Genomic DNA, 57,248 nt, shown 5'->3' on the forward strand with positions numbered 1-57,248 from the left:
GCAACGACAAAGGCAGCTGGACGATTACCGGGGCCGACGGCACCGTGCAGAACAACGGCGACATGATCATCTTTGCCGGCGACGTAAAAGCACGCAACCCGCAACAGAAAATCGAACTGGACACGCAGGAACTGCGCTTTAACAGCGAAGAAAATATTGCCACGTCACCAGGTGAAGTGGAGCTGCGCTTCGAGAATGGCCAGACCCATGCTGGCGCCCTGGAGGCAGACCTGGACAAGGGCATTCTGTCCCTTGAGCAAGGAGTAAAGAGTGAATTTGATGCCCCGGCTTCGTAGTCTGGTTCTGGGCGGCCTGCTGCTTCATGCAGCCTCGCCGTCCCTGGCAGCCCCGGCAGAAGAACCCATTTCCGTGACTGCTGACAGCGGCCGCTTTGAACAAGACGCAGGCACAGGCTTGTATCGCGGCGACGTGGAATTGCTGCAGGGGGAACGCAAAATGCTGGCCGAAGAAATGCGCCTGTTCACCCGCAATGGCGAACTGGTTCGGGTAGAAGCCAGCGGCAACCCGGTACGACTGTCAGAGGGCAACAGCCTGTCTGCCCACGCCAACAATCTGGTCTACGATATCAAGGCCCGCAGCCTGGTCCTGACCGGCGACGCCTTTATCGAGCATCAGGGCAATACCTTTGAAGGGGCCAAGGTGGAATACAGTCTCGATTCCAAGCGGGTCGATGCCAGTAGTGAAGGCGACCAACGCGTGCGCCTGGTCATCCCGGCCGAAAACCAGGTCCCGGGCAACCAGCAAAAACAGAATGACGAGGCCGATGCCTCCGGATCGGAGTCCGGATCCCCATGACACATTTGCGCGCTCACCACCTGGCCAAAAGCTACAAAGGTCGCCGGGTTATCGAAGATGTTTCCCTGGATGTGGAAGCTGGCCAGATCGTCGGCCTGCTCGGCCCCAATGGGGCAGGCAAGACCACCTGCTTCTACATGATTGTCGGGCTGGTGGAAGCCGATGCCGGCCGCATCGAAATCAATGATGGCGACATCACCCACCTGCCCATGCACGGCCGCGCCAAACGTGGCATCGGGTACTTGCCCCAGGAAGCCAGCATTTTTCGCCGCCTGACGGTGGAAGAGAACATCATGGCCATTCTGGAAACCCGCAAGGAACTGAGCAAGCAGGAACGCCATGAACGCATGGAAAACCTGCTCAAGGAATTCCACATCACCCATATCCGCGATTCGCTCGGCATGAGCCTGTCCGGCGGTGAGCGCCGTCGGGCCGAAATCGCCCGCGGCCTGGCCACCGACCCGGATTTCATCCTGCTGGATGAGCCCTTCGCCGGGGTCGACCCCATCTCGGTCAACGATATCAAGAGCATCATTCGTCAGTTGAAGGAGCGCGGCATCGGGGTGTTGATCACCGACCACAACGTGCGCGAAACCCTGGACATCTGCGACACCGCCTACATCGTCAGCGCCGGCCACATCATTGCCTCCGGCGACGCCGACACCATCCTCTCGAACCAGCAGGTTCGGGATGTGTATCTGGGGGCGGACTTTAGGCTGTAAGAGCCAGGGGTGAGTGAACAGTTAACAGTGAATAGGCTAACAGCGGCGCGGAATAGTCCCGGGGTTTTCCGAACGCCAGAAGCCGCGCCAAGCCCCCGGCCGCGGCCATCAACACCCGAAAAAAGCAGCAAACCAGCCCGCGCACTATTCACTGTTAACTCTTCAGGCTCCTACCACACAACAACCACTGGCACAATTATTGCTAGAGAGAGTTTGAAGCTGTTATTCTCGGGTTTTTGGGGACCACACCAATCCGAGCAGTATGAAGCCCACACTACAACTACAAATCGGCCAACAGCTGACCATGACGCCTCAGCTGCAGCAGGCAATTCGCCTGCTGCAGCTGTCCACGCTGGATCTCAGGCAGGAGATCCAGCAGGCGGTTGAAAGCAATCCCCTGCTGGAACTGGCTGACGACTTTGGCGACGACGCCCTGCCTGAACATGACGAGGAACGTCAGGACATGGACGCAGAGCGTGATGACGCTCTGGAAGAGTTTGTCGACGGTGAACCCGGTGTCGACACCGAGTGGGATGACGTCTACTCAGGCCAAAGCAGCGCCTCTGCTTCTCTGCCGGATGACGCCGACGACTGGCAGCAACGGCACACTGTTTCCGGCAATCTGCATGACCACTTGCACTGGCAGCTGAACCTGACTCCCATGAGCGATGTGGACCGACTCATCGCCACCACCATAATTGAATCCCTGGATGATCGCGGCTACATGACCGTGAGCATCGATGACATTGTCGCCATGATGAATGTCCAGGAAGGGCTGCCAGACGATGAACCCATCGAAGCCGACGAAGTGCTGGCCGTTCAGCACCGCCTGCAGCAATTTGATCCGGTCGGCGTCGCCAGCATTAATCTGGCGGACTGCCTGGGTGTGCAGCTGCGTCAGCTGGAATCCGACACTCCCTTCCTGCCGTTTGCGCTGGCTCTGCTGGACCACCTTGAGCTACTGGAAAAACACGACTACGCCGCGTTGCGCAAGGTTCTACAGCTCTCCGAACAGGAACTGCTGGATGCCCTGTCCCTGATCCGTACCCTGGATCCAGCCCCCGGTGAGCAAATCGGTGAAAGCCAGGTCGATTATGCGGTGCCGGATGTCATCGTCCGCCAGCACCAGGGTCGCTGGCACGTCAGCCTCAACGACGACATCCTCCCCAAGGTCAACCTGCAGCAGCAATACGCTGCCATCGCCCGCAAGACCAGCGGTGAGGACGGTCAATACCTGAAAAACTGTGTTCAGGAGGCCAAATGGTTCATCAAGAGCCTGCAAAGCCGCCACGACACCCTGCTAAAAGTCGCCACCCGCATTGTTGAAGTGCAGCAGGATTTCTTCGACTACGGCGAAGAGGCCATGAAACCCCTGGTACTGGCCGATATTGCTGACGCCGTCGAGATGCATGAATCGACCATCAGTCGGGTCACCAACCAGAAGTACATGACCACACCCCGCGGCGTCTTTGAGCTGAAATATTTCTTTTCCAGTCACGTAGGAACAGATGGCGGAGGTGAGTGTTCCTCCACCGCTATTCGTGCCATTATTAAGAAGCTGGTCGCCGCCGAGAACCCTCGCAAGCCGCTCAGCGACAACAAGCTAGCCAGCTTGCTGAACGAGCAGGGGATCAACGTGGCGCGCCGGACCGTCGCCAAGTATCGTGAGGCGATGAGAATACCGTCATCCAGCGCCCGCAAGCGTTTGGTGTAGGCGCCTGGGACGGCCCATAAGCAGGTAAAGGAGCCAGCCATGCAAATTAATATCAGCGGTCATCACCTGGAAGTTACCGATGCTTTGCGCACCTACGTGGGCGACAAATTCTCCCGCCTGGAGCGCCATTTCGACCAGATCACCAGTGTCCAGGTGATCCTTTCCCCGGAACCCAAGACGCACAAGGCAGAATCCACGATCCATATCTCCGGGGCAGACCTGTTCGCCACCGCTGAAGCCGACGATATGTACGCGGCCATCGACAAGCTGACCGCCAAGCTCGATCGCCAGATTCTTAAACACAAGGAAAAGGCCGTTAACCACAAACACGGCCACTAAACCGAAACGACCATTATGCGAGTTCGCGAACTTCTCACCGAAGCACGCACCCACAACGGGGTGCAGGCCAGCAGCAAGAAGCAGCTGCTGGATCAGGTGGCACAGCTGGCTGCGGCCGGCTGTGACAGCCTCAAGGAACAGGAGGTATTCGATGCGCTGGTAGCCCGGGAAAAACTGGGCTCCACCGGCATCGGGGAAGGCATTGCCATTCCCCACTGCCGGCTTGGCAATTGCGAACAAGCCATCGGATTACTCTTGAAACTCGACACCCCCATTGATTTTGACGCCGTTGACGGGCGCCCTGTGGATCTGGTGTTTGTGTTGCTGGTTCCACAAGACAACCCGGAACAGCACCTGAAAACACTCAGCCATCTGGCCAGTCTCTTCAACGACGACAGCTACAGGGATGAACTGCGCGTCAGCAGCGATAATCACAAGCTGTACCTGACCGCCGTGGAATCCGAGGCGGAACTGCGGTTGGCCTCGTGACGACAAGCACCCAGTTCACCCGCCCATGACCCCAACGCCTTGCGTGCAGCCCGATCATGAAACTGACCATCATTAGCGGACGATCCGGGTCCGGCAAATCTACTGCGATTCAGGCCCTTGAAGACCAGGGCTACTATTGCGTGGATAACCTCCCCGTAGGCATGCTGCCCACGCTGGCGCAGCAACTCAGCGAAGGGGAGGCCCCCATCGGACATGTGGCGGTGGGCATTGATGCCCGAAACCTGCCTGCCCAGTTGCTCGCCTTCGACAATATTCTTGATGCACTGAAACAGCAGCAGATCAGCAGCGAAATCATCTATCTGGATGCTGACGACAACACGCTGTTAAAACGATTCAGCGCCACCCGCCGCCGCCACCCGCTGGCCACCGATCAACGCGCCCTTGAAGACGCCATTGCCCACGAGAAAGAGCTGCTGGCCAATATTCGTCAACGGGCAGATCTGGTCATCGATAGCAGCAATCACGAAGTACACAGCCTGCGCACCCTGATGCGCGAGCGGGTTGCCCAACGCCGCAACGCCCTCTCCCTGCAAGTGGAGTCGTTCGGCTTCAAGAATGGCCTCCCCACAGACGCTGACTTTGTCTTTGACGTGCGCATCCTGCCCAACCCCCACTGGCATCCGGATCTGCGCCCGTTGACCGGGCGCGACCAGGGGGTGATCGACTTTCTGCAAAAGCATGACATCAGCCACAACATGCTGGATGACATCGCCTCTTTTGTTCAGAAATGGCTGAGTGCCTTTGCCAATAGTGATCGCAGCTATGTCACCGTCGCTATCGGCTGTACCGGCGGCCAACACCGCTCCGTGTACATGACCGAACAACTTGCCACGCGTTTACGCGAGCAAGGCATTACCCTGCAGATCCGGCACCGCGAACTGGGATCCCGTTGAATGATCGAAAAGTCTCTGGATGTGATCAACAAGCTTGGCCTGCACGCCCGTGCTGCCGCCAAGGTTGTCAGCGTCGCCTCCCGCTATGACAGCGCTATTCACGTCCTACACAAGGGCAACCGCATTGATGCAAAAAGCATCATGGGCCTTCTTATGCTAGGCGCAGCCAAAGGCAGTCAAGTCACCTTTCAGGTCGAAGGCGATGACGAAGACGCCGCCATGGCAGAACTGGAAGACCTGTTTGCAAGGATGTTCGACGAGGGAGAGTGAACGACAGTTAACCGTGAATAGTGAACAGTTGAAAAATCAAGTACCACAGACTCTGAAGGACTGTTACTGTGTGATCATCCCAGCCAAGCAGCAGCACGTTTTGTTTTCGCTGTTAACTCTTCACTGTTAACTGTTAACTGATTTCCATGCCCGCCGACAGCAGCCGCAGCCAGCAACATCTCAAAGCCATCAACCGCGCCCTGGCCAGCGGGACCTATACGCAGGTCCGGCAGCTGATCAATAACCTGCCCGGCGCAGAGGCCGCTCACCTGATTGAATCTTCCCCTCCTCGCGAGCGGGAAATTCTCTGGCAGCTTCTCAGCAAGGAACAGGAAACCGAAGTCCTGCAATACCTGGGCGAAGAAGTCCGGGTTGAGCTGCTGCGTAATCTCAGCACCGATGAGCTGGTGGCACTGGTTGAGGAACTGGACACCGACGATCTAGCGGATTTGCTGCAGGAACTGCCAGACCATGTTACCAGCCAGGTGATGGCCAGCCTCGACGAACAGAATCGCGAGCGGCTGGAGCATGTGATGAGCTACCCGGAGGATACCGCCGGGGGCTTGATGAACACCGACGTGATCACCGTAAGACCGGAGATCACCTTCGAAGTGGTACAACGCTACCTGCGCTTGCGCGGCGACATCCCCCGCACCACCGATAACCTGGCCGTGGTCAACCGGAAAAACCAGTTCATTGGGCTGTTACCTCTGACCAAGGTGCTGATCAGCGACCCGGGCACCACAGTGCGCGAAGCCATGATCACCGATATTCAGTCTATCCCGGCCACCCTGCCCGCCCATGACGTGGCCAAGATCTTTGAGCGCCACGACCTGGTGACAGCCCCCGTCATCGACGACGAAGGGATGCTGGTCGGCCGTATCACCATTGATGACGTGGTTGACGTGATCATGGAAGAAGCCGACCACTCCTTGATGAGTATGGCGGGTCTGGACGATGACGAGGACACCTTCGGCTCGGTTTGGCAAACCGCCCGCCGCAGAGCGCTGTGGCTGGGTATCAACCTGCTGACCGCGTTGGCTGCCTCTGCCGTGATCGGTCTGTTCGAGGCGACGCTGGAAAAGGTGGTGGCCCTCGCTATCCTGATGCCGATCGTCGCCAGTATGGGTGGCATCGCCGGCAGCCAGACACTGACGCTGGTGATTCGCGCCATGGCGTTGGGGCAAATTCAGTCCAACAACACCCGCTATCTGCTATTCAAGGAGCTGTCTGTTGGCGCCATCAATGGGTTGTTGTGGGCGACCGTGATTGGTATCACCGCCGGGCTGTGGTTCAGTGACGTAAGCATCGGCATCGTGATCAGCGTGGCCATGGTGATCAACCTGATCATGGCCGCCTGTGCCGGTGCACTGCTGCCCATGATCATGAAAAAAATGGGTATCGACCCAGCCCTGGCCGGGTCTGTAGTCCTCACCACTATCACCGATATTGTTGGCTTCATGGCCTTCCTGGGCCTGGCTACCGTGCTGTATGCCAATTTGTTGGTGTGAACAGGCGGGCAGGCCTGTCTTGCATAAGCTCTGGAAGGCGTATCCGTTCTTCTAAAAAAACGCCGGAACAATGCTGGGTTTACCCTTCCAACCAAGCATAGCTTGTAGCGCAATCAAAAAAGCCGAAAGGAAACCCTTTCGGCTTTTTGATTTTGCGCGGCCCGGATTATTCCGTAAATACCTGTTTGAAAGACGCGTAATAAGCCCCTGCCAACAATGGGCCGGCAAGCAGCAACCCAAGAAAGAACGGAATCATTGCCACCACTACCAACACCAACGCTACGAGGCCATAGAGAATCAGCGGGAGTAGATTCTTCAGACAGGCATTGAAGCTCATCCCCAGCGCCTCACCCGGGCCCATATTGCCAAGGAAGACCAGCGGGATGCTGAAGTAGAAAAGAAAGCCTGCCGCCATCAGAAACAAGAACATGATAAGGCCTGCCAATGCGATGGCGCCCCCACCAATACCCACATCCGGCACTCTTCCTGCCTCCATGGCATTAAGCATGCTCACATCAAAACCGATGCTCAAAAACAACAGCACTATCGCAACGATGAAAATGCCCACATAGACAGCCAACTGCAACAACGCCAGGATCACCAATGGACCGGTTTTTTCTGAAAACCCAGCGAAAAGGTCAGAAAATTCCACACTACCTTCGTTATCCAGCCGGTAGAACATTTTTACCAGACCGGCATACAGCAGCGTCATCAGAAACATGGCCGCCAGCCCACCGATAAAGGGCACAAACTGCACTGCCGCATTCAGCAGCATGAGCACCACCAGTGCGCCAATCATTACGCCCCAGTTCCCCGCCAACATCGCCTTACCCTGACCAAACCAGCTCATGGCATCGCCGACAGACACTTTTTTGGCCGTACCGATAACCAGCTCTCCAACCTGTGGCGGTACCGCCACATCGCTGGTCGGTTGTTGATAAGGATTCATTTCTGACATGCTATTTCCCTCCAATGGAAAGTCATTATCGTCCTGCGATTTTCATGGGCGACAGCAGCAGAGAACCGCAAGCAATGTTGCCGCGATAATCCACATCGGTGCCGCTACCCTGGATGCCACGTAGCATCTCCGCCAGATGACCGGCAATGGTGAATTCCTGTACCGGTGAAGTAATCCGCCCATTCTCGAACAGAAAGCCACTGGCACCGCGAGAGTAATCCCCCGTCACCATATTCACCCCCTGCCCCATGACCTCGGTGATCAAAATCCCTTTGGGCACCCGGGCCATCAACGCTTCCAGAGACTCTCCGGTATCGGTGACGCGCAAGTTGCGAACGCCACCGCCATTGCCGGTCGGTGACATGCCAAGACGTCGACTGGCATACAGACCCAAGGCAAAGGAGGTCAGGATGCCGTCTTCCACAAAGGCCTGCTCGCCGGTAGGCAAACCGTCACCATCGAAGGGCGACGACGCATTGCCTGCAGGCAGGTGCGGGTGTTCACTGAGGGTAAAGCCCGCGGGTAGCACCGCCTTGCCAAGGCTGTCTTGCAAAAAGGAGCTGCGACGATAAATGGCGCCACCGCTGATCCCGGACACCAGATGGCCAAGCAACCCCGATGCCACTTCCGGGGCAAAAATGACAGGCAGTTCACCAGTTTCCGGAATCACCGCTCCCAGGCGTGACAGCGCCCGCTCCCGAGCCATCTGTCCCACGGTTTCAGCATCAGCCAGTTTTTCGCCGATACGCCCACCGTCGTACCAGTAATCCCGTTGCATTCCGTCATCGTCTTCCGCGACCACGCTGCATACGCGGCTGTGGTGGGTGCCGCGATAGCCGTGCAGGAAACCTTCTGAGGTTGCGAACACGCGCAGGCTGGCACCGCTGTTAATGGAGGCACCTTCCGAATTGACGATACGGCTATCGTCACGGGCCACCTTTTCGCACGCCATGGCTTCGTCGATCGCCCTGCCAGTGTCCATCTCCCATGGGTGATACAAGTCCAGTTCAGGAATATCACGGGCCAGTTGGTCCGCCGGCGCCAGCCCCGCATGCTTGTCTGCCTCGGTGTAGCGCGCAATGGCAGAGGCCGCTTTCAGGGTGTCACGCAGGCTGTCGCGATTGTCGTCCGAGCTGCTCGCGTGTCCCTTGCACAACCCCTGGAACACGGTGACAGAAACGCCTCTGTCGCGGTGAAACTCGACCGTTTCCACCTCGCCCTGCCGCACGTTGACCGAAAAGCCCTGACTGAGGCTGACATTCACCTCAACCCCGTCCAGCCCCAGCCGTTTTCCCTCTTCCAGCACCCAGGCAGCGGTATCCTGCGCCTGCTGAAGTTGTGCTATGTCGAGTGCCGCTGTCGTTGCGGAGGAATCAGACATAAAATAGCGCTTCCCTTACCCATTAATTCAAGTGAAGTCAGATGACCGAGTATAACGACGACCCGTACACCAGCAAATCCGAGCAGAAACGGGATGACCTGGCCCTGCAGGAGCTCGGGCAGTCGCTGATGGCGCTCAAACAGACCGAACTGGATCGCCTGCCCCTGAGCGACGGCCTCAAGAAAGGTCTTGAAGAAGCCCGGCGTATCACCAGCAACGAAGCCCGCCGCCGACATTCGCTGTACATCGGTCGCCTGGTCCGGGAATCCAACAGCGAGCAGATTGTACAAGCCCTGGAGGCGCTTCAGGATCCGTTCCGCCAGCAACGGCTCACCAACTGGGTAGAGCAGATTGTCGGCTGCGAACAACCCCGCGAAGCGGATGCCACCGTGCAACAAATTCTGGACTTCTTTCCCCACGGGGATCGCCAGCAAATGCGCAACCTGACCCGCAATGCGCTCAAGGCTCGCCTCGCCGATCCGGCCAATGCCAGCCCGGCAGAGAAAGAGAAGTTCAAACGCGAACGCCGCAAGCTGATGAATTACCTGAACCAACTCGACAAGACTGTCGCGCTTTACTGAGTCTCCCTATCCGTCCCGCCCGCGCATTACATTGGCCATGTACTTGCCGGGCGGCACCTCAAGGCTTGATCAATACTGCCGTATCGTTGCTTTGCCACCAGCGCAGAAAGTTGTTGCCTACGGCTTTCTGCGGCAATGACCGCTCATGCTCTTCAAAGCCCTGGTCATCCTCCATTCGGGACACCTTGGCTTGCGCTGCCGAGAACCAGGCATCCGGATCATTGATGCCAGCACTCATACCCTCGCCATATAACGCCTTGCTGAACCAGGTACGCTCAGAGTCATCGCCACAGCCAAAAGAAGTACGATCCGTTGCCGCTGAGGAAAACACCACCCGATCCGGCGCCGCCAACGCCTCTACCCAATGACCGGAGTAACACGCCGATACCACCACCCATTGGTGTTTCACCGCCAGACTGTTAAACCAGCTTTTGCCGTCATCTACGCTCAGATTATTGAGCTGTAGATTATGTGTATCCAGAACCAGTTCACCATTCATGGCGCCATGGCTGACAAAGTGAACTAGTAACAGATCCTCGGCCGGATCCATCAGCGCATCCAGAGCCTTGAGGCTTTCTTGCACACTGGTGCGCGTAGCGAGAGGCAATTCATCACTGCCGCCGTTCACCAGCAGAATCTGTCGGCGCTTCAGATCAAGTACCGACCCCAACTTCGCCGAGACCCAGGTGACTTCACGGTCGAACACCCCCTCCGTGCCATCACCACCGACCGCCAGAAAGTAGACATCACGGACCCCTGGGCGCTGCGGTGCCAGAGATGACAAGGCCGATTGCAAACGGCTGGACTCGGTATACAAGCGCGCTTCCATCCCTGCCGCCTGTTGCTGCCGGCTTTGTAGATAGGCTTTCTCACTGAGGTAGTATTTGCCCTTTACGAAATAGCCATTTTCCACCACCGGCTTTCCGTCACCTTCTGCAGGCAAAATTCGCACGCCAGGACCGCTGGCTTTCCCGTACTCAAATCCGGCTCGAATAATGACCCCGTCCGGGCGCGTCAGCTCACCTTTGCCATGGAAATCAAAGCCCTGAAATGGACCGTTATACGCATAGCCTTCCTGATTACGGTAAGAGCCCGTCGTGATGCTTCCATCGGCAAACGTGCCTTCATATTGCTCGCCAGACGGCGTGACCCATATCCCTTCGCCATGGGCCAGAAATGCCTGAAATTCGCCCTGGTAGGAATTTCCATCCACGTATGTCACTGACCCCGAGACCAGCTCACCTTGTCGGAATGTCCCCTGATAGCGGTCATCACCACAGACAAGCGAGCCCTCACCATGCAGGACGCCTTCCACAAAGGTCCCCTCCATGATGCAACCATCCCGGAGTTCGAGCCGCCCCTGCCCGGTCATTAATCCTTCCCTGAACTCCCCCTCATAGCGGCGCTCATCTGGCCAGATCAACACCCCTTCACCATGGAACAGGTTGTCCTGAATATCGCCGTCATAAACTGCCCCATCAGGCAGCTTCACATCGGCCGGCAACGGCTGGGGCTCGCAAGCCGCCAGACCGATCGCCAGAAAGACGACGCCAAGGTATCGCATAAAGATTCCTGTCAGTGCTGGTTCAGCCAACGGGCAGTTTGAATTGGGCCAGCTGTGAAGAGGTACGGCGCAAATGAACGCACAGTAGCCGGGCAATGTTTTCCATCACCAAACTCACCGCGTTGGGACTGCGGCGGCGGAGTTGATCCAGCCCCTTTCGGGTAAGGACAATCAGGGTGGCATCTTCGGCCGCCTTTACCGTGGCAGAACGAGGCTCATGATCCACCAGCGCCATTTCACCCATGGAATCGCCAGGGCGAAGATGGGCAATCACCACTTCACCGCCTTCCACATTCTGTTTGACGATATCCAGACAACCACGCACCACAAAACAGACAAAATCACTGCGGTCGCCTTCCCGGCAGACCGTTTCACCCACCGGAACGCGGTTGACGAATACCAGCTTTTCCAAAAGCCGTAATTCTTCCTCGCTGAGCCCGGCAAACAGGCGCATGCGCGACAGAATATCAATCACCTGAGACATCAGGCGGTTCCTCCCACCGTCAGGGCGTCCACCCGCAGCGTAGGTTGTCCTACTCCCACCGGGACAGACTGGCCATCCTTGCCACATACCCCAATGCCGGAATCCAGAGCCAGGTCGTTACCGACCATGGAAATGCGGCCCATGACTTCCGCACCACTGCCGATCAAGGTAGCGCCCTTGACCGGGCATACAATCTTGCCCTTCTCCACCAGGTACGCCTCGGTGGTCGAAAACACGAAGCGGCCAGACGTAATATCCACTTGGCCACCGCCGAAATTGACGGCATAGATGCCCCGGTCCAGGCTCGCCACGATCTCTTCCGGGTCACTCTCCCCCGGCAGCATGTAGGTATTGGTCATGCGCGGCATGGGCAAGTGGGCATAGGACTCCCGGCGCCCATTCCCGGTCGGCGCCACACCCATCAGCCGTGCATTGGTCTTGTCCTGCATATAGCCGACCAGTTTGCCGTTTTCGATCAGGGTATTGCAGGCCGAGGGCGTCCCCTCATCATCCACTGTCAGGGAACCGCGACGATCCAGCATGGTGCCGTCATCCACCACGGTACACAGTGGCGATGCCACCTGCTGCCCCATTTTTTTGGCAAACATCGAGGTGCCCTTGCGGTTGAAGTCCCCTTCCAGCCCGTGTCCAACCGCTTCATGCAGCAAGACTCCTGGCCAGCCCGGGCCCAGCACCACAGGCATGGTGCCCGCCGGTCCCGGCTGGGCTTCAAGATTCAACAAGGCCCCGCGCACGGCTTCCCGGGCCCAGGTCTCAACCCGGTTTTCCTGCAGCAACCAGTCATAACTGACACGCCCGCCCCCCCCGGCGCTGCCGCGCTCGCGGCGTCCATTACGCTCGGCGATCACACTGACATTGCAACGGATCAAGGGACGGACATCAGCCGCCAGGGTGCCATCACTGGCCACCACCATGATCACATCCTGCACCGCGCTCAGACTGGCAGTGACCTCGACAATCGCCGGGTCCAGGGATCGTGCCAACGCATCCAGCCGCTGCAACAGCGCCACTTTTTCTTCTGCGGGCCAGGCCAGCAGCGGATCCAGTGCCTCATAGCGTAAAGGGGCTCCTCGGCGGCTAAGCTGCACGCTTCGGTCCTGCCCCTGACGGGTGATGGCCCGGGCGGCACCACTGGCCTGCTGCAAGGCCTGCAGGGTGATGTCATCACTGTAGGCAAAGCCGGTCTTGTCGCCCTGGACAATACGCACCCCTGCGCCCCGCTCAGTATTAAAACTGGCATCACGAACAATACCGTCTTCCAGCACCCAGGCCTCATGGCGACTATGCTGGAAATAGATGTCCGCATAATCCGCCTGGCCGGTCAGCTTGCCGTTCAGCAGGGCTTCCAGCTGACCGGTCTGCAAATCGGCAGGGGCCAGCAGGATGGACTCGGCAATGGACAGGCTATCGCTCATAAGGACCTTCTATGTGAAATCGTTGATGCGTTTGCACCGGCATACGCTGGCGAAGTTCATTCATGGTAGCAAGGTCCAGGCCTGCCACAAGGGCAGCGGGCGCATTCTCCAGGCTCGCGACCACCTCGCCCCACGGGTTGACCAGCATGGAATGGCCATAGCTGGCGCGCCGGGGCCCGTGTTGACCACACTGGTTTGCCCCCAGCACATAGCACCCGGTCTGCACCGCCGTCGCCCGCAACAGCAACGACCAGTGCGCAGCCCCGGTCACTGCAGTAAAAGCGGAGGGATACACAATCAAGTCCGCCCCCGCCTGGGCCAGCCGCTGGGCAAGGGAAGGAAAGCGCAGGTCGTAACAGATCGCCAGCCCCACGGTCAGTCCGGCAAGCGGCACAGTCACCACCTCGGTGCCGGGCTCGAAGACATCGGACTCGCAGTAACGGCCCTGGGCATCGTTGACCTGGGCATCAAACAGGTGCAGCTTGTCATACGCGGCCAGACACTGCCCGTCGGCAGAGACAGCCAGTGCCCGTGTGCGCACCCTCGGCGCCGCCACTTCACTGCCATCCGGGCGCCGAATCGCCGGGACACTGCCGCCAATAATAGCCATATTCAAACGACTGGCCTGCTCACAGAGCCAGCCCTTCAACTGCTCGAATTGCCCTGCAGTGGCACGATAATCGCCACCGTAGACCGCAAAATTTTCAGGTAGAACCGCCAGTTGCGCACCGCCATTCGCGGCTTGTTCCAGCAGCACCGAAGCCGCCTCGAGATTACCGGACAGTTGCTGGCCGCTGGTCATCTGGATGGCCGCAACAGAGATCGGCTGCGTCATTCGAACATCCCCTCGGTTTCCTTCACTTTCGGGTCGGACCAGGTGCCCGTCACCGCGTATTCCATGGTGGCCGTACGGTCCAGCTTGTCACCCCAGATACGTTCTACCACAAAAATCCCGGCACACGCTGCAGGCCCTGCGAGGCATCCGGCATAGAGATTACTGGACAACGGCAACGTCACTTCCATCTGATGATTGAGCGTTTCCTTTTCAAGATCCACATTGCCCTGGGCTTCGATAATCGCCGACGGCGATTTGATGGCCAGATTGGTAGTGGATACCGACGGCCCATCGATACGGAAATCTCCCGTGATGCTGTCGCAACTCAAGCCTTTTTTGTACAAGTCAGAGAAATCCAGTCGCAATCGGCGCTGGATCGTGCCGATATTCAGGATACCCAGCACCCTGAGAAAAGACGTTTTGGTATCGGTCTGCGGGATTCGGCACTCGCCAATGTCAATCCGTGTCTGCCCCTCCATCGCCAGATAATCCGGACTTAACGGCCAGCCACTCCAGCCCAGCACCCCTTTCGCCCTGGCATCTTCCGACTCGATCATTTCCGGCAATCCCCAACCTTGCAAGGCGCGGCCCAGCTTGTCGGTGCTCAGGGAGCCATTGAAACGGGTATATTGCGCCGCATCATCACCTTCCCCCTGGGCAGTCCAGTCCAGGGAGCCTTCGATGTGGGTAAATCGCCACAGACCATCCAGGTCAGAAATGCGTACCCCTTGAGAGATAGGCCGGACACTGCCCTGCCACTCCCCGAAGTCCTCGCCATTGATGATGAGATTGTTCAGGCGGGCATCCAGCGTCGGCAGTTGATAGGGCGAAAACGGCGCGCCCTGTTGCTGGCCCGCCCGGTCAGGCAACGTCAGATTGAGCCGGGACACCGTCAGCGACAGGGGCTGCTCTCCTCGTACCGAGAACCCATCCGGGATGTGCATGGAACCCGCCACCGCCTTGCTGCTCAAAGCGATATCCCAGCCCTGGTCTCTGGGCAACACAGAAAGCCCCGCATTGGGCACTGCCACCCCGAACAGATCCAGTTCGCCGATCTGGACATTGATGTTGTTCAACAGCCCGGCGGTTGACGCCCCTGCTCCCTCCCCCTGCTGCTTGAGTGCAGGAGCCATCTGGTCACCAATAAAATCCAGCCAGGGACTGACCGCCCCCTTGCGCAAGGTTCCCCGGACATTAAGGCCCGTTGCCGGGATCTGAAGATGCCCGTCCCCTAACAAGACCTCCCCTGCCAAGCCATCCCCCAGCCGAAACAGGCCCCGAATTTCATCGCCATAACGCAGGGCCAGCTGCTGGGCGCGCCCCTTCGTCTCGATCTCCACCGACAAGGGCACAGTTTGTCCGGCACCTTTGCCGATAGGGTCGGGCGCCTTGACCTCAACCCCTTCCAGGGTCGAAGAGGCTTTTAGCGAGAAACGGCTACCCAGCCAAGGCACCTGTATTGCCAGCTTCACCGGCAGCGTCCCACTCGCTGGCGCCAACCAGGGAAACCCCAGCCAATCCCGCAACGCTGGCACCTTGATAGTGCCTTGCGCCGCCACCTGGCTGCGCCCCCCGCGCGTGTGCCAGTGCCCGGTAACGGGGTTACCCATAAACCGGGCATCGAACTCAGGCACCTGAATGCCATCACGAAGATGAAAATAGACCGGCGCCTGAACCTGCTCGAATGCCAGCTTCCGGGGGGAGTTTTCCACCTTCCCGTCCTGCACTGTCGCGTCCACCACCACAACCGGCGAACCGGTCTCTTTCTGGAACGGGAAATCCAGCAATAAGCGGCCCTGCATCTTCCCATCCAGCAAACGCCAGTCCAGCATTTCATCCGGCAAAATTGTCTTCAGCGGGGACGTTTGAAACAGCGTATCCAGGTCCGTCACCGGTCCATCCACATTGCCAAACAACACCAGCCGCGGCCCGTTGGCCGTCTCAAAGGGAGGAACATCCACGTACACATCGCTCAGCTTGCTATTAAGCAATGTTCCGCTGCGGGCCACACCACGAACCTCTCGACCGTTAATGCGCACATCGGCATCTATACCCGTGGCATGAGGCCAGTCAGGAAGAAATGACAACTCCACATCCCTTCCCTGAAAACGCATCTGGAACGTCCGGTCCTGCTGCCGTTCCTTGTCGATTTTCACCGGCCCCTGATACAACAGCTTGCCGTGTCGCAGAGAGCCCCCCCGGATTGCCTGGCCAAGCCATTGGGACAGGCCATCCGGGAGCCGTTTCAGTGGGATGTAATGACTGGCGCGAGCACCATCACCCTCATAGATATCCGCGGTTAGCCGTAACTGCGGAATCTCGCCGGGCACGATAGTGGAAGCAAACATGGCTTCACCGTGCGCATCCGCATTCACCGCCCGTAGTCGCCCCGAGCGCAACGACAGAGTGTCTCCGTGTTTCTCCCATCCCAGGACACCCGTCATTTGGCCCATCAAGGGGTGCCCGTACAGGCGAGGGAGGGTCAATGACAGGTTATCGCTATACAGGTGAACCACCCCCTGATTGGGACTGCCTGACACCCAGCCACTGAGGCGGGAGACACCGGGGATACGGTCATCTGCCTGACTGCTCAACGCCGTGAAGCGAGCCTGAAAGCGTTCCAGCTCCCGGCCATGCCCCTTCAGATAGATACCGTCCACCACCCCCTGGGGCGACAAGGCCTGCAACTGTTGTTGCCAGCGGACAAGATTGTCGGGCAGCGCGAAGGGCAATTTCAGAAATTGCTGATTGATCGCCCGTACCGGCAGGTCACCAGTGCGCAGCTGCCATTGCCTGGACTCACCGGACGTATCCCATTTCAGCCCCACATCACCGAACAGCAGCTGCCCCGCGGGAGACTGTGCAGAGACATTGCCCAGTGACAAGGTTGCCTGCTCATCCTCTCGCTCCAGCCCCAGATCCAGTGACACCGCCTCCAGCGGCCATTGCCGGTCATCTTGCGCAAGCACCAGGGACGGCACAGAAAGTGCCAGCCGGGCACTCTCCGGCTGCCCATCGGCAATGCTGCCCCACAGCTCGACCTCGCCCTCAAGAGCAGCAATCTCTACGGGCCACTCTACAGACGCCGGCAGCCATTCCTGCATGCGCTGGCCTCGAACATGCAGATAAAGATCCGCATTGACCTCATCAAGGGAGTACGCATCGTCGTGAAGATGCAGGCGGGTTTCTACCGTTAGCGGGCGGTCCCGCGCCTCCAGGGTGACGGAAAGCAGGTGGTCGTCCCCGTCATTGATCAAGGTCGCTTCCATGGAAGAGGCGGCCAGCGGAGGCATCCCCGGCCATTCAAGGGACAGACGGGCATTCGTCACCGAAAGCAACTGCTGGCGATAAAACAACTTCAGAATGCGTTCCAGTGGCGGGTTTTCACGGTTGCTTCCCGACAGGGTATCCAGTCCGCGCAGCCGAAAACGGCCGTCCTGATCTCGCACCAGATTCAGCGCAACCCCGTCAATGCGCAGTGACTCCAGCGCAAGGTCCCGGTGCAGCAGCGAGCGCAATACATCCACGCTCAAGACCACTTCGTCCAGTTCCAGTGGCGACTCCCCTTCCGGGGCCGGCAGCCGCACCTTTCGAACCACGAACTGGGGGGTCAGGCCATCCATATGGCCTTCCAGCTCGGCGATTTCCAGCGGAGACTGGATACGCTCCTCAAACAGGGTTTCCAGCGTGCTGCGATAGTCCGGCACCAGCAGCATCAGCTGCCGGGCGACCACCACATAGGTCGCCATCAGCAGCAGGACCAATGCCACCATCCACCACAGAAACGGCAGGACCCGGCGCCACCGGGAGTTGCGAGATTGCGTGCTTTCAGCCATGTATGCTCGTCTGCCAGTAATCCAGACCTGCCTCATCCATCAGCGATACCAGTGCCTCCAGCGGCAGACCCACCACGCCACTGTAGCTACCGGACAAGGACGCCACCAGAGCGCCACCCAGCCCCTGAATACCATAACCGCCGGCCTTGTCATTCCCCTCGCCAGTGGCAACATAGGCCGCCAGCCGGGCCTCATCCAGGCACCGGAACGTGACGGTCGTAACCGAGTGAGCCTGATGCACTTCGCCCGCAACGATCAGCGCCACGGCAGAAATCACCTGATGTGATTTACCGTTCAATGCCTGAAGCATGGCGATGGCATGGTCCGGGTCCCGGGGCTTGCCAAGAATTTCCGCTCCCAGCACCACCGACGTATCCGCTCCCAGCACCGCTCCGTCACCGAGGCCAACCTGTTGCCGTTGCCGCTCTCCGGCGAGCGCTTTCTGCTGCGCCATACGCAACACATACGCCAGCGGAGCCTCTCCGGCCTGCGGGGTTTCATCGATGTCCGGCGCTTTCAGCACCGAAAACGGCGCAGCAATTTGCTGCAGCAACTCCGCACGACGCGGCGATCCGGAAGCAAGATAAAGAACCATAGATTCAGACAGCAGTTAAACGTGAATAGTTAACCGTGAACAGCGAAACCTGCGAAGCGGGAAAAGAATGCTTCGCGTCAGGTGTCGTTGTTCAGCCGGGTTTAGCGTACTAGAAAACGCAACTGGACCCAGCGCAGTACCGCACAGACCGGGCGCCAGAACAAGGCACTGGTAAAAGAGGCATACAGAATAGTGTAGGGAGGGTAGAGGGTGCGCCCGACGGACTCCTGCACCATATAGGCCAGCAGGCTGACGGTACCGACCAGCAGGAACACGACGGCACATTGCTGTATTGAAGTGAACACCCGCATGCGCTTGTAGGCCGCCAGCATCACATAAGCGCCAAGCGCAAAGGCCAGGCCCCACTGCCCCAGCGTGGTCCCGACCAGAACGTCGTGATACAAACCCACACCGAAGCCCCACAGCACACCGATTCGCCGGGGCAACGCCAATACCCAGTAGACCAGCACCAGCAACATCCACTCTGGACGCACCCAGTTCAGGGCCTCCGGTAACGGCACCACTTCCAGCAAGGCGGCAATCAGCAACGAAACAATAATTACCCCGGTTCCGGACGGACGATCACCGCGCATCGGCATCTCCCCGTGTCAGCGGACTGGCAGGCGTTTGCGTAGGCTGAACCAGCAGCACGTGGCTGGCCCTGTCGATTCGGGCAGTCGGAAGCGCGGTAATGTCGGCATAGGGCGCACCGGACTGGTGGCGCACGGAAGTCACCGTCCCCACCGGGTAGCCACGCGGATAACGCTGCCCAAGACCGGTACTGACCAGCAAATCCCCTTCCTCGATATCCGCCGTATCCGGCACATACAAAAGCCGCAACCCGGTCTGACCATTCCCCGCCAGTACCGCGCGAACGCCGTTACGATTCACCTGCACACTCATGGCATGACTGGCATCGGTGAGCAACAACACACGGGAACTCAACGGACCGGCATCGACCACTTGCCCGATCAGCCCCTGTGCATCCAGCACCGCCTGACCTCTAAACACGTCAGAACCGGTACCCTTGTTGATCACCAGCTCCTGACGGTTGGGATCCGGGTCCACACCAATAATTTCGGCAACCAGTACATTGGCATCCAGATCCGCAGACGAGTTCAGCAACTCCCGCAAACGCACATTCTCGGCTTCCAGTACCGCCAGGCGCTGGACCTTTTGTTCAAGAATCAGGGATTGGCGCTGCAGACGCTGGTTCTCTTCCATCAGTGACGAGCGGCTTTGCGCCTGCTCGGTCAGCCACTGGCCAGAATCCACCGGCAAATGGGCAACGTAATGGATAGGGGCAGTGAGATACGCCAGTACATGCCGCACTGGCTCCGCCCACGGCGTACGCTGGTCCAGCACAATCACAATGACAGACAGAACCAGCGCAGCAACCAGACGGTATAGAGGGTTGGCCGAAGCCGTCATCAGCCCATGGCCAACATGTCAAAACCCTGACTGTCCATCAGCTCCAGCGCCTTGCCGCCACCGCGAGCCACACAGGTCAGCGGGTCGTCGGCAATAATCACCGGCAGACCGGTTTCTTCAGACAGCAGGCGATCGATATCACGCAACAGCGCACCACCACCGGTGATCACCAGGCCGCGCTCGGCGATATCAGAGGCCAATTCTGGCGGAGACGCTTCCAGCGCATTCTTCACCGCATTGACGATGGCCGCCAGCGGCTCTTTGAGCGCTTCCAGAATCTCTTCGGAATTCAGGGTAAAGCTGCGCGGCACACCCTCAGCCAGGTTGCGGCCACGCACATCGATTTCACGGATCTCGCCACCTGGGTAGGCAGTACCGATCTCGTGCTTGATACGCTCGGCGGTAGATTCACCGATCAGCGAGCCATATTCCTTACGCACAAAGGCCACAATCGCTTCATCAAAGCGGTCACCACCAATACGCACGGACTCGGAGTACACTACCCCGTTCAGGGAAATCAGGGCAATCTCGGTGGTGCCGCCACCGATATCCACCACCATGGAGCCACGCGCCTCTTCCACCGGCAACCCGGCACCAATGGCTGCCGCCATGGGCTCTTCAATCAGGTACACATCACGGGCACCCGCCCCATAGGCAGAATCCTGAATGGCGCGACGCTCCACCTGGGTGGATTTGCACGGCACACACACCAGTACACGGGGCGCCGGCGGGAAAAAGCCGGTGTCATGCACCTTCTTGATGAAGTACTGGAGCATTTTTTCGGTCACGTCGAAGTCGGCGATCACGCCGTCTTTCATGGGCCGGATGGCAGTAATATTGCCGGGGGTACGGCCGAGCATGCGCTTGGCATCAGCGCCCACGGCAGCCACACTCTTCTGAGCGCCATGATGACGGATAGCCACCACAGAGGGCTCATCCAGCACGATACCTCGGCCACGTACGTAAATAAGGGTATTAGCGGTCCCCAAATCAATGGAGAGATCGGTGGAGAACATCCCCCGAATACGCTTGATCATCGACATCCTGGCCAGTTTCCTGAATTTTCGCGAAAAATGATGCCGGCAGGGAAAAAGCCGCGCATCTACAAGATGTGCGCAACTCTAGCAACGGCAGGCCCTTTGGGCAAGCAAACCCATGCGACCACAGCGGCGCCATGCCCCGGCGGACAGTGGCCCCGGACCGGCGGTCTATGGTACTTTTTGCGGCTTTCCGACCCCACTGACAGGCGCCCGAGACCCCGCCCGTTACCAGTGGGCAGATCACTCCATGGAGACAAGCATGGCCATTGATTCCAAGGTGGTGGCTCAGGTAGCTCACCTGGCACGCCTGAAAGTGGACCCGGCAGACACCGATGCCCTGTCCAGCCGCCTGAATGACATCCTCGCGATGGTAGACCAGCTGCAGCAGGCCGACGTGACTGATGTGGCGCCCATGGCCCATCCGCTGGATGTCACCCAGCCCCTGCGAGACGACACCGTGAGCGAGCCCAATGTGCGCGACAAGGCCATGGACATCGCCCCCGCCGCCGAAGACGGCTGCTTCCTGGTCCCACGGGTTATCGAATAAGCGAGTAAGGCAGCAAACAAGCTATGAGCGACGCCATGCATACCAAGACACTGACCGAACTCAAGGCCGGACTGGCCGCCGGAGAGTTCTCCTCCCGGGAGCTCACCGAGCATTTCCTCGGGCGCATCCAGCAGTTTGACGCGGACATCAACAGCTTCGTCACCGTGACCGAACAACAGGCCCTGGCCCAGGCCGATGCCGCCGATGCGGCCCTGGCCGGAGGCAAGGGAGGCTTGCTCACCGGCCTGCCCATCGCCCACAAGGACATCTTCTGCACCGAGGGCGTGCGCACCAGCTGCGGCTCGAAGATGCTGGACACCTTTATTGCCCCCTACACCGCCACCGTCGTGGAAAAGATGGCAGCGGAAGGCGCCGTGATGCTGGGCAAGACCAACATGGACGAATTCGCCATGGGCTCGTCCAACGAAACCAGCTACTACGGCCCGGTGAAAAACCCCTGGGATCGGGAGCGGGTTCCCGGTGGCTCCTCCGGTGGCGCTGCCGCTTGCCTGGGGGCCCGCCTCGCCCCTGCCGCTACCGGCACCGACACCGGCGGCTCCATCCGCCAGCCGGCAGCCCTGAACGGCATTACCGGCCTCAAGCCCACCTATGGCCGCGTCTCCCGCTGGGGCATGATCGCCTTCGCCTCCAGCCTCGACCAGGCCGGTCCCATGGGCCTCAGTGCCGCAGACTGTGCCCTGATGTTGCAGGCCATGGCCGGCCACGATCACCGGGACTCTACCAGCCTCAATGAAAAGGTGGACGATTACCTGGGCGCGCTCAACGACGACATCCGTGGCCTGACCATCGGCGTACCCGAAGAGTTCTTCCCCGACACACTGGATGGCGCCATTGCCGACAACAGCCGCGAGGCGATTCGTGAACTGGAAAAACTCGGCGCCAAGGTGGTCTCGGTGTCCCTGCCCAGCATCAAGCTGTCGGTACCGGCCTATTATGTGATTGCCCCGGCCGAAGCCAGCTCCAACCTGAGCCGCTTCGACGGTGTGCGCTTCGGGCACCGCTGCGACGACCCGCAGGATCTGGAAGACCTCTACAAGCGCTCTCGCTCCGAAGGTTTCGGTGATGAAGTGAAGCGCCGCATCCTGGTGGGCACGTACGCCCTCTCTGCGGGCTACTATGACGCCTACTACCGTCGCGCCCAGCAAGTTCGCCGCCTGATTCGCGACGACTTTGCCCGCGCCTTTGAAAAGGTGGATGTACTGATGGGCCCCACCGCCCCGGAGACCGCCTTCAAGCTGGGCGACAAGAAAGATGACCCAGTCAGCATGTACATGGCCGACGTCTTCACCATTGGCGTGAACCTGGCCGGCCTGCCCGCCCTGTCCATGCCCACCGGCTTCATCAAGGGTCTGCCCACTGGCACCCAGGTCATCGGCAATTATTTCCGTGAAGGGCAGATTCTCAACGTGGCCCACAAATATCAGCAAGCCACTGACTGGCACAAACAGGCGCCGGTACTGGGAGGTGCAAAATGAGTTGGGAAGTCGTGATTGGTCTGGAAATTCACGTCCAGCTCAATACCACCAGCAAATTGTTTTCCGGCAGCAAACTGTCCACCGGTGCCGAGCCCAACACCCAGGCCTCACTGGTGGACCTGGGCATGCCTGGCACCCTGCCGGTGGTCAACCGCGAAGCCGTACGCAAGGCGGCGTTGTTCGGCCTCGCCATCAATGCCGATATCTGCCGGCACAGCGTGTTCGAACGGAAAAATTATTTTTATCCGGATCTGCCAAAAGGCTACCAGACCACACAGCTGGACAAACCTGTTGTGGGTGCCGGCGAAGTGGAGATTCAGCTGGAAAGCGGCGAGAAAAAAATCGTGCGCATTCACCATGCGCACCTGGAAGAAGATGCGGGCAAGTCCCTGCATGAAGACTTCCATGGCATGACCGGAATCGACCTGAACCGTGCCGGCACACCACTAATCGAAGTGGTCACCGAACCGGATATGCGCAACGCAGAAGAAGCCGTGGCCTTTGCCCGCAAACTGCACGCCATCGTCACCTCCATTGGCATCTGCGATGGCGACATGTCTCAAGGCAACATGCGTTTCGACGTGAACGTGTCCATCCGCCGTCCTGGCGACGCACTGGGCACTCGCACCGAAACCAAAAACCTGAACTCGTTCCGTTTTATGGAACGCGCGATCAAGCTGGAAGTAGAACGCCAGATTGATGTGCTGGAAGACGGTGGCGAGATTGTCCAGGAAACCCGCCTGTACAACGGCGATACCCATACCGCCCGCTCCATGCGCAGCAAGGAAGACGCCAACGATTACCGCTACTTCCCCTGCCCAGACCTGCTCCCGGTAGAAATCACCGAGGCAGACCTGGACGCCCTGAAAGCGTCCATGCCGGAGCTGCCGGACACCCGCAAGGCTCGTTTCCTGGCCGACTACCAGCTGTCCGAGTATGACGCCGATCTACTCTCCGGCGATTTGGCCACCGCCGCCTTTTTTGAAGTGGCAGCCAAGGCCGGCGGCGATGCCAAACTGGCCGCCAACTGGGTGATGGGTGAACTGGCCGCCAAACTGAACGCGGAAGAAAAAACCATCAACGACAGCCCCGTGTCCGCTGACCAGCTGGGTCAGCTGATTGCCCGCCTGAAAGACGGCACCATCAGCTCCAAAATTGCCAAACAAGTATTTGAAGCGTGCTGGGCAGGTGAAGGTGACCCGGATGCGGTCATCGAAGCCAAAGGCCTGAAACAGATGAGCGACAGCGGCGAACTGGAAAAAATCGTCGACGACATCATCGCCAATAACGCACCGCAGGTAGAAGACTACCGCAGCTCGGATGACGCGAAGAAAAAGAAAAAAATCGGTTTCTTCGTAGGCCAGGCCATGAAAGCCACACAGGGCAAGGCGAATCCGCAACAACTGAATGCACTGCTCAAAGAAAAACTGGGCTAACAGAAGTGTGTCCGACGCCGAATATCAGGCGTCGGACCCAGAGGATTAACTCATGACCCAAACCTTCAAGAAACGTGTCACTCTGGAAAAGAAAAACAGCATCGCCTACGTCACTCTGAGCCGTGCAGACAAATACAACGGCCTGGATTTCGACATGATGGAAGGGCTGATTGAAGCCTCGAAGGCCGTCCGCAAGGACCGCGACATTCGTGTCGTCATTTTGCAGGGTGACGGCAAGGCGTTTTGCGCCGGGCTCGATTTCGGCACCGTCATGAAGCAGCCCCTGAAGCTGATCAAGGGTTTCACCAAATACGGCATCAAGAAAACCAACCTGTTCCAGGAAGTGTGCTGGTGCTGGCGAGAGCTGCCGGTACCGGTTATCGCTGTACTGCACGGCTATTGCTACGGCGGCGGCATGCAGATTGCCCTCGCCGCAGACTTCCGCATGGCCACGCCGGATTGCGAGATGTCGATCATGGAAATCAAGTGGGGGCTGATCCCAGACATGACCGGCACCGTGACACTACGCGAACTGGTGCCCATGGACGTGGCCAAGGAATTGACCATGACCGGGCGGCTGTTCAATGGCGACGAAGCCAAGGCCATGAACCTGGTCACCCGGGTATCTGCCACCCCGCTGGAGGAAGCCGAAAAACTGGCTGAGGCCATCAAGACCCGCTCCCCGGACGGCATCAGCGCCGGCAAGGCCCTGTTCCAGCAAACCTGGACCGTGCCCGAAGCCCAGGCGTTCGATATCGAAAGCAAGCTGCAGTTCAAACTGATGCGCGGCAAGAACTACCGCCGTGCCCTGCAAGCCGGGCAGAAAAAGGAAGCTCCCACCTTCCTGCCCCGCGAACGGGATTATTGAGTCGCCGCCCACCCCGCGGCCCCGCCCCTTCCCGGCGGAGATTGACCCACGTCGATCCCCGCCACCCCCTGCAGCAAGGCCATACCGTCGAATGCATTCGACGCCCTCTACTGCCAACCCCGTACTGTTTCGCCTTAATAACTTGCTGCATACTGAAACCAGAACCCACGCATTCATCGAGGCATTGCATGATCTCTGTGGCAGAAGCCAGCGGCGGTTTCCCCGCCCTCACACGCATGTACAAACGTCTGGTCAACGACTTCATCAGCCAGTTGCCGATCCAGCCCCAGACCCTGCCTCTGGTACCGACTGAAGATGCCTTCAAGCACGGCATGTGCGGTGACACCACCTACGTCGTCAAAGGCGGGATGCTGGGCATGCGCTGCCAGGAAAAGAAACTGTTCATCTGGGACGAGGGCGACATGATTCTGCCCGATGCGGGCAACGGTGAAGTGACCTATTACGCCGAGAGCGCGGTACTGCTGGCAGCCTACCCGACCGTGAAGCTGGTGGAAGCGGTCATCGCCGACGCGCAACTGGCCAAACTGTGGACGCGTATCCTGACGACGCAGCAAGGCATTCTGGTGCGCCTGCTATCCGCGCACATGCCAGAAGAGTCCTTCACCACCACCGGCTTTGCCTATTTTGAACCGGGCGACATCATTATCCGCCAGGGCGAACCTGCCGATTACGTGTTCAGCCTGTTTGAAGGCGATGCGGATGTGGTCGTGGATAACGTGGTCGTCGGCAGCGTCAGTGAAGGCGAAGTGGTCGGCGCGATTGCCCTGCTGACCCACTCCCCCCGCAGCGCCACCGTACGAGCCAAAAGCCGCTGCTCGGTAGTCAAAGTCCCCAAACACCAGTTCAAGGATCTGATTCGCACCAATCCGGGCATGATTCACAGCCTGCTCAGCGACATGGCGCGACAGATCAAGACGCTCAATGGCCAGGTGGTGGAACTGTCAGCCTGACCCGCCACCGGCAGGCATGCGCGCAGGCGCAGGGAGGCAGACCATGAAACACCTTCTCGGAACAGCCTTTGTGATTGTGCTGATCATTCTGATCGCCATCGGCCTCACCGCCGAAGAGTCACCGACCGTCTATGAAGTGGAGCCGGATACCCCGATCCATCAATCACCGTCGTGATTCGAACCGCACACCACACAGCCAGGGTCTCGCCGTAACGTCACTTGCCGCCATTCCAGGCTGCGGCCATCAAACAGGTGCAGCTTGCCTCCCAGCTGCGCCCCGCTGAGTACCCGGATCGCCGCCAGGGCCTGCAGGGTGCCCACCGCCCCCACCACCGGACCCACGATCCCAGCCTGATTGCAGGCCAGGTCGCCGTCCGTGCCTTCGCCGTATACACAGGCATAACAGGGCGCCTCCGGCGCTCGCAGATCAAACACCGCCAGCTGCCCGTCCATGCGAATCGCCGCGCCACTGACCAGAGGCTTGCGATGCCTCACACAAGCCCGGTTGATGGCTTGACGGGTAACGAAGTTATCCGTGCAATCGAGCACCAGGGTAGCCTCCGCCACGGCCACTTCCAGCCAGGCATCATCCACCCGCACGACAGCCGCACGTACATCCACCTCCGGGTTCAGCTGCTGCAGCTGGTCACGCAGGGCCTCCGCCTTGAACTGATTGACCTGCCCGCCACGGAACGCCACCTGACGGTGCAGGTTACTGACCTCTACCCGGTCATCATCCGCCAGCACCAGTCGGCCCACACCGGCACCGGCCAGATACAATGCCGCCGGATTGGCCAGCCCCCCGCAGCCCACGATCAACACCCGCGCTGCCGCCAGCGCCTCCTGCCCGGCCAGATCCAGCTCATCCACCATCAACTGGCGGCTGTATCGTTCAAGCTGTTCGTCATTAAACATGGTTGGGTACCGCTTCACGCCTGCACGCGCCACATCAAAATTCCGGCGGAGGTTGCCCCTCGGCAATGTCCACCCTACGAAGAGGCCGAAGCAAACCGGCCAAGAGTGACACGGTCATTGCCACCCAGATCCTGCGCGGTGCGCACATCCTGAAAACCGGCCTGGTCCAACAGTGCCCTCACCGCCTCGCCCTGCTCGAATCCATGCTCCAGCATCAGCCAACCGCCATCAACCAGCTTGCCGGAGGCCTGGCGCACAATCTCGGCCAGGTCCGCCAAGCCCTTATCGTCAGCCACCAGCGCCGAACGCGGCTCAAAGCGCACATCGCCTTCGTCCAGATGGTGGTCGCTGGCATCGATGTAAGGCGGGTTGCTGACGATCAGATCAAACGGCCCTTCACAGGGCACGAGCCAGCTGCCGGCCAGGCATTGCACCGGCGCGTTCAGCTGCCTGGCATTGTCGGTGGCTACCTGCAGGGCGGCCTCGCTGAGGTCCACCAGCGCGACCTGCCAGTGCGGCTTTTCCAATGCCAGGGTGACACCGATGGCCCCGCTGCCGGTGCCCAGGTCCACCACACGGGCGTCATCAGGCAGCGGCAGGGCAAGCGCGATCTCGATCAGGGTTTCGGTGTCGGGTCGAGGAATCAGGGTATCGGCTGTCACCCGGAAAGGACGGCCAAAGAATTCCCGTTCACCGGTCAGGTGCGCGACAGGCTCGCCGGTCTCGCGGCTCGCCGGTCTCGCGCCGAGCCAGCAATGCCTCAAAGGCGGTCTGCTGGTTCGCTTCCAGCTCCCGGTCAGACCAGGTGAACAGCCAGGTACGCGTCTGGCCCAGTACATGGCACAGCAGCAGCTCTGCATCCAGGGCGGCAGAAGGCGACGATGCCAGACGGCCACGAGCCTGCCGCAGGGCCTCATCGATGCGCATGTTACTGCTCGCTCAGGGCAGCCAGCTGATCGGCCTGATGCTCGGCCAACAATGCTCCCAACACTTCGTCCAGATCCCCTTCCATCACTTCATTGAGGCGATACAACGTCAGATTGATGCGGTGATCCGTGATGCGACCCTGGGGGTAATTGTAGGTCCGAATGCGCTCGGAACGATCCCCGGATCCCACCAGGGATTTGCGCTCCGCCGCCTGCTCGGCGTGGGCGGCATTCTGCTGGGCATCATAGAGTCTGGCGCTGAGCAGGCTCATGGCCCGGGCCTTGTTCTTGTGCTGGCTACGCTCGTCCTGGCACTCCACCACAACACCGGTGGGCAAGTGGGTAATCCGTACCGCGGAGTCGGTGGTGTTAACGTGCTGACCGCCCGCTCCGGAAGAACGGTAGGTATCAATACGCAGGTCTTCGTTGCGGATTTCGATATCGCCCAGGTCTTCGGCTTCAGCCATGATGGCCACGGTGCAGGCAGAGGTATGAATGCGCCCCTGGGATTCGGTGGCAGGCACTCGCTGCACCCGGTGAGCGCCAGACTCGAACTTCATCCGCGAATACACACCATCGCCAATGACTCGGGCAATCACTTCCTTGTAGCCACCATGCTCGCCTTCGCTGGCACTGACCAGCTCCACTTTCCAGCCCATCTGGTCGGCGTACTTCGAATACATGCGAAACAGGTCGCCGGCAAAAATCGCCGCCTCGTCACCGCCGGTACCCGCACGCACTTCCAGAAAGACATTGGCGCTATCGCGCGGGTCTTTCGGCAGCATCAGTTTCTGCAGCTCATCGGCCAGCGTCTCGATCTGCGACTGGGCTTCGCGGGCTTCTTCTGCCCCCATTTCACGCATTTCGGCATCGCTGTCATCCTGCATGGCCCGGGCATCCTCCAGGTTTTCCTGCGCCTGCAGATATTCACGGTAGCATTTGATCACCGGATCGATTTCAGCGTACTCGCGGGACAGGTCCCGGAAACGGTTCTGGTTCGATATCACCTCTGGATCCGACAACAGGCCCGACAATTCCTCGAATCGGTCTGCCAGTTTATCCAGCTTGGCTTGTAACGACGCTTTCATAAAATCGATTCCACGCTTCACGCAACCACGCCGCCCGATGGGCGCACGCAACATTCAGGATATTTCGAAGACCAGGGTACCGCTGAAGAACGCCCCGGCTACGACGACGAGTCATCGTCGCCAAGCAACAATTCACGGGCGACCAGCAATGCCTCTGCCCGACCTTCTGCGGCCATCTTGCGCAGGGCCACACTGGGCGAGTGAAGCCACTTGTTGACCAGAGAATGCTGAAAACGGCGCAACACCTCTTCCGCGTCACCGCCATTGTTCAACTGTTGAAGGGCTTTATCCAACTCATCCGCTGCCATGCGAGTGCGATTTTCACGGTAATCACGCAACACACCCACCGCATCCTGTTCACGGCGCTGGCGACGGTGGCGCACAATGGCATCACGGATCAGCTCAGAGGCTTCACGGGCTGCATCCTGTCGGGCCCGGACATTCTCCTGGATCGCCTCCTGAAGATGGTCCACCGTGTACAGGTACACATCATCCAGATTGCCGACCTCCGGCTCGATATCTCTTGGCACGGCAATATCCACCATGAACATGGGCCGGTGGCGGCGTTGCTTGAGTGCTCGCTCTACCATCCCCTTGCCGAGAATCGGCAACGGCGCGGCCGTACAGGAAATCAGAATGTCGGCATTCTCCAGCGCCACGGGCAGCTCTTCCAGACTGATACCCCGCCCTCCCACGCTGGCCGCCAGCTCACTGGCCCGCGCCTGAGTCCGGTTGGCAATGGTAATCTCACGGACCTGTTGTTCACTGAGATGCCGGGCCACCAGCTCAATCATCTCGCCAGCACCGATCAACAAGGCCCGGCTTTTTTTCAGATCGGCAAAGATGTGACGGGCAAAGGAGACCGCAGCATAAGCCACCGACACCGGATTGGCGCCAATGCCGGTTTCGGTGCGGATACGCTTGGCCACAGAGAACACTTCCTGGAACAGGCGCGACAATTCGCCATTGAGCAAACCCGCCTCATGGGCGCGGGCATAGGCCTCACGCATCTGCCCGAGAATCTGCGGCTCACCCAATACCAGGGAATCCAGGCCGCCAGCGACCCGCATCATGTGCTCCAGAGCCTCTTCGCCTTGATGCTGGTACAGAACCGGTTCGATCTTGTCGCGGGAAAGATGACGACGCTCGGCCATCCAGGCCACCAGGTCAGGGGCGCTGTCGTCGGTCAGACAGTAGAGTTCGGTGCGATTGCAGGTCGACAGCAACGCGGCCTCACAAACCCCGGGCACATCGCGAAGACTGGCCAGCGCTGCCTGCGCCTGCTGCGTGGAAAACGCCAGACGTTCGCGTAACTCCACATCTGCGGTGGTGTGATTAACGCCAACAGCAACCAGATTCATAGTGTCCCGTGCCCGTCCGTCGTGACAGGCAATATCCTGCCCTTGCCCGTCCGTACCCGTCAGCCCGCGTTACCCCGAAAAGCGGGGCTGCAAGGGAGAGGCATTTTGCGTGAAAGCGCCCCCCAAAACAATGACGCAGGCCATGGCTACCTTCTATGGCTGCAATAAGGTTTTCGGCTTGCAGAGGCCTGTGCCATCATAACGGAAACACATTGCAGGTCCTTTTGATGTCGCCTTGGTCACTATTGCCGCTCTGCGGCGCATTGCTCTTCACCGGTTGTGCCCATCAACCCGCCGAACCTCCCCCTGAACCCGCGGCCGGGAGCGAGCAGACTGACAGCACGCCGCTGCCACCCGGATATGACAGCGAGACCCTGTCTGACCTGCTGGTAGCCGAAGTGGCCGCCCAGCGACAGGCGCTAGGCGTCACCCTTGGCTATTACGGCCAGGCCGCCAACACCACCGGCGACCCCACCGTCATCCGCCAGGCCGCCCAGCTGGCCAGCTATCTCGAAGACCACCAACAAGCCCTGGCCCTCAGCGAGCAGTGGCTGGAACAGGATCCCGGCAACGAGGAGGCTCTGCAACTGGCGATCCTGTCGGAAATTCGCCTCGGCAATACCGATGCCGCCACCCGATACCTGGATACCCTGATCGGCAGCCATGGGCAGGAATCCCTTGGCCGCATGGTCAGCCAGGCCCGCGGCCTGGACGCCCAGGGCAACCTTCAGCTGGTCAAGGCCCTCGCCCAATTGACAGAGCAATACCCGGATCAGGCACCGCTGTGGTATGCCCGGGCCGTCTGGAATGAACACGAAGGAGAGCTGCAAGCCGCCCTGGACGCCGATGAGCGCGCCATCAAACTGATGCCTCGGCACGAGGATGCCCTTCTGCTCAAGGCCCAGCTGCTCTTCGAAATGGGCGAGACCCGTGACGCCCTCAGGCATATGAAGAAGGTGGTCAAGAAATACCCGGAAGCTCGCCGGCCTCGCATTACCTATGTGCGCCTGCTGCTGGCCACCGGCAATATCGGGGACGCCGAAAAGCAGCTCGCCATTCTGTCCGAGCAAAACCCGAATGATCTGGACCTGAAATTTTCACTGGCCTTGCTGGCACTGGAGGCAGGTGCCACCGACACCGCCATCGACCAGCTCGACGCCCTGCTCGCCGAGAACTACCGTCCAAACGAGATCCATCTGTATCTGGGCCAGGCCGCCGAACAGCAAGCAGATCTGGATCTTGCCATCGACCACTATCTGAAAGTGGATGGCCCACAGGGAATGCGCTCACGGGTACAGGCTGCTCGACTGATGGTCCGCCAGGGCAACCCCGCCCAGGCCCATGCCCTGATCAGCTCACTGCGACGCAGCCACCCGGAACTCTCTACCAGTCTCGCCATTACGGAAGCGGAAATCATCAGCAGCCATGGCAACCAGCAAGGCGCCCTTGCGCTTCTGGACAACGCACTGCAAGACGATCCAGACAACACCGAACTGCTTTATAGCCGTGCCACACAAGCGGAAAAAGCCGGCGACCTGGAGAAAATGGAAAGCGACCTGCGGCGTATTCTGGCACTGGAACCGGATGATGCCAGCGCCCTGAATGCCCTCGGCTACACTCTGGCCAACCACAATCTACGGCTGGACGAAGCCCTGGAATATGTCTCTCGTGCGCTGGCCCTGCGCCCCGAAGATCCGGCGATTCTCGACTCTATGGGTTGGGTTCTGTACCGACGCGGCGACCTGAAAGGGGCTCGCGACTATCTGCGCCGTGCCTATGAAAAGTTCCCGGACCCCGAAGTGGCCGCCCATTACGGCGAAGTGCTGTGGGTTCTGGGCGCTCAGGGGCAGGCCCGGGAAGTCTGGCGCGATGCCCTGGACAGCAACCCCGATGCCCCGCATATCCGTGAGACCATGGACCGGCTGGGAGCCAAACTGTGAAATACCCCCTTACCCGTCTGCTCATTGCGCTCTGCATCCCGCTGATCCTGAGCGCCTGTCAGACGCCCACCACGGAACCTACCACCTTCACCCACCCCAGCCAGATTCAGGGCTGGGAGATGGAAGGCAAGCTCGGCTACCGCACCCCCAATGATGGCGGGAGCGCCACCTTTGAATGGCGCCAGCAACCCGCCCGTGGTGAAATCCGTTTTTCCGGCCCGCTGGGCTTCGGCAGCGCCGACCTTCGCTGGGACACCGGCCGTGCCGAGCTGATTACCGCCAAAGAGCAATATCAGGCCCGCAGCCCAGGCGAACTGGCCTGGCACCTGACCGGCTTCTGGTTACCGGTATCCGCCCTGCAATACTGGGCACGGGGCCTACCCTGGCCTGGCGCGCCGGGCGAAGCCAGCTACGACGACCTTGAGCGTCTGCAGAGCCTGGAACAATTGGGCTGGTCCCTCACCTTTGACCGCTATGAAACGGTGGCCGGCGTTGAACTGCCGTTCCGTATCAAGGCCACCCAGAACGGCAACCGCTTCACCCTGCTGATCAAGGACTGGCAACCCGGCCTCGGACAATGATGGCTGCCATCCTGACCCTGCCCGCCCCGGCCAAGCTCAATCTGTTCCTGCACATCACCGGGCAGCGGGCAGACGGCTACCACTGCCTGCAGACCGTCTTCGCCCTGCTGGATCACGGAGACACGCTGCACTTCGAACGTGCTGAGAGCCTGAGCCTGGAATGCGATGACCCGGAAGTCCCCTGCGACAGCAGTAACCTGATCCTGCGCGCCGCCCAGGTCTTGCAGCACCACACCCAAACGCGCAACGGCGCGCGTATCCGTCTGCAAAAACGCCTCCCCATGGGGGGCGGCGTAGGCGGAGGGTCCTCCGATGCTGCCACCGCCCTGCTGGGCCTTAACCAGCTGTGGAACCTGGGGCTGTCGCTGGACACCCTCGCCGAACTTGGCCTCCACCTGGGCGCCGATGTGCCCGTCTTCGTCCGCGGCCGCAGCGCCTGGGCCGAGGGCGTGGGAGAGCAAATTACGCCGGTTTCCCTGCCGGATGCCCATTTTTTAGTCATTCACCCCGGAATTCATGTATCAACTGCTCGAATTTTCGGCGACCGGGAATTGACAAGGGATACCCCCATCAGTAAATTACCGGCCTCGCTTGAGGCGGTGCTGACCCGCGACTTTCACAACGACTGTGAAGCGGTGGCACAGCGGCACTTTCCGGAGATCGGCAAGGCCCTCGACTGGCTCAGGCAACATACGGGTAATGCCCGTATGACCGGTACCGGCGCTTGCTGCTTTGCACGCCTCACCGGATCGCAACAGGGGCAGCAATTGCTGCAACAGTTGCCACAACACTGGACAGGTTTCGTCGCTCGAAGCTGTAATACTTCTCCTCTCCATCAAACGCTTGGAGAGACACTGGCGAAGTTTCGAGAGACAAAGAATTCAGGCGAATCTGCACAAACGCATAAGTAGTGCAGACCTGTAAAAGCGTGTTGGGGTATCGCCAAGTTGGTAAGGCAACGGGTTTTGATCCCGTCATTCGTAGGTTCGAGTCCTGCTACCCCAGCCATTTTCTTTCCCGGCCCTCCCTTCCCGGGGCCAGAAATTCACGATACGAAGCACGAAGAGAAGAGAGGCGCCAGTGTCCAAGCTCGTCGTTTTCACCGGTAACGCAAATCCCGAACTGGCCCGCGCCATGGTCAACCACCTGAATCTGCCCATCGGCAATGCCGACGTTGGCACGTTCAGCGATGGTGAAGTTGCCGTGGAAATTCAGGAAAACGTGCGCGGCAAGGACGTCTTCATCGTCCAGTCCACCTGCAACCCCACCAACAACAACATCATGGAACTGCTGGTCATGGCCGACGCACTGCGTCGCTCCTCCGCCGGCCGTATTACCGCCGTGATGCCGTACTTTGGTTACGCCCGTCAGGATCGCCGCGTGCGCTCCGCACGAGTGCCGATTACCGCCAAAGTGGTGGCCGACATGATCACCACCGTGGGCATCGACCGCGTGGTAACCGTCGACCTGCATGCAGACCAGATTCAGGGCTTCTTCGACATTCCGGTAGACAACGTCTACGCCACCCCGCTGATCGTGGCAGACATCGAGCGCCAGAAACACGACGACCTGATGGTCGTGTCACCGGACGTAGGTGGCGTAGTCCGTGCCCGCGCCCTGGCCAAGCAACTCAACGATGCTGACCTGGCCATCATCGACAAACGCCGCCCCAAGGCCAATGTCTCTCAGGTCATGCATATCATCGGTGAAGTGGAAGGCCGCACCTGCATCCTGGTAGACGACATGGTCGATACCGCCGGCACCCTGTGCAAAGCCGCCCAGGCACTGAAGGATCATGGCGCATCCAAGGTCTACGCCTACATTACCCACCCGGTACTGTCTGGCCCGGCCATCGATAACATCGCCAGCAGCTCTCTGGACCAACTGGTGGTGACCGACACCATCCCGCTGTCAGAAGCTGGCCGCGCCTGTGACAAGATTCGCGTGCTCAGCCTGGCGCCGATGCTGGCCGAGACCGTTCGCCGGGTGAACAACGAAGAGTCGCTCAGCGCCATGTTCGACCGATTGGAGCTGGTGTAACAGCAGCAAGCTACAAGCTCCAACACGACATGGATTGTTGCCAGATTGAAGCCCCTGAGGCCGCGCACAGCTCCTGTGCGCGGCCTCTTTCATTCCGCCTCCCTCAATCCCTAACCGTGTTGCAGCTTGCGGCTTGGGGCTTGAAACCCTTTCCACTGGCACACAGCGACTTTTTCCTTCATAATCGCGCCCCCGCGGAATCCTCCGTGGTTTTATCAACCTCTCTGGCCGACCTGGTCGCGGGAAGCCCGAGAGCAGACTGGAGACATAACATGTCCAATGAATTCCTGCTGAATGCAGAAATCCGCAGCGACGCGGGGAAAGGTGCGAGCCGCCGCCTGCGTCGTCTGCAAGATCGCGTACCTGGCATCCTCTATGGTGGCGAAGCCGAGCCGCAGATGATCAGCGTTGAGCTGCGCGAGCTGAAAAAAGCCCTGGAAAACGAAGCGTTCTACAGCCACATCCTGACCCTGAAAGTCGACGGCAAGGATGTACAGGCGGTACTGCGTGACCTGCAGCGTCACCCGGCCAAAGGTGTTCCGACCCACGCGGATTTCCTGCGTGTGGACAAGACCCACAAGATCACCATGAACGTACCGCTGCACTTCATCAACGAAGCCGGCTCCATTGGCGTGAAGAAGCAGGGTGGCGAAATCCAGCACAACATTTCCGAAGTGGAAGTGAGCTGTCTGCCGCAGGATCTGCCTGAGTTCATCGAAGTGGATATGGCTGAAGTCGAAATGAACGCCATCGTTCACCTGTCCGACCTGAAACTGCCGAAAGGCGTGGAACTGACTCAGCTGGCGCTGGGCGACGACCACGACCAGCCGGTTGCTGCTATCCACGCGCCGAAAGTACGTGCTTCCGAGTCTGACGACGAAGAAGGCGGCGAAGAAGCAGCCAGCGAAGAATAAGACGCACCGTGGCGGAACCTGTTCGACTGATCGTAGGCCTGGGTAACCCGGGCCGCGAATACGAAGACACCCGCCACAATGCTGGCGTCTGGTACATTGACGCCCTGGCTCGCCGCCAGGGCGTTTTCCTTTCCGAAGACAAGAAGTACTTCGGCCTGACCGGCACCTTCACCTTTGAAGGCGAAACCATTCGCTTGCTGGTCCCGACCACTTTCATGAATCGCAGTGGTCAAGCCACGGCCGCACTGGCCAATTTCTTCAAGATCCCCGTCACGCAGATACTGGTCGCTCACGACGAACTCGACCTGCCCCCAGGCACTGCCCGCTTCAAGTTGGGCGGAGGGCACGGTGGCCATAATGGTCTGCGCGACATCATCAGCAAGCATGGCAACAGCCGCGACTTCTACCGCTTGCGGCTTGGTATTGGCCATCCCGGCTCTGCTGCCCAGGTCACGCCTCATGTGCTCAACAAGCCGTCGAAAGCCGACCGTGATCTGATTGACCGCGCCATCGACGAAGCGGTGTATCACACCCCGGATATGCTTCGCGGGGAACTGAACAGCGCGATGAATCAACTGAATGGGTTCAAGGCGTAAAGAGCTGCAAGCGACAAGCCTCAAGCTGCAACACGAAGAAATGCCCTGCCAATTTCACTTTTTTGCTCCGCGCTGCGAGTGGCAATGACCTCGATTCCGTGCTACGCCCGGTTCGTTCAACAAGTTGAAACTCCTACAGCGGCATCAGATCCTGCATGTCGCCGAACTCGACGATTGGCAACGCGTTTCCATTAACCAAAAAACCGGGAACGAATTGAGGTTTTCCTATCCCACAAGCGTAGCTTCTAGCTTGCAGCTTGTAGCTTGTAGCTTGTAGCTGATAGCTGATAGCTGATCTTCAACGATCGCCTGCATACCTCGCCAACACCCATTGTCCAGCCGGCCGGGTATTGAGCTTATGCAGCTGGGCCTGCAGAGCCGGGGAAAGGGTGCTCTCGTCGAAAATATCCCAAGGGGTACCGACTGGGCTCAGCAGCGGCGCCAACAGGCTGGCTGCGGCAATGTCCGCCAACGTAAAGGTGTCCCCTACCAGATAGTGCCCATTGCCCTTTTGAAGGCAGGACTCCACCAGGGCAAGCCCTTCCTCCAGACGCTGCTCGGAACGCATCACCGCCTTGGGTTGGATCCGGTACAGGCGACGCACCGCCTCACGGGTCACGGGTGTCATGACCTTCTGTACCATCGCTGGCAGCCCGTAGGGCGTGAGCATGGCATCCATCACTTCCGGCCGGTCAATGATCTGCCCATAGAGCCAACGGCGAACATGAACACCAATGCGGTCAAACTGCTGCTCCAGCTCAATCACCCGAGCTCGCAGTTCCCGGTCTTCCGGTAACAGGGGGCGTTCCGGGTATGTCTTTTCCAGGTAATAGGCAATCCGGGTGGAATCGCCCACCGTCCGCTTGCCGTCACGAAGAATTGGCAAGGTATCGATCCGGGCCATCAAGCGGGTGCGGATACGGTGCGGCCCGGGCAGCAGGTTATGGATACGGAAACCCAGCCCCTTGTGGTCCAGCTGCCAGCGGGTTTTCTCGCAATAATGCGAAATCGGAAACTGGTAAAGAATGCGGTCAGTCATGATGGTGTGCCAGTCAGGATCATGGCCGCAGTCTAGCCCCTCCCCAAAATGGCACATCGGCATCAGCGCCCTGCCATGCCGTCCCCCCAGCAACCCCGCTTTCCGCCTGCCGGTGGTCGCTTTTCCGGCCCGCTTTCAGTAGCATTGCGGCCTCGAAAACTGGAGGTCTGTCATGGGTTTCAAATGCGGTATCGTCGGTCTGCCCAACGTGGGTAAATCCACCCTGTTCAACGCGCTCACCAAGGCGGGGATTGATGCCGAGAACTTCCCGTTCTGCACCATTGAGCCCAACACTGGCGTGGTCCCGGTACCCGACCCGCGTCTGGACAAACTGTCCGCCATCGTGGATCCGGAGCGCGTAATGCCCGCCACCATGGAATTCGTGGACATTGCCGGCCTGGTTGCCGGCGCCTCCAAAGGCGAAGGCCTGGGCAACAAGTTCCTGGCCAATATCCGTGAAACCGACGCTATCGCCCATGTGGTACGTTGCTTCGACGACGAAAATGTTATCCACGTGGCCGGCAAGGTCTCACCGCTGGACGATATCGCCGTGATCAATACCGAGCTGGCACTGGCGGATCTGGATACCGTGGAAAAGGCCCACCTGCGCGCCACCAAAGCCGCCAAGGGCCAGGACAAGGATGCCAAAGGCCTGCTTCCTGTTCTCGACAAGGTATTACCCGCATTGAACGAGGGCGAGCCGGCCCGCTCCGTGGAGCTCAATGACGACGAGCGCAAGGTGCTCAAGAGCCTCAACCTGCTGACGCTCAAGCCGACCATGTACATTGCCAACGTGGACGAAGGCGGCTTCGAAGACAACGCCCTGCTGGATGCCGTACGCGAGCTGGCCGAGAAAGAGAACTCTTCCGTGGTGCCGATCTGCGCCAAGATCGAATCCGAAATCGCCGAGCTGGACGACGAAGAGAAGGCGGATTTCCTGTCTGATCTCGGCATGGACGAACCGGGTCTGAACCGGGTAATCCGTGCGGGTTTCAGCCTGCTCGGCCTGCAGACCTACTTCACCGCCGGCAAGAAGGAAGTCCGCGCCTGGACCGTCAAAGTGGGTGCCACCGCGCCACAAGCCGCCGGGGTCATCCACACCGATTTCGAGAAAGGCTTCATCCGTGCCGAAGTCACCGCCTACGATGACTACATCGAGCACAACGGTGAGTCCGGCGCCAAGGATGCCGGCAAATGGCGCCTGGAAGGCAAGGAGTACATCGTCAAGGACGGCGATGTGGTGCACTTCCGCTTCAACGTGTAAACGCCACAGGCACGCAACACGCTAAAACGAAAAGGCCGCCCGAGGGGCGGCCTTTTCGTTTTTCGCTGTTAACTGATTTAATCAGTGCCACCCGCATTCACCGGCTCAAAATCTTCATCCTTCAACTCCGGCAGCTTCTCATCACAGCCCTGAATGCCCTGCTTTTTCAGGTTGGTGCACACCCGATCCAGCTTGTTGTCCACCGCATGCATGTGATCCAGCAGCAAGTGAATGGCTTCGGCGACCGGGTCGGGCATGTCGTTGCTGACCCCGTAGGCCTGAAAACCGATTTTCTCGGCCATTTCCTGACGGGTCTTTTCTTTCTCGGTGAGCGGCTTGTTGATCACACGACCCGGGATCCCCACCACCGTTGCCCCTTCCGGTACCTCTTTGGTCACTACCGAGTTGGAACCGATCTTGGCGCCCTTGCGCACGGTAAACGGGCCCAGCACCTTGGCGCCGGCCCCCACCACCACCCCATCTTCCAGGGTCGGGTGGCGCTTGCCTTTGTTCCAGCTGGTGCCACCCAGGGTCACCCCGTGATACAAGGTGACGTCATCACCGATCTCTGCGGTTTCACCGATCACCACCCCCATGCCGTGGTCGATAAAGAACCGACGACCAATCTTGGCACCCGGGTGGATTTCAATACCGGTCAGCCAGCGGGAAAACGTGGAAATAATGCGCGCCAGCTGCTTGAAGTTGCGCCGCCACAGGCCATGGGCCAGACGGTGAAACAGCACCGCATGCAGGCCGGGATAGTTGAGCAACACTTCCAGCGTGTTGCGGGCCGCCGGGTCCCGATGAAATACCGACGCAATGTCCTCGCGTACTCGATCAAACATAGCTACCTCGTCCAGGACCTGAGTCCTTATGGATGCGCCAACCCGGTCTGCGTTACGGGTTGTCGCCCTCCTTCATTTTTTTCTCCAGCGCCACCAGCACACCCCGCAAAATGCTCATTTCCATTTTGTCGGGTCGGGCGCGCATAAACAAACGGCGCATACGCGTCATGACCTGCCCCGGCTGCTCCGGATTCAGGAACCCACTCTGCTCCATGACCGTTTCCAGGTGATCCAGAAAACCGGCCACCGCCTCGTTGGTAGCAAGCGGCTCGTCCCAGAACATCTCGGGCAAGGGCATCGCTTCGCGGCGCGAGCGGGCTTCCTTGAGATCGAAATCCTCTCCCAGCAACGCCAGGCGCAACTCGTAACAGATCAGCTGCACCGCCGAGGCCACATTCAACACCCCGTAATCCGGGTTGGCCGGGACGCTCACGTGCAGGTTGCAACGACGCAGCTCGTCGTTGGTCAGCCCGCGGTCTTCACGGCCGAACAGCACCGCAATGCGTGTTTCTTCCGGCTCGTGGGACAACTGCGCCGCCAGCTGACGGGGGGTCAGACAGGGCCAGGGAATCCGTCGCTGGCGAGCACTGGTACCAATCACCAGCGTGGCGCCTTCCAGGGCTTCATCCAGGCTGTCACATACCTGCGCGGCTTCCAGCACATCGCCGGCACCTGACGCCCGGGCAGTGGCTTCCACATTGGGGTAGCCCTGCGGTTTTACAAGGCGAAGATCCGACAACCCCATGGTTTTCATGGCTCGGGCAGCAGCCCCCACATTACCGGGATGGGTGGTTTCCACCATCACGATACGCACATTTTCCAGCATCAGCGTTCCTGTAACAGGTCTGGTCGTAAAAGACGGCAATGTTATCATGAGAGTGTATTAATGACTGCTTAGGCTCTGCTACAATCCGCGCCCCGGTCAGGCCTGCCCTGCTGCCGGAGCTCTTTTACAGTCAATTTTTGAGGACAGATGCATGCATGCGCCGCAAGTGAATATCGCCCTGCGAGCCGCCCGCTCCGCGGGTAACCTGATTCGACGCGCTGCCGAAAGCAGTGACCCGGTGTCTGTCACCAAGAAGGGCATGAACGACTTCGTTACCGAAGTGGATCGTGCGGCTGAAAAGCGCATTATCGAAACCCTCCTGAAAGCCTATCCGGACCACGGCATTCTCGCCGAGGAATCCGGCATCATCGAAGGCAAGGGCGAAGGGGCCGATTATCAGTGGATCATCGACCCGCTGGATGGCACCACCAACTTTATCCATGGCTTCCCCCAGTACTGTGTTTCCATTGCCCTCAAGCACAAAGGCAAAGTGGAACATGCGGTTATTTACGATCCCAACCGCGATGAGGAATTCACCGCCAGCCGTGGTCGGGGCGCGGCCCTTAATGGCCGCCGCATTCGCTGCACCAACCGTCCCGGCCTGGACGGCTGCCTGATCGGCACCGGTTTCCCGTTCCGCAAGGATCAGGCTCCCTTCATGGACGCTTACCTGGGCATGTTTGCCGACATCGCCGCCAGCACCGCAGGCTTGCGCCGCCCGGGCTCTGCCGCCCTGGACCTGGCCTGGCTGGCCGCAGGCCGCCTGGATGGTTTCTTTGAATTCGGTCTGGCCGAGTGGGACATGGCTGCTGGCGCCTTGCTGATCACCGAAGCCGGCGGGCTGGTTGGCGACCTGAGCGGTGGTCACAAGTACCTGGAAAGCGGCGGCGTGGTCGCAGGCAGCCCCAAGGTGTTCAAAGGCCTGCTGCAAAAAATCAAACCCCATCTTACCGACGGTCTGCGCAGGTAAAGCCAGCTACGAGCCATCAGCTATGAGCTATGACGCGGCCCAAGGCAGGTGCCAACAGCACCTCTTGAGCCGCGCCCCCCCCTTCATAAGCAGCCCAATCCCACTAGTTTCTCCGGTTATTGCTTTTATCTTTTCTCATTTCTCGCAGCTCACAGCTAATAGCTCGCAGCTGATTTCCTTAGACCCCAAACCGATTTTTGCAATTCGGCATGGACATCTGTGTGTGCTTTGCTAGCGTGAAAGACAGACACGTTGGCAAGGAGACATGGAATGGGCTCAGTAACGCTATCGGATCCGTCACTTTTCCGTGAGCAGTGCTACATCGACGGTCAATGGTGTGATGCGGACGACGGTGGCACTTTCACGGTGGACAACCCGGCCACCGAAGAGACGCTGGGTACTGCGCCACGCATGGGCGAGGCCGAAACCCGCCGCGCCATTGATGCCGCCCATGCCGCCTTCCCTGCGTGGCGAGACAAAACTGCCGCAGAACGGGCCGGCCTGCTGGAAACCTGGCATGACCTGATGATGGAACATCAGGACGACCTCGGTCAGCTGATGACACTGGAGCAAGGCAAACCCCTGGCCGAAGCCAAAGGCGAAATTGCCTACGCCGCCTCGTTTCTGAAATGGTTTGCTGAAGAAGCCCGTCGCGCCTACGGCGACACCATCCCGGCACCAAAACCCGGCCAGCGTATCGTGGTGATCAAACAACCCATCGGTGTCACCGCCGCGATCACCCCCTGGAATTTCCCCTCTTCCATGATTACCCGCAAGGCGGGGGCGGCTCTGGCTGCCGGCTGTACCATGGTCGTCAAACCGGCCAGCGCCACCCCCTATTCGGCATTGGCACTGGCAGAGCTGGCCCAGCGGGCCGGCATTCCGGCCGGCGTTTTCAGCGTCATTACCGGTAGTGCCGGGGCAATTTCCACCGCCCTGACCGACTCCCCCATTGTTCGCAAGCTGAGTTTTACCGGTTCCACCGAAGTGGGCAGCAAACTGATGGCCCAATGCGCTAAACATATCCAGAAGGTCTCACTGGAACTCGGCGGCAATGCGCCCTTCATCGTGTTTGATGATGCCGATCTGGACAAGGCGGTGGAGGGCGCCATGGCCAGCAAATTCCGCAACACCGGCCAGACCTGCGTGTGTGTTAACCGCTTCCTGGTACAGGACAGCGTGCATGATGCCTTCGTGGACAAGCTCAAGGTCGCCATTGAAGCCATGAACGTAGGCAATGGCATGGACGATGGCGTGACCCAGGCCGCCCTGATCAATCGCGGTGCCGCCGACAAGGTCATGGAGCATATCGAGGATGCCCTGGGCAAGGGCGCCACTGTCATCACCGGCGGGCAGCGACATGAACGCGGCGGCAGTTTTGTACAGCCTACCCTGATCACCGGTGTCAGCCAGGACGCCCAGCTCTGCCAGGAAGAAACCTTCGGCCCACTGGCCGCCGTCATCCCGTTCAAGAGCGAAGAAGACGCCATCCGGATTGCCAACGACACCCCGTACGGCCTGGCGGCCTATTTCTACAGCAATAACATCCACCGCTGCTGGCGTGTGGCTGAAGCACTGGAAAGCGGCATGGTCGGCGTCAACGAAGGCCTGATTTCCAATGCTGCGGCCCCCTTCGGCGGCGTCAAGGAATCCGGCCTGGGCCGGGAAGGCTCCCATCAGGGAATGGACGAGTACCTGGAAGAAAAGTATCTCTGCATGGGTAGCTGATACCCCTGAACGGTCGCCTGACGCGCCCCCTGAGTGAGGCCCTGAAGATAGAACCGCGTCGGCCAGAAAGGAGACGGAATGGGACAAACGCTGAACATTGCCCTGTTGCCCGGTGACGGCATTGGCCCGGAAGTCATGGATGTGGCGGACGCGCTCCTGGAACAGTTGATTCAACGCTATCAGCTCCCCCTCGCTGCGACCCTGTTTCCCTGGCCATCCCATGCCTGGTACCAGCAGCACGGGCAGATGATGCCTGATGATGGCGTGGCGCAATTGCGCCGCTTCGACGGCATCCTTCTCGGGGCACTGGGTGATCCCGGCCCACTGGATGATCCTGAGCGGTTTGTCCTCTCTGACAGTATCTCCCTGGGGCCTTTGCTGGCCCTGCGCAAACAGCTGGATTTATGGGCCTGCGAGCGCCCTGCCCGCTGGCTGGCTGGTGCCCCCCAATACCTGGCCGACCCACGCGCCAAAGACGTCGACATGCTGGTGATTCGGGAAAACAGTGAAGGCGAATACAGCAATCAGGGCGGCCGCCTGCGGGCCGGCGCGGCAGACGAAATCGCCACCCAGGTCGAAGTCTTCACCGCCACGGCCACAGAGCGGCTGATTCGCCATGCCTTCGAACGTGCCGAAGAACGTGCCCGACTGCGCGACACCCCACGCCAGTTCAAGGACGGCAAAGCCGCCCAGGTGTGCCTGATCACCAAACGCAATGCGCAACCCTTCTGGGGAGATCTGTACACCGAAACCTTCGCCCGCATCGCGGCTCTCTATCCGGAGGTGGACACCCATCACGAGCTAGTGGACGCCGCCTGCATGAAGTTCGTGCAAAGTCCCTGGCAGTTCGATGTGATCGTGGCCAGCAACCTGCACGGCGACATTCTCACCGACCTGGCTGCAGTGCTGTGTGGCGGGCCGGGCCTGGCACCGTCTGCCAACCTGAATCCGGCTGACGCCGACACGCCAGCCCTGTTTGAGCCGGTACACGGCAGCGCCCCGGATATCGCCGGAAAGAATCTGGCGGACCCCCGTGCCACCCTGTTAAGCCTGGCCATGCTGCTGGACACCCTGGCGCCGAACCATCCCGCCATCGGCAATGCGGCACAACATCTGCATGACCTGATAGCAGAGGATTTACGACAGCCCTTTACAGGCACCCGGGAAACCGGCCAACGATTGAGTCAACGCATGGCCGCTGCCGTCTGAGGGCAGCGCCATTGATGAGGAAAACCGCGACAGCAAAGCAAACACATCGCAAGCATTGGTAAACGGAGGCGCCATGAGTCATTTGTCCCCCCTGCTGGTCCAGTCCAGCGGCATTTGTGCGGAGCGCGGCGAAGGAAGCTGGCTCTATGACAAGGACGGCAACCGCTGGCTGGATTTCACGTCCGGGATTGGCGTCACCGCCACAGGCCATTGCCACCCAAGGGTCGTTGCGGCCGCCCAGGAACAAGTGGCCAAGCTGGTGCATGCTCAATACGCCACTGTCACCCACCCCAACATGCTGGCACTGACGGACAGGCTCTATGAGCACTTGCCCAAAGGACTCGATGCGGTGGCCTTTTCCAATTCCGGCAGCGAATCCGTCGAAGCCGCCGTGCGGCTGGCCCGTCAGGCCACCGGACGCACCAATCTGATTGCCTTTCGCGGTGGCTTCCATGGCCGCACTTTGGCGGCGGCCTCCCTGACCACCTCCACCAGCAAGGTCCGCACCGGCTGGCAACCGCTCATGGCCGGGGTCAGCATCGCCCCCTTCCCCCATGCCTACCGCTATCAACAGGACATGGACGAATGCGTGGCGGCCTGCCTGCACGAGCTGGACCATATCTTCGCCACCGAGTGCAATCCGGCAGACACCGCCGCCATGATCATTGAGCCGGTGCAGGGCGAATACGGTTATTACCCCGCCACAACCGCGTTCATGGAAGGCTTGCGCGAGCGGTGCGACAAGCACGGCATCTTGCTCATTGCCGACGAAATCCAGGCGGGCTATGGCCGCACCGGGCGTTTCTGGAGCCACCAGCATTTCAATGTGAAACCCGACCTGATTATTACTGCCAAGGGACTGGCCAGCGGTTACCCGCTGTCTGCCATCGCCGCCAGCAAGGACTTGATGAACCACGGTTATCCGGGCTCCCAGGGCGGCACTTACGGCGCCAACGCGGTGGCCTGCGCAGCGGCCCTTGCCACCCTGGATGTCATCGAGGATGAACAGCTGGTCGCCCGGGCCGACAGCCTCGGCGCCCGGTTGCGAAAGCATCTTGAAGGTTTGCAGAAAGAGGACGGCGGCATCGATGAAATCCGCGGCGCCGGTCTGATGTTGGGCGTTGAAATGGTCAGCGCGCCGCACGTTCCCGACGGCGACCGCGCCGGCCGCATTCTCAAACATTGCGAGCAGAACGGCATGTTGATGCTGCGCTGCGGCAGCCAGGGGCAGGTGGTACGCTGGCTGCCCCCGCTGACGGTCAGCGAGGCAGAAATCGATCAGGCCGTTGACCTGTTTGCCAAGGCACTGAAGGCCACCGCCTGAGCACCATACTGAATCAAGGATCTTGTATGACCGATACCGTTGTGACCGTGCTGCTTGCCGAAGACGAGCCCTCCCTGCCCGGCCTGGAAGCCCTTGCCGGCCAGGCCCGGGTGCAGGAAGCACGGACATCGGAGCAGCTGAAAGCCGCCCTGCCGGACACCGAGGTACTGGTGGTCACCGACTTTCGTACCGATGTGCTGGCGCAAGTGTGGCCGGACAACTGCCCGGTGCGCTGGGTCCATGCCACCAGCGCCGGCGTGGATGCACTGATGATCGATCCGATCAGGAACAGCGACATCGTCGTCACCAACGCCCGCGGCATATTCGACCGGGGTATCGCCGAGTATGTGCTGGGTGCGGTGCTGATGTTTGCCAAAGACACGCTCACCAACCTGTCACTGATGCGCGAGCATCGCTGGCAACACCGTGAAACCCGCCTGCTGCGTGACAGCCTCGCGGTCATCGTGGGGGCGGGTTCGATCGGCCGGGAAGTAGCCCGCCTGCTGGGCGCGCTGGGCGTGAACGTGATGGGCACTGCCCGCCATGCCCGTGACGATGCAGCCTTTGAAAAGGTGTATGCGCAAGACGATTTGCCCAGGCTCCTTGGCGAGGCGGACTACGTGATCATCACCGCGCCACTGACCCCGGACACCGAAGGATTATTCGATGAGCCGCAGTTCCAGCGCATGAAAGCCGGGTCGGTCCTGGTGAACGTCGGCCGCGGCCCCATCGTTCGCACCGACGCCCTGCTGGCCGCCTTGCAGAGTGGTCATCTGGCCGGGGCCGCACTGGACGTATTTGAACAGGAGCCCCTGCCCGCCGATCACCCATTGTGGGATCAACCCAACGCCATGCTGTCCGCCCATATGGCAGGGGATTTCATCGGCTGGCGCGCCGCGCTGGGGCAGCAATTTGTCGACAACTTTCAACGCTGGCAACAGGGCGAGGCGCTCGCCAACCCCGTCAGCAAGGAACATGGCTATGTCAGCAATGCCTGAGTGCTGATCCATTCAGACCAGGCATACGTCACACCAGGAGGTACGCCGATGAGCAAGGAACTACTGACCATGAGCGCCCAGGCGCTAAAAGCCGCCTACCAGACCGGCGCGCTGTCCCCCGTGGAAGTGTGCTCCAGCCTGCTGGACCATATCGAGAAGCACGACCAGGCGCTGAATGCCTGGTGCCTGATCGACCGCGACACCACCCTGCAATGGGCCCGTGACTCGGAGCAACGTTATCAGGATGGCAAGGCAGACGGCCTGCTCGATGGAATCCCGGTGGCGGTCAAGGATGTGTTCCTGACGCCCATGTGGCCAACCGTGAAAGGGTCAAAAACCATCGACCCCGACGCGACCCTCAACAAACGCTCCCCCGCCGTGGCCGCCCTGGAACGGCATGGCTATGTCCCCCTTGGCAAAACCACCACCCCGGAGTTCGGCTGGAAGGGCATCACCGACAGCCCCCTGTGCGGACCGACCAACAACCCCTGGAACCCGGCACGCACCGCCGGCGGCAGCAGCGGCGGCAGCTCAGCGGCGGTCTCTGCCGGCATGGCGCCCCTGGCGCTGGGCACGGATGCCGGCGGCTCAATTCGCATCCCGGCAGGTTTTTGCGGCATCGTGGGCCATAAACCCACCTTCAGCGAAGTCCCACACTGGCCGGCCAGCCCGTTCGGCACCCTGGCGCACGCAGGCCCCATGACACGGACCGTAGCCGACGCCGCACTCATGATGAACGTGCTGTGCGAAGCCGATGCCCGCGACAGTCTGGCCGCACCGCGCCGCCATATTGATTATGTGGCGGCCCTGAACCAGCCCATGAAAGGTCTCAACATCGCCATGAGTACGACTCTCGGCTATGTGGACGTGGACCCGGAAATTGAAAAGGCGTTCAAGGACGCCGCCAAGGTCTTCGAGGACCTGGGCGCCACCGTGACCGAAGCGGACCCCGGTTTCAGCAACCCGCTGGCCGCCTTCAGCCACCTGTTCTACAGCGGCGCCGCCAACGCCATGCGCGACCTGGGCGACCGCCAGCGCAGCCTGATGGACCCGGCACTGGTCGAAGTGGCCAGCAAGGCCGAAAAGCTCACCATGCTGGATTATCTGGGTGCCATGAACGAGCGCATGGCCGTGAGCGAACGCATGGCGGTATTCCATACCAAGTACGATCTGCTCATCACCCCGACTCTGCCCATCGAAGCCTTTGATACCGACCGCGAAGTGCCGGTGGACTGGCCGAGCACCCGCTGGCCGACCTGGACGCCCTTTACCTACCCGTTCAACCTCACCGGGCAACCGGCGTTGTCGGTGCCCATGGGCCTGAACAGCAACGGGCTGCCCATGGCCCTGCAAATCGTCGGCGCCCGTTTCGATGACGCCCGGGTGCTGGCTGCCGGCCACGCCTTCGAGCAGGCACAACCATTCGCTCACCTGCCGCCCTTGCTACAGGAATAACCCCCTCTCTGCAGGAGCGCCGCTGGCGGCGCGATTCCAGTGATGGTTATCGCGCCGCCAACGACGCTCCTGCGGCAGGACTGATCGCCAACAGGAGACGACGATGGGTAACATCAATCTGGACACGGATTTCTACGAAAGCGAAGACCCGATCTGGAACCCGGCACTGCTGACCATCCCGGTGCCGGGCATTCGTCGCATGGTCAATCTGGCGGCGGATCTGGACGATGTCATCCACCTTTCCATTGGCCAGCCGGACTTCAAACCACCGAGCCATGTGGTACAGGCCGGCGTTGATGCGCTGAATGCCGGGCAGACCGGTTACACCATGGACGCGGGGCTTCCAGAGTTACTGGAAGCGCTGGCCGATTATTACAGTACCCGCTACGGACGTCCGTTGGTGCCGGAAAACCTGATGATCACCACCGGCGCTACCGAAGCAATCTATCTGGCACTCACCGCCACCTCGGCTCCAGGCCGCGAGTTTATCGTTCCCGACCCCTCGTTCATGCTTTATGGCCCGCTGATCCGCATGAACGGCGGCACGGTAAAGAACATCGCCACCCGCGCCGAGAACGATCACCAGCTTGATCCCCAGGAAGTCATCGACGCCATGGGGCCCAATACGTTTGCCGTAGTATTGAATTCCCCCAGCAACCCCACTGGCACCATTTACCCGCGGGAAACCATTGAAGCCATCGTCGAGGAAGCCGCATACCGTGGCATTCATATCATTAGTGATGAAGTCTATGACCATCTGATCTACGACGGCCGTGATTACCCCAGCGTGCTATCCTGCTGCCCGGACCTTGACCACGTCATGGTGGTGAGCAGCTTTTCCAAAACCTTTTCCATGGCCGGTATGCGCGTGGGCTGGTTGATTGGCAGCCAGGGTGCCATCAAGAAATTGCGGCGCTATCACATGTTCACCACCACCGTGGCCAACACCCCCTGCCAATGGGCCGGCGTTGCGGCACTGCGGGGCAGCAACCAGTTTATTGACTCCATGGTAGAAGAATACCAACAGCGGCGTGACCGCCTGATCGAGCTGGTCTCACAAACACCGCACCTCACCGGCTACCGCCCGGACGGTGCTTTCTATCTGTTCCCATCGTTACCGGAAGGCGTGGACGGCGCCAACGTCGCCCTGAAACTGCTGCGTGAAACCGGCGTCTGCACCATCCCCGGCGACACCTTCGGCGAAGCCGGAAAGAACGCCCTGCGCATCAGCTATTCCACCTCACTGGACCAGATCGAAGAGGCCTTCGAACGAATTATTCCGTGGATGAAGAAGCAGAATTTTTCGTAAAGCGGCAAGCCTCAAGCTACAAGTCACAACGCGACAATAGTCATCATTAACGGCAAGACCGTGCCCGCGATCGATTACTGAAATTGTGCGCGGGCAAGGCGTCAGAAACTCCTGACCCACTGATTCGTGTTGTAGCTTGAAGCTTGCAGCTTGCCCCTCCATCACCTGTAGGCAGAATCCCCCAGAAAAAAACAAAAAAAGCCGCGAAAGAATCGCGGCTTTTTTGTTTTAGCTGTTAACTATTAATTATTAACTGTTAACTGCTCTTATGGCATTTCATCAATTTCTTCCGGCTCCGGAATGATGAAATCCTCCTTGCTCACTTTCATCATGAACAGGATGTTACTCACCACATAAATGGAAGAGTAAGTACCGACAGCGATACCCACCAACAGCGCTTCCGAGAAAGAACGCATCACCTCACCACCGAAGAAGAACAGTGCCACCAATACCAGTAACGTTGTCAGAGAGGTATTGATGGTTCGGCTGAAGGTCGCATTCACGGCATCATTGATGATCTGTTCAGGGTCGCTCTTGCGCGAGTTGCGAAAATCTTCCCGAATCCGGTCCGCCACCACAATGGAGTCATTCAGGGAGTAACCAATCAGCGCCAGGACTGCCGCCAGCACCGTCAGATCAAACGGCCACTGCACCAGAGAGAAAATCCCCAGCACGATGATCACGTCATGGAACAACGCCACCACAGTGGCAACACCAAACTTGTTGGAGAACCGGAACCAGACGTAGAGCATCATCAAACCCAGCGCCAGCAACATGGCGGTGCCGGATTCATCGCGCAGCTCGTCACCCACCTGTGGACCCACGAACTCCACTTTGAGCAACTCCAGCTCACCATTGTGCGCCTTGAGCGCCGCGTAGACGTTATGGCCCACCTCATCCGCGTCCGCGCCTTCTTTTGGCGCCACGCGAATGTTCACTTCCTTTGGCGAACCGTAGTGCTGTGCCACCGCATCGCCGTAGCCCGCCGCAGTCAGATCCGCACGAACCTGCGACAACTCCACGTCCACCGGGCTTTTCACTACCACGGTGGTCCCGCCAGTGAAGTCCAGCCCCAGGTTCAACCCCCGGGTGACCAGCAATACCACCGAGGCAATCACCAGCAAGACAGACAGGATGCCCAGCGGTTTGCGGACACCCATAAAGTTAATGTTCATGGTTGCTTTACTCATCGCATCACCGCCTTAAATACTCAGTTTCGCCGGTGCACGGGCGCCGCGCCCGTAAACCATTTCCGCCATGGCACGGGTACCAATGATCGCCGTGAACATGGACGTAAGAATGCCGATAAACAGGGTGACCGCGAAGCCCTGCACCGAACCGGTACCGGCCGCAAACAGGATCACCGCGACAATCAGCGTGGTGATATTGGCATCCAGAATGGTGGTGAAGGCACGGGCATAACCCTCTTCGATGGCCTGTCGGGGTTTAAGCCCGCGACGCAGATCCTCGCGAATACGTTCGAAGATCAATACGTTGGCATCCACCGCCATACCCACGGTCAACACGATGCCGGCAATGCCCGGCAGCGTCATGGTGGCACCGGGAATCAGCGACATGATGCCTACAATGATGACCAGGTTGCCCAGCAGGGCCACATTGGCAATCAGGCCAAACAGCTTGTACCAGACCACCATGAAGATCAGCACCAGCGACAAACCCAATGCCATGGACTTGAGGCCCGCCTCGATGTTCTCGGCACCCAGGCTCGGGCCGACGGTGCGCTCTTCCACAATGCTCACCGGCGCCGCCAGAGAACCCGCCCGCAGCAGCAGGGCCAGCTCGGACGCCTCTGCGGGGTTATCCAGTCCGGTGATCCGGAATCGACTGCCCAGGGTGTCCTGAATGGTGGCAACGTTGATCACGTATTTGTCGGTGGTACTGACCATCTTGTCGACCAGATTGCCGTCTTCGCCCTCGACCTTCTTCACGTCAGTCTTGGTTTCAATAAACAGCACGCCCATGGGGTTACCGACGTTCTTGCCCGTAATGCGCTGCATACGACGGGCGCCATCGGAATCCAGGGTGACGTTCACTTCCGGTGAACCGGAGTCCTGGCTGAAGCCCATGCGCGCATCAATCACCTGATCACCAGTGGCGATTTTGGACTTGCTCATGGCCACGATTCGGCCTTCCTGCCCCTTGAAGGGATAGAACTCCACGCCCGGAGGCGCCATGCCGCTGCGCAGCCGCGCCGACGACACACTGTTATCTACCAAGCGGAATTCTAGCGTCGCGGTACGCCCCAGAATCCGGCGCGCCTGGGAAGCATCCTGAATGCCCGGCAGCTGCACCACGATACGGTCAGCCCCCTGACGCTGTACCACCGCTTCCGCCACACCCAGTTCGTTGACACGCTTGTTCAGGGCAGTACGGTTCTGGTCGACGGCGTAGTCCTGCATTTCCTTCAGGGCACTGTCGTTCAACACCAGAACGGCTTCCGGGGTATCTCCGGCCGGCTTCATGGTGAACTTGTCCAGCGCCTGGCGCAGGGGGGCTCGTGCCGCATCGGCAGCGACCTGATCAGCAAAGGTTACCGTGAGGGTCGTGCCATCCACCGCAACGTCACGATAACGGACACCCGCATCACGCAATGTCAGCTTGGCATTACCTGCCCAGGCTTCCATGCGGCTGTCGACCACCGCATTCATGTCTACCTGCAACAGGAAATGCACCCCGCCGCGCAGATCCAGACCCAAATTCATGGGGCTGGCACCGATGGATCGCAGCCAGTCCGGCGTCGTTTCGGCCAGGTTCAGGGCGACCACATAGTTATCCCCCAGCTCAGAGGCCGCCAGATCGCGGGCACGCAGCTGGGCTTCGGTATCGTTCAGGCGCACCAACAGGGAGGAGCCGACGGATTCGCCGGGGCCGTGACTGAGTCCGGCCTCATCCAGAGCGCCAAGCACTCTCTGACGGGCCACGTCAGAGACTTCACCGCCAGCATCAGCATGGCTGATCTGAATGGCAGGAGCGTCCGGGTACAGGTTGGGCAGGGCATACAGGCCGCAAACAACGAGGGCGGCCAGAAGCAGGAAAAATTTCCAGCGTGGATAGCGGGTCATAGCTCTTTCCGGTGTTTATTCCGGTGGTGTCCGGTGTAATAAAAAGCCCCGTCAGAAACGGGGCTGAGAGTCTTAAATGGACTTGATGGTGCCTTTGGGCAAGGTGGCCTGGATGCTCTGCTTTTGCAGTTTGATTTCCAGGTTGTTGCTGATTTCTACCACCACGAACTCGTCGGTGACCTTGGCGATCTTGCCCAGAATGCCACCGCTGGTGACCACTTCATCACCCTTGTTCAGGTTTTCCACCAGATTCTTGTGCTCTTTGGCGCGCTTTTGCTGCGGACGAATCAGGAAGAAGTAGAACACCACCATCATCACCACCAGCATGATCAGCTCGACACCACCGGGGCCGGCCGGGGCCGCCTGGGCATACGCCGGAGAGACCAGGGCAGTGGCCAGAAGGGCCAGCAGGGAACGCATTGCGATTTTCATTAATTACTCCAGTTTTCAATAAGCTACAGCGCGGGAGTCTGCTCACCCCGAGCGGCATAGAAGTCGTCCACAAAGGCGGACAATGTACCCCCTTCAATGGCCCCCCGCAATCCAGCCATCAGGCGCTGATAGTAGCGCAGGTTATGGATGGTATTGAGCTGGGAGCCAAGCATTTCATTGCAGCGATCCAGATGGTGCAGATAGCTGCGGGAAAAATGCTGGCAGGTATAGCAGTCACACTCGGCTTCCAGTGGCGCCAGGTCGTGACGGTGTTTGGCGTTACGGATCTTGATCACCCCTTGAGAGGTGAACAGGTGGCCGTTGCGGGCATTACGGGTGGGCATGACACAGTCGAACATGTCGACTCCGCGCCGAACCGCCTCGACGATATCTTCCGGCTTGCCGACCCCCATCAGGTAACGGGGACGCTCTGCAGGCATATGCGGCGTCAGGTTACCCAGAGTACGCAGCATTTCTTCCTGGGGCTCACCCACACTCAAGCCACCCACGGCATAACCATCAAAGCCGATATCCACCAGACCGGCCAGCGACTCCCGGCGCAGGTTGTCGTACATGCCGCCCTGCACAATGCCGAAGCAGGCCGCATCGTTGCCCTGGTGCGCATCCTTGGAGCGTTGTGCCCAGCGCAGAGACAGTTCCATGGAATCTCGGGCCTGCTGCTCGGTGGCAGGAAACGGGGTGCATTCATCGAAGATCATGCAGATATCACTGCCCAGCGAGCGCTGTACCTGCATGGCACGCTCGGGCGTCAGCTCGACCTTGTCGCCATTGATGGGGTTCTTGAACACCACGCCGTGTTCGGAAATCTTGCGCATTTCCCCCAGGCTGAAGACCTGAAACCCACCGGAATCGGTAAGAATCGGTTTGTCCCATTGCATGAAACCATGCAGGGAACCATGGGCTTCGATCACCTCGGTGCCCGGGCGCAGCATCAAATGGAAGGTATTACCCAGACAGATCTCGGCACCGGTATCGGCCAGGTCTTTCGGCAGCATGCCCTTCACCGTGCCATAGGTCCCCACAGGCATGAAGGCCGGGGTCTGGATCGTGCCGCGGGGGAAGGTGATCTCGCCACGACGGGCATCACCGTCCGTGGTCTTCAGGGAAAATTGCATGCGAGACATCAGACCCTCTCTGCGGTGGACACATCCACCCTTTCAATGAACATGGCATCGCCGTAGCTGAAGAAACGGTACTCTGCCTCGATCGCCGCCTGATACGCGCCCATGACGCGCTCTTGCCCGGCAAAAGCACTGATCAGCATCAGCAGCGTGGACTTGGGCAGGTGGAAATTGGTCAGCAGACACTCCACCAACCGGAATTGATAACCGGGATAGATGAAAATATCGGTCTCCCCCTGACCGGCCTTCAAGCTACCGGACTGGCTGGCGGCTTCCAGCGCCCGCAACGCGGTGGTGCCCACAGCCACAATACGTCCGCCACGGGCATGGGCCTGCGCCACCTGCTCCACCAGCGTTTCGGGAATCTGGTAGCGTTCGCTGTGCATGTGATGGTCTTCCACCTTGTCCACACGCACGGGCTGAAACGTCCCTGCTCCTACATGGAGGGTGACATAGCCGATATCAACCCCGTGCTGCTGCAGGGCCGTCAGCATCGCCTCATCAAAATGCAGCCCCGCGGTGGGAGCTGCCACGGCACCGGGCTCGCGGGCATACACGGTCTGATAGCGCTCCATGTCCCCCTGTTCATCCGGGCGATCGATATAGGGCGGCAACGGCACATGGCCAATCGTTTCCAGCGCGCCAAGCAGGGTCTCGCAGCCGTGGAACTGGAGAATAAACAGGGCATCGCGGCGACCGGTGACCTGGGCCCGTACGCCCTCATCAAACTGCAGCCAGCTGCCCGGCTTGGGGGATTTGGAAGCACGCACATGGGCCAGCGCTTCATGATCATCCACGACCCGCTCAATCAGCACTTCCACCTTGCCGCCACTGTCTTTGTGGCCGAACAGGCGAGCCGGGATCACCCGGGTGTCATTGAAGATCAGCAGGTCACCGGGCCGGACATAGCCCAGCAAGTCAGGAAATTGCTGGTGTTGGAGGGCGTCACGGGTCAGCGCCAACAAACGGGCATCACGGCGCTGAGCGGGGGGATGGCGGGCGATCAGCCCGTCCGGGAGTTCAAAGTCAAAATCGTCGACGTTCACGTACTGTACCGGCACGGAAGTTCAAGGGAGGGCAAGGATACCCGGCACCGAAAGCAGGATCAAAAGCTGTTTCCCTTCCAAGAGCACAAGCGCACAGAGACAATCCGCTTTGCCCGCTGTTAGCGCTTTGCTCTAGAGGCTATTTCTTGCCCTTGGGTTTCTTCGGCAACTCCACCGTGGCGGTGGCAGACAAACGATCATGCAAAGTCTGGTGCGGGGCGATCAGGACAACCAGATACCCCGCCCCGAACAGCCCCCAGGACAGGCACGCCCCAAGAAAGCGGGCGGCGGTCTGCCACAGTTTGACCGGCCCACCTCGGTAATGACGAACCTGCAGGCGCCAGGCACGCATGCCCAGCGTCTGACCACCGCGCATCCAGAACCAGGCGTAAAAGAGCCAGGTTTCCACCAGCAACAACGGCAGCAGGATCCCCTTGAGATAGCCCGGGGCTGCGCGGGTTACCCCATTGATGTCCTCCATGGGCAAACCGGTCTTGGGGTAGACCAGCACAAAGATCCCTGTGCTCACAAACCACAAGGCCAGCACCAGAAAACCGTCGTAGACCAGCGCCATCAAGCGCTTCAGCAAACCGGCAGGCGGGGCATAATCGGTCATAATTCACTCCGAAGCCAACGCTTCTCCGCTGCAGACGTCCGATCCAGCGCCAGACGCCCGACATAAAAAAGCCCGCTCGAAGCGGGCTTTTTCATCGTTTGGTACCAGAGGCCGGACTTGAACCGGCACGCCCGTGAAGGCAACGGATTTTGAATCCGTCGTGTCTACCAATTCCACCACTCTGGCAGTGGGGCGCGAGTATACCAGCCCGTCGCTGCTTTGCCAGCCTATTATTCAGGATTGCCCTGCACGAGCACCGCAGTCACGTTATCACGACTGCCCTTGTCCAGGGCGGCCTTGAGAATTCCGGACTCGGACACCCGGTGACGCATCAACGACAACAGGTCGTCTTTGGTCAGCACAGAATGAATCCCATCGGTAGTCAGCAAAAAACGCTGCGCCTGAGCGACAGGAAATCTGGCCTGCTCCAGCCGCAGTTTGTCCCCAGTGCCCACGGCCTGATAGATCACGTGGGCGCGAGGATGCTGCATGGCTTCGGTCTCTGTCAGCTCACCCGCGTCCAACAGGGACTGCACGGGGGTGTGATCGCGGGTCAGTATATCGAACCGCTCACCCTCCTGACGGTAAAGACGGGCATCACCAGCCCACAGCACGGCCGCCTCTTCGCCCTGAATCAGCACGACCACGACAGTGGCCCCCATGGGCTTGCTGCGCATGTGCATGGCGGCATGGTGCCGTATCGCATGGTTAACGGTTTGCAGTGCGGTTTCCACCGCCAGGAGTCGATGGGCCATGCCGCCGCCCAGAGACAACCCCTCCAGGCATTGCCGAATCATGCTGGCCGCCAGATCACCTGCATCATGGCCACCCATACCATCAATCACGGCCCAAAGGCCTTCTCCGTCTCGACACACCAGGGCATCTTCATTGGTCGCTCGTCTGCCCTTGTGGGTGCGTCCCTGCCCCCGCCAGATTGTCATCCGTTATCGCACCCTCTGCAGCAGCCAGATCCCCAGCACCAGACACAACGCGGGGGGCACAGCCGCCGCCATCAAGGGCTCGGTATGGAAAACCAGCGACAACTGACCGAAAAACTGCTGGCCGTAATGAAAGATCAGCCCGGCCACGATCCCTGCCGTCAGACGCAGCCCCATGGTGACTTCCCGGAGCGGGCCGAAGACAAAGGAAATTGCGATCAGCACCATGCCGATGGTCGCCAGCGGCATAAACAGTTTCTGCCAGAAACTGAGCATGTAATCGGCCGTCTCAAGCCCCTGCCGCTTGAGGTACGCGGTGTATTCCAGCAGCTTGGCCATGGCAAGGTGATCGGGCTTGAGCACAACAATACTGAGCAACTGCGGGGTCAGGCGTGTTTGCCATTCGCCGTTATCTTTTTCATAGGTCTC

General features: G+C 59.8%; 57 protein-coding genes and 2 tRNA genes (2 of these 59 running past the window's edge). 31 read left to right on the forward strand and 28 right to left on the reverse strand.

Translation table 11 applies throughout. The features are described from left to right. The 9 genes from lptC to mgtE form a co-directional block, all read left to right on the forward strand. Positions 1-296: the 3' portion of an LPS export ABC transporter periplasmic protein LptC gene (gene lptC / locus A15D_RS06595; RefSeq protein ID WP_102791285.1), read on the forward strand. 262 nt of this gene lie to the left of the window's left edge; the window shows 296 of its 558 coding nt (coding positions 263-558); its start codon lies beyond the left edge, outside the window; the stop codon is at positions 294-296. Further along, complete coding sequence (gene lptA, locus A15D_RS06600) at positions 280-816, forward strand: lipopolysaccharide transport periplasmic protein LptA (protein ID WP_102791286.1); 537 nt, start codon at positions 280-282, stop codon at positions 814-816. The genes lptC and lptA overlap by 17 nt, the downstream gene beginning before the upstream one ends. Then, the gene (gene lptB, locus A15D_RS06605; protein WP_102791287.1) at positions 813-1,538 is read left to right on the forward strand and encodes an LPS export ABC transporter ATP-binding protein; all 726 of its coding nucleotides are present in this window, start codon (positions 813-815) and stop codon (positions 1,536-1,538) included. The genes lptA and lptB overlap by 4 nt, the downstream gene beginning before the upstream one ends. A 262-nt stretch (positions 1,539-1,800) precedes the next feature. Continuing rightward, positions 1,801-3,252: an RNA polymerase factor sigma-54 gene (locus A15D_RS06610; RefSeq protein WP_102791288.1), complete on the forward strand. Its 1,452-nt coding sequence runs from the start codon at positions 1,801-1,803 to the stop codon at positions 3,250-3,252. A 39-nt stretch (positions 3,253-3,291) separates the two neighbouring features. Beyond that, positions 3,292-3,591 carry a ribosome hibernation-promoting factor, HPF/YfiA family gene (gene hpf / locus A15D_RS06615; protein ID WP_102791289.1) on the forward strand — a complete coding sequence of 100 codons (300 nt, stop codon included), beginning with the start codon at positions 3,292-3,294 and terminating at the stop codon, positions 3,589-3,591. A 15-nt stretch (positions 3,592-3,606) separates the two neighbouring features. Continuing rightward, the gene (gene ptsN / locus A15D_RS06620; RefSeq protein ID WP_102791290.1) at positions 3,607-4,080 is read left to right on the forward strand and encodes a PTS IIA-like nitrogen regulatory protein PtsN; all 474 of its coding nucleotides are present in this window, start codon (positions 3,607-3,609) and stop codon (positions 4,078-4,080) included. Positions 4,081-4,136: 56 nt separating this feature from the next. Continuing rightward, positions 4,137-4,994 (forward strand): RNase adapter RapZ, encoded by an 858-nt coding sequence (gene rapZ / locus A15D_RS06625; RefSeq protein ID WP_102791291.1) that lies wholly within the window; start codon positions 4,137-4,139, stop codon positions 4,992-4,994. Further along, the gene (locus tag A15D_RS06630) at positions 4,995-5,264 is read left to right on the forward strand and encodes an HPr family phosphocarrier protein (protein ID WP_102791292.1); all 270 of its coding nucleotides are present in this window, start codon (positions 4,995-4,997) and stop codon (positions 5,262-5,264) included. Between the two features lie 146 nt (positions 5,265-5,410). Then, positions 5,411-6,775 carry a magnesium transporter gene (gene mgtE, locus A15D_RS06635; RefSeq protein WP_102791293.1) on the forward strand — a complete coding sequence of 455 codons (1,365 nt, stop codon included), beginning with the start codon at positions 5,411-5,413 and terminating at the stop codon, positions 6,773-6,775. Between the two features lie 166 nt (positions 6,776-6,941). On the opposite strand, the gene A15D_RS06640 is transcribed toward mgtE, so the two are convergent. Beyond that, positions 6,942-7,733, reverse strand: coding sequence for a BPSS1780 family membrane protein (locus A15D_RS06640; RefSeq protein WP_102791294.1), 792 nt, complete (start codon positions 7,731-7,733; stop codon positions 6,942-6,944). Between the two features lie 25 nt (positions 7,734-7,758). Beyond that, entirely contained in the window at positions 7,759-9,114 is a 1,356-nt protein-coding gene (gene pmbA / locus A15D_RS06645; RefSeq protein ID WP_102791295.1) for a metalloprotease PmbA, read from the reverse strand. 41 nt (positions 9,115-9,155) lie between these two features. Here pmbA and yjgA point away from each other — a divergent pair, with 41 nt between their 5' ends. Continuing rightward, the gene (gene yjgA / locus A15D_RS06650; protein ID WP_102791296.1) at positions 9,156-9,695 is read left to right on the forward strand and encodes a ribosome biogenesis factor YjgA; all 540 of its coding nucleotides are present in this window, start codon (positions 9,156-9,158) and stop codon (positions 9,693-9,695) included. Between the two features lie 58 nt (positions 9,696-9,753). On the opposite strand, the gene A15D_RS06655 is transcribed toward yjgA, so the two are convergent. The 9 genes from A15D_RS06655 to A15D_RS06695 all read right to left on the reverse strand — a co-directional run bounded on the left by A15D_RS06655 (position 9,754) and on the right by A15D_RS06695 (position 20,913). Further along, complete coding sequence (locus A15D_RS06655) at positions 9,754-11,259, reverse strand: C13 family peptidase (protein WP_102791297.1); 1,506 nt, start codon at positions 11,257-11,259, stop codon at positions 9,754-9,756. 22 nt (positions 11,260-11,281) lie between these two features. Continuing rightward, on the reverse strand, positions 11,282-11,743 hold the full coding sequence (locus A15D_RS06660; protein WP_102791298.1) for a Crp/Fnr family transcriptional regulator: 462 nt from the start codon (positions 11,741-11,743) through the stop codon (positions 11,282-11,284). Beyond that, complete coding sequence (tldD, locus tag A15D_RS06665) at positions 11,743-13,179, reverse strand: metalloprotease TldD (RefSeq protein ID WP_102791299.1); 1,437 nt, start codon at positions 13,177-13,179, stop codon at positions 11,743-11,745. The genes A15D_RS06660 and tldD overlap by 1 nt, the downstream gene beginning before the upstream one ends. Further along, positions 13,169-14,014: a carbon-nitrogen hydrolase family protein gene (locus tag A15D_RS06670; protein WP_102791300.1), complete on the reverse strand. Its 846-nt coding sequence runs from the start codon at positions 14,012-14,014 to the stop codon at positions 13,169-13,171. The genes tldD and A15D_RS06670 overlap by 11 nt, the downstream gene beginning before the upstream one ends. After that, a complete protein-coding gene (locus A15D_RS06675; RefSeq protein ID WP_102791301.1) occupies positions 14,011-17,850 on the reverse strand; it encodes a YhdP family protein in 3,840 nt (1,279 codons plus the stop codon). The genes A15D_RS06670 and A15D_RS06675 overlap by 4 nt, the downstream gene beginning before the upstream one ends. Next, the gene (locus A15D_RS06680) at positions 17,843-18,445 is read right to left on the reverse strand and encodes a nucleoside triphosphate pyrophosphatase (RefSeq protein WP_102791302.1); all 603 of its coding nucleotides are present in this window, start codon (positions 18,443-18,445) and stop codon (positions 17,843-17,845) included. Before A15D_RS06680 ends, A15D_RS06675 begins: the two co-directional genes overlap by 8 nt. A gap of 101 nt (positions 18,446-18,546) precedes the next feature. Continuing rightward, complete coding sequence (gene mreD / locus A15D_RS06685; RefSeq protein ID WP_102791303.1) at positions 18,547-19,038, reverse strand: rod shape-determining protein MreD; 492 nt, start codon at positions 19,036-19,038, stop codon at positions 18,547-18,549. Further along, on the reverse strand, positions 19,028-19,876 hold the full coding sequence (mreC, locus tag A15D_RS06690) for a rod shape-determining protein MreC (protein WP_102791304.1): 849 nt from the start codon (positions 19,874-19,876) through the stop codon (positions 19,028-19,030). The genes mreD and mreC overlap by 11 nt, the downstream gene beginning before the upstream one ends. Further along, the gene (locus tag A15D_RS06695; RefSeq protein WP_035231859.1) at positions 19,876-20,913 is read right to left on the reverse strand and encodes a rod shape-determining protein; all 1,038 of its coding nucleotides are present in this window, start codon (positions 20,911-20,913) and stop codon (positions 19,876-19,878) included. Before A15D_RS06695 ends, mreC begins: the two co-directional genes overlap by 1 nt. Before the next feature lie 262 nt (positions 20,914-21,175). On the opposite strand from A15D_RS06695, the gene gatC reads away from it, so the two are divergent. The 6 genes from gatC (at position 21,176) to A15D_RS17445 (ending at position 26,409) form a co-directional block, all read left to right on the forward strand. After that, entirely contained in the window at positions 21,176-21,463 is a 288-nt protein-coding gene (gatC, locus tag A15D_RS06700; protein ID WP_102791305.1) for an Asp-tRNA(Asn)/Glu-tRNA(Gln) amidotransferase subunit GatC, read from the forward strand. Positions 21,464-21,498: 35 nt separating this feature from the next. Further along, the gene (gatA, locus tag A15D_RS06705; RefSeq protein WP_102791332.1) at positions 21,499-22,959 is read left to right on the forward strand and encodes an Asp-tRNA(Asn)/Glu-tRNA(Gln) amidotransferase subunit GatA; all 1,461 of its coding nucleotides are present in this window, start codon (positions 21,499-21,501) and stop codon (positions 22,957-22,959) included. Further along, positions 22,956-24,395 carry an Asp-tRNA(Asn)/Glu-tRNA(Gln) amidotransferase subunit GatB gene (gatB, locus tag A15D_RS06710; RefSeq protein ID WP_102791306.1) on the forward strand — a complete coding sequence of 480 codons (1,440 nt, stop codon included), beginning with the start codon at positions 22,956-22,958 and terminating at the stop codon, positions 24,393-24,395. The genes gatA and gatB overlap by 4 nt, the downstream gene beginning before the upstream one ends. 52 nt (positions 24,396-24,447) lie before the next feature. Beyond that, complete coding sequence (locus tag A15D_RS06715; RefSeq protein WP_102791307.1) at positions 24,448-25,263, forward strand: crotonase/enoyl-CoA hydratase family protein; 816 nt, start codon at positions 24,448-24,450, stop codon at positions 25,261-25,263. 188 nt (positions 25,264-25,451) lie between these two features. Beyond that, positions 25,452-26,234, forward strand: coding sequence for a cyclic nucleotide-binding domain-containing protein (locus A15D_RS06720; RefSeq protein ID WP_022985187.1), 783 nt, complete (start codon positions 25,452-25,454; stop codon positions 26,232-26,234). A gap of 43 nt (positions 26,235-26,277) precedes the next feature. Continuing rightward, positions 26,278-26,409, forward strand: a complete 132-nt coding sequence (locus A15D_RS17445; protein ID WP_255407666.1) for a hypothetical protein — start codon at positions 26,278-26,280, stop codon at positions 26,407-26,409. Here A15D_RS17445 and A15D_RS06725 read toward each other — a convergent pair. The 5 genes from A15D_RS06725 to hemA form a co-directional block, all read right to left on the reverse strand. Next, positions 26,394-27,149: a molybdopterin-synthase adenylyltransferase MoeB gene (locus tag A15D_RS06725; protein ID WP_102791333.1), complete on the reverse strand. Its 756-nt coding sequence runs from the start codon at positions 27,147-27,149 to the stop codon at positions 26,394-26,396. The two genes, A15D_RS17445 and A15D_RS06725, sit on opposite strands and share 16 nt — an antisense overlap. Positions 27,150-27,223: 74 nt before the next feature. Beyond that, the gene (gene prmC / locus A15D_RS06730; RefSeq protein WP_369825828.1) at positions 27,224-27,913 is read right to left on the reverse strand and encodes a peptide chain release factor N(5)-glutamine methyltransferase; all 690 of its coding nucleotides are present in this window, start codon (positions 27,911-27,913) and stop codon (positions 27,224-27,226) included. After that, positions 27,840-28,076 carry a hypothetical protein gene (locus A15D_RS17520; protein ID WP_369825829.1) on the reverse strand — a complete coding sequence of 79 codons (237 nt, stop codon included), beginning with the start codon at positions 28,074-28,076 and terminating at the stop codon, positions 27,840-27,842. Before A15D_RS17520 ends, prmC begins: the two co-directional genes overlap by 74 nt. Position 28,077: 1 nt before the next feature. After that, entirely contained in the window at positions 28,078-29,163 is a 1,086-nt protein-coding gene (prfA, locus tag A15D_RS06735) for a peptide chain release factor 1 (protein WP_102791308.1), read from the reverse strand. Between the two features lie 98 nt (positions 29,164-29,261). Beyond that, entirely contained in the window at positions 29,262-30,524 is a 1,263-nt protein-coding gene (gene hemA, locus A15D_RS06740) for a glutamyl-tRNA reductase (RefSeq protein WP_022985176.1), read from the reverse strand. Between the two features lie 227 nt (positions 30,525-30,751). Here hemA and A15D_RS06745 point away from each other — a divergent pair, with 227 nt between their 5' ends. The 7 genes from A15D_RS06745 to pth all read left to right on the forward strand — a co-directional run bounded on the left by A15D_RS06745 (position 30,752) and on the right by pth (position 36,595). After that, positions 30,752-32,464, forward strand: a complete 1,713-nt coding sequence (locus A15D_RS06745; RefSeq protein WP_102791309.1) for a tetratricopeptide repeat protein — start codon at positions 30,752-30,754, stop codon at positions 32,462-32,464. Next, positions 32,461-33,045 (forward strand): lipoprotein insertase outer membrane protein LolB, encoded by a 585-nt coding sequence (lolB, locus tag A15D_RS06750; protein ID WP_102791310.1) that lies wholly within the window; start codon positions 32,461-32,463, stop codon positions 33,043-33,045. The genes A15D_RS06745 and lolB overlap by 4 nt, the downstream gene beginning before the upstream one ends. Next, on the forward strand, positions 33,045-33,956 hold the full coding sequence (ispE, locus tag A15D_RS06755) for a 4-(cytidine 5'-diphospho)-2-C-methyl-D-erythritol kinase (RefSeq protein ID WP_102791311.1): 912 nt from the start codon (positions 33,045-33,047) through the stop codon (positions 33,954-33,956). The genes lolB and ispE overlap by 1 nt, the downstream gene beginning before the upstream one ends. A gap of 21 nt (positions 33,957-33,977) precedes the next feature. Continuing rightward, a tRNA-Gln gene (locus A15D_RS06760) sits at positions 33,978-34,053 on the forward strand. A gap of 72 nt (positions 34,054-34,125) precedes the next feature. Then, entirely contained in the window at positions 34,126-35,085 is a 960-nt protein-coding gene (locus A15D_RS06765; RefSeq protein WP_022985172.1) for a ribose-phosphate pyrophosphokinase, read from the forward strand. 272 nt (positions 35,086-35,357) lie between these two features. Beyond that, entirely contained in the window at positions 35,358-35,999 is a 642-nt protein-coding gene (locus A15D_RS06770; RefSeq protein WP_022985171.1) for a 50S ribosomal protein L25/general stress protein Ctc, read from the forward strand. An 8-nt stretch (positions 36,000-36,007) separates the two neighbouring features. Further along, a complete protein-coding gene (gene pth, locus A15D_RS06775) occupies positions 36,008-36,595 on the forward strand; it encodes an aminoacyl-tRNA hydrolase (RefSeq protein ID WP_022985170.1) in 588 nt (195 codons plus the stop codon). 298 nt (positions 36,596-36,893) lie between these two features. Here the strand turns inward: pth and A15D_RS06780 are convergent, their stop codons facing one another. Next, the gene (locus tag A15D_RS06780) at positions 36,894-37,634 is read right to left on the reverse strand and encodes a glutathione S-transferase family protein (protein WP_102791334.1); all 741 of its coding nucleotides are present in this window, start codon (positions 37,632-37,634) and stop codon (positions 36,894-36,896) included. Between the two features lie 172 nt (positions 37,635-37,806). On the opposite strand from A15D_RS06780, the gene ychF reads away from it, so the two are divergent. Then, positions 37,807-38,898, forward strand: coding sequence for a redox-regulated ATPase YchF (gene ychF / locus A15D_RS06785; protein ID WP_022985168.1), 1,092 nt, complete (start codon positions 37,807-37,809; stop codon positions 38,896-38,898). A 77-nt stretch (positions 38,899-38,975) separates the two neighbouring features. On the opposite strand, the gene cysE is transcribed toward ychF, so the two are convergent. Together cysE and trmJ are read right to left on the reverse strand one after the other, a co-directional pair. Further along, the gene (gene cysE / locus A15D_RS06790) at positions 38,976-39,743 is read right to left on the reverse strand and encodes a serine O-acetyltransferase (protein ID WP_022985167.1); all 768 of its coding nucleotides are present in this window, start codon (positions 39,741-39,743) and stop codon (positions 38,976-38,978) included. Positions 39,744-39,795: 52 nt separating this feature from the next. Continuing rightward, a complete protein-coding gene (trmJ, locus tag A15D_RS06795) occupies positions 39,796-40,569 on the reverse strand; it encodes a tRNA (cytosine(32)/uridine(32)-2'-O)-methyltransferase TrmJ (protein ID WP_102791312.1) in 774 nt (257 codons plus the stop codon). A 151-nt stretch (positions 40,570-40,720) separates the two neighbouring features. Between trmJ and A15D_RS06800 the strand changes: the two genes are divergently transcribed. The 7 genes from A15D_RS06800 to A15D_RS06830 all read left to right on the forward strand — a co-directional run bounded on the left by A15D_RS06800 (position 40,721) and on the right by A15D_RS06830 (position 49,562). Next, positions 40,721-41,539 carry an inositol monophosphatase family protein gene (locus A15D_RS06800; protein ID WP_102791313.1) on the forward strand — a complete coding sequence of 273 codons (819 nt, stop codon included), beginning with the start codon at positions 40,721-40,723 and terminating at the stop codon, positions 41,537-41,539. A 270-nt stretch (positions 41,540-41,809) separates the two neighbouring features. Beyond that, complete coding sequence (locus tag A15D_RS06805) at positions 41,810-43,267, forward strand: NAD-dependent succinate-semialdehyde dehydrogenase (protein ID WP_102791314.1); 1,458 nt, start codon at positions 41,810-41,812, stop codon at positions 43,265-43,267. A gap of 78 nt (positions 43,268-43,345) precedes the next feature. After that, positions 43,346-44,476, forward strand: a complete 1,131-nt coding sequence (locus A15D_RS06810; protein ID WP_102791315.1) for an isocitrate/isopropylmalate dehydrogenase family protein — start codon at positions 43,346-43,348, stop codon at positions 44,474-44,476. A gap of 73 nt (positions 44,477-44,549) precedes the next feature. Further along, the gene (locus A15D_RS06815) at positions 44,550-45,800 is read left to right on the forward strand and encodes an aspartate aminotransferase family protein (protein WP_102791316.1); all 1,251 of its coding nucleotides are present in this window, start codon (positions 44,550-44,552) and stop codon (positions 45,798-45,800) included. A 26-nt stretch (positions 45,801-45,826) separates the two neighbouring features. Beyond that, the gene (locus A15D_RS06820; protein ID WP_102791317.1) at positions 45,827-46,798 is read left to right on the forward strand and encodes a D-2-hydroxyacid dehydrogenase; all 972 of its coding nucleotides are present in this window, start codon (positions 45,827-45,829) and stop codon (positions 46,796-46,798) included. A 48-nt stretch (positions 46,799-46,846) separates the two neighbouring features. Further along, on the forward strand, positions 46,847-48,253 hold the full coding sequence (locus A15D_RS06825) for an amidase (protein WP_102791318.1): 1,407 nt from the start codon (positions 46,847-46,849) through the stop codon (positions 48,251-48,253). A 103-nt stretch (positions 48,254-48,356) separates the two neighbouring features. After that, complete coding sequence (locus A15D_RS06830) at positions 48,357-49,562, forward strand: pyridoxal phosphate-dependent aminotransferase (protein WP_102791319.1); 1,206 nt, start codon at positions 48,357-48,359, stop codon at positions 49,560-49,562. Positions 49,563-49,828: 266 nt separating this feature from the next. Here the strand turns inward: A15D_RS06830 and secF are convergent, their stop codons facing one another. The 9 genes from secF to lptG form a co-directional block, all read right to left on the reverse strand. After that, positions 49,829-50,752, reverse strand: a complete 924-nt coding sequence (secF, locus tag A15D_RS06835) for a protein translocase subunit SecF (RefSeq protein WP_233192126.1) — start codon at positions 50,750-50,752, stop codon at positions 49,829-49,831. Between the two features lie 12 nt (positions 50,753-50,764). After that, the gene (secD, locus tag A15D_RS06840) at positions 50,765-52,645 is read right to left on the reverse strand and encodes a protein translocase subunit SecD (RefSeq protein ID WP_102791320.1); all 1,881 of its coding nucleotides are present in this window, start codon (positions 52,643-52,645) and stop codon (positions 50,765-50,767) included. A gap of 72 nt (positions 52,646-52,717) precedes the next feature. After that, on the reverse strand, positions 52,718-53,077 hold the full coding sequence (gene yajC, locus A15D_RS06845) for a preprotein translocase subunit YajC (protein WP_022985156.1): 360 nt from the start codon (positions 53,075-53,077) through the stop codon (positions 52,718-52,720). Between the two features lie 23 nt (positions 53,078-53,100). Further along, on the reverse strand, positions 53,101-54,213 hold the full coding sequence (gene tgt / locus A15D_RS06850; protein WP_102791336.1) for a tRNA guanosine(34) transglycosylase Tgt: 1,113 nt from the start codon (positions 54,211-54,213) through the stop codon (positions 53,101-53,103). An 8-nt stretch (positions 54,214-54,221) separates the two neighbouring features. Continuing rightward, positions 54,222-55,265: a tRNA preQ1(34) S-adenosylmethionine ribosyltransferase-isomerase QueA gene (queA, locus tag A15D_RS06855; protein WP_102791337.1), complete on the reverse strand. Its 1,044-nt coding sequence runs from the start codon at positions 55,263-55,265 to the stop codon at positions 54,222-54,224. A gap of 139 nt (positions 55,266-55,404) precedes the next feature. Continuing rightward, entirely contained in the window at positions 55,405-55,881 is a 477-nt protein-coding gene (locus tag A15D_RS06860; RefSeq protein ID WP_102791321.1) for an RDD family protein, read from the reverse strand. Between the two features lie 99 nt (positions 55,882-55,980). Further along, positions 55,981-56,067: transfer RNA gene (locus tag A15D_RS06865), tRNA-Leu, on the reverse strand. Positions 56,068-56,111: 44 nt separating this feature from the next. Further along, entirely contained in the window at positions 56,112-56,822 is a 711-nt protein-coding gene (locus tag A15D_RS06870) for a PP2C family serine/threonine-protein phosphatase (protein ID WP_102791322.1), read from the reverse strand. 3 nt (positions 56,823-56,825) lie between these two features. Beyond that, positions 56,826-57,248 carry the final stretch of an LPS export ABC transporter permease LptG gene (lptG, locus tag A15D_RS06875; protein ID WP_102791323.1) on the reverse strand. 639 nt of this gene lie beyond the right edge of the window, so the window shows 423 of its 1,062 coding nt (coding positions 640-1,062); the start codon falls outside the window, past its right edge; its stop codon occupies positions 56,826-56,828.

It is taken from the genome of Alcanivorax sp. MD8A (assembly GCF_002888555.1).
Taxonomy (GTDB): Bacteria; Pseudomonadota; Gammaproteobacteria; order Pseudomonadales; family Alcanivoracaceae; genus Alcanivorax.

Bases quoted from the DNA above. Each gene is read 5' to 3' on its own strand.
- lptA (WP_102791286.1), top strand. From the start codon at position 280: ATGCCCCGGCTTCGTAGTCTGGTTCTGGGCGGCCTGCTGCTTCATGCA.
- lptB (WP_102791287.1), top strand. From the start codon at position 813: ATGACACATTTGCGCGCTCACCACCTGGCCAAAAGCTACAAAGGTCGC.
- A15D_RS06610 (WP_102791288.1), top strand. From the start codon at position 1,801: ATGAAGCCCACACTACAACTACAAATCGGCCAACAGCTGACCATGACG.
- hpf (WP_102791289.1), top strand. From the start codon at position 3,292: ATGCAAATTAATATCAGCGGTCATCACCTGGAAGTTACCGATGCTTTG.
- ptsN (WP_102791290.1), top strand. From the start codon at position 3,607: ATGCGAGTTCGCGAACTTCTCACCGAAGCACGCACCCACAACGGGGTG.
- rapZ (WP_102791291.1), top strand. From the start codon at position 4,137: ATGAAACTGACCATCATTAGCGGACGATCCGGGTCCGGCAAATCTACT.
- A15D_RS06630 (WP_102791292.1), top strand. From the start codon at position 4,995: ATGATCGAAAAGTCTCTGGATGTGATCAACAAGCTTGGCCTGCACGCC.
- mgtE (WP_102791293.1), top strand. From the start codon at position 5,411: ATGCCCGCCGACAGCAGCCGCAGCCAGCAACATCTCAAAGCCATCAAC.
- A15D_RS06640 (WP_102791294.1), bottom strand. From the start codon at position 7,733: ATGTCAGAAATGAATCCTTATCAACAACCGACCAGCGATGTGGCGGTA.
- pmbA (WP_102791295.1), bottom strand. From the start codon at position 9,114: ATGTCTGATTCCTCCGCAACGACAGCGGCACTCGACATAGCACAACTT.
- yjgA (WP_102791296.1), top strand. From the start codon at position 9,156: ATGACCGAGTATAACGACGACCCGTACACCAGCAAATCCGAGCAGAAA.
- A15D_RS06655 (WP_102791297.1), bottom strand. From the start codon at position 11,259: ATGCGATACCTTGGCGTCGTCTTTCTGGCGATCGGTCTGGCGGCTTGC.
- A15D_RS06660 (WP_102791298.1), bottom strand. From the start codon at position 11,743: ATGTCTCAGGTGATTGATATTCTGTCGCGCATGCGCCTGTTTGCCGGG.
- tldD (WP_102791299.1), bottom strand. From the start codon at position 13,179: ATGAGCGATAGCCTGTCCATTGCCGAGTCCATCCTGCTGGCCCCTGCC.
- A15D_RS06670 (WP_102791300.1), bottom strand. From the start codon at position 14,014: ATGACGCAGCCGATCTCTGTTGCGGCCATCCAGATGACCAGCGGCCAG.
- A15D_RS06675 (WP_102791301.1), bottom strand. From the start codon at position 17,850: ATGGCTGAAAGCACGCAATCTCGCAACTCCCGGTGGCGCCGGGTCCTG.
- A15D_RS06680 (WP_102791302.1), bottom strand. From the start codon at position 18,445: ATGGTTCTTTATCTTGCTTCCGGATCGCCGCGTCGTGCGGAGTTGCTG.
- mreD (WP_102791303.1), bottom strand. From the start codon at position 19,038: ATGCGCGGTGATCGTCCGTCCGGAACCGGGGTAATTATTGTTTCGTTG.
- mreC (WP_102791304.1), bottom strand. From the start codon at position 19,876: ATGACGGCTTCGGCCAACCCTCTATACCGTCTGGTTGCTGCGCTGGTT.
- A15D_RS06695 (WP_035231859.1), bottom strand. From the start codon at position 20,913: ATGATCAAGCGTATTCGGGGGATGTTCTCCACCGATCTCTCCATTGAT.
- gatC (WP_102791305.1), top strand. From the start codon at position 21,176: ATGGCCATTGATTCCAAGGTGGTGGCTCAGGTAGCTCACCTGGCACGC.
- gatA (WP_102791332.1), top strand. From the start codon at position 21,499: ATGCATACCAAGACACTGACCGAACTCAAGGCCGGACTGGCCGCCGGA.
- gatB (WP_102791306.1), top strand. From the start codon at position 22,956: ATGAGTTGGGAAGTCGTGATTGGTCTGGAAATTCACGTCCAGCTCAAT.
- A15D_RS06715 (WP_102791307.1), top strand. From the start codon at position 24,448: ATGACCCAAACCTTCAAGAAACGTGTCACTCTGGAAAAGAAAAACAGC.
- A15D_RS06720 (WP_022985187.1), top strand. From the start codon at position 25,452: ATGATCTCTGTGGCAGAAGCCAGCGGCGGTTTCCCCGCCCTCACACGC.
- A15D_RS17445 (WP_255407666.1), top strand. From the start codon at position 26,278: ATGAAACACCTTCTCGGAACAGCCTTTGTGATTGTGCTGATCATTCTG.
- A15D_RS06725 (WP_102791333.1), bottom strand. From the start codon at position 27,149: ATGTTTAATGACGAACAGCTTGAACGATACAGCCGCCAGTTGATGGTG.
- A15D_RS17520 (WP_369825829.1), bottom strand. From the start codon at position 28,076: ATGCGCATCGATGAGGCCCTGCGGCAGGCTCGTGGCCGTCTGGCATCG.
- prfA (WP_102791308.1), bottom strand. From the start codon at position 29,163: ATGAAAGCGTCGTTACAAGCCAAGCTGGATAAACTGGCAGACCGATTC.
- hemA (WP_022985176.1), bottom strand. From the start codon at position 30,524: ATGAATCTGGTTGCTGTTGGCGTTAATCACACCACCGCAGATGTGGAG.
- A15D_RS06745 (WP_102791309.1), top strand. From the start codon at position 30,752: ATGTCGCCTTGGTCACTATTGCCGCTCTGCGGCGCATTGCTCTTCACC.
- ispE (WP_102791311.1), top strand. From the start codon at position 33,045: ATGGCTGCCATCCTGACCCTGCCCGCCCCGGCCAAGCTCAATCTGTTC.
- A15D_RS06770 (WP_022985171.1), top strand. From the start codon at position 35,358: ATGTCCAATGAATTCCTGCTGAATGCAGAAATCCGCAGCGACGCGGGG.
- A15D_RS06780 (WP_102791334.1), bottom strand. From the start codon at position 37,634: ATGACTGACCGCATTCTTTACCAGTTTCCGATTTCGCATTATTGCGAG.
- ychF (WP_022985168.1), top strand. From the start codon at position 37,807: ATGGGTTTCAAATGCGGTATCGTCGGTCTGCCCAACGTGGGTAAATCC.
- cysE (WP_022985167.1), bottom strand. From the start codon at position 39,743: ATGTTTGATCGAGTACGCGAGGACATTGCGTCGGTATTTCATCGGGAC.
- trmJ (WP_102791312.1), bottom strand. From the start codon at position 40,569: ATGCTGGAAAATGTGCGTATCGTGATGGTGGAAACCACCCATCCCGGT.
- A15D_RS06800 (WP_102791313.1), top strand. From the start codon at position 40,721: ATGCATGCGCCGCAAGTGAATATCGCCCTGCGAGCCGCCCGCTCCGCG.
- A15D_RS06805 (WP_102791314.1), top strand. From the start codon at position 41,810: ATGGGCTCAGTAACGCTATCGGATCCGTCACTTTTCCGTGAGCAGTGC.
- A15D_RS06810 (WP_102791315.1), top strand. From the start codon at position 43,346: ATGGGACAAACGCTGAACATTGCCCTGTTGCCCGGTGACGGCATTGGC.
- A15D_RS06815 (WP_102791316.1), top strand. From the start codon at position 44,550: ATGAGTCATTTGTCCCCCCTGCTGGTCCAGTCCAGCGGCATTTGTGCG.
- A15D_RS06820 (WP_102791317.1), top strand. From the start codon at position 45,827: ATGACCGATACCGTTGTGACCGTGCTGCTTGCCGAAGACGAGCCCTCC.
- A15D_RS06825 (WP_102791318.1), top strand. From the start codon at position 46,847: ATGAGCAAGGAACTACTGACCATGAGCGCCCAGGCGCTAAAAGCCGCC.
- A15D_RS06830 (WP_102791319.1), top strand. From the start codon at position 48,357: ATGGGTAACATCAATCTGGACACGGATTTCTACGAAAGCGAAGACCCG.
- secF (WP_233192126.1), bottom strand. From the start codon at position 50,752: ATGAGTAAAGCAACCATGAACATTAACTTTATGGGTGTCCGCAAACCG.
- secD (WP_102791320.1), bottom strand. From the start codon at position 52,645: ATGACCCGCTATCCACGCTGGAAATTTTTCCTGCTTCTGGCCGCCCTC.
- yajC (WP_022985156.1), bottom strand. From the start codon at position 53,077: ATGAAAATCGCAATGCGTTCCCTGCTGGCCCTTCTGGCCACTGCCCTG.
- tgt (WP_102791336.1), bottom strand. From the start codon at position 54,213: ATGCAATTTTCCCTGAAGACCACGGACGGTGATGCCCGTCGTGGCGAG.
- A15D_RS06860 (WP_102791321.1), bottom strand. From the start codon at position 55,881: ATGACCGATTATGCCCCGCCTGCCGGTTTGCTGAAGCGCTTGATGGCG.
- A15D_RS06870 (WP_102791322.1), bottom strand. From the start codon at position 56,822: ATGACAATCTGGCGGGGGCAGGGACGCACCCACAAGGGCAGACGAGCG.